Annotated in this window: 51 protein-coding genes, 1 pseudogene and 1 riboswitch (2 of these 53 running past the window's edge); of the genes and pseudogenes, 26 read left to right on the forward strand and 26 right to left on the reverse strand. The window is 68.0% G+C overall.

Annotated elements, in window-relative coordinates; genetic code table 11:
• Positions 1–116 carry the 3' portion of a PaaX family transcriptional regulator gene (locus ARTB_RS11755; RefSeq protein WP_028275415.1) on the forward strand. The gene continues 811 nt to the left of window position 1, outside the view, so 116 of the gene's 927 nt are visible here — the last part of the coding sequence; its start codon lies beyond the left edge, outside the window; its stop codon occupies positions 114–116.
• 37 nt (positions 117–153) lie between these two features.
• On the opposite strand, the gene ARTB_RS11760 is transcribed toward ARTB_RS11755, so the two are convergent.
• The 4 genes from ARTB_RS11760 to ARTB_RS11775 all read right to left on the reverse strand — a co-directional run bounded on the left by ARTB_RS11760 (position 154) and on the right by ARTB_RS11775 (position 2947).
• Entirely contained in the window at positions 154–777 is a 624-nt protein-coding gene (locus ARTB_RS11760; protein ID WP_028275416.1) for a LysE family transporter, read from the reverse strand.
• A 49-nt stretch (positions 778–826) separates the two neighbouring features.
• Positions 827–1378, reverse strand: a complete 552-nt coding sequence (locus ARTB_RS11765) for a dihydrofolate reductase family protein (protein ID WP_243180590.1) — start codon at positions 1376–1378, stop codon at positions 827–829.
• A gap of 171 nt (positions 1379–1549) precedes the next feature.
• Positions 1550–2002 carry a hypothetical protein gene (locus ARTB_RS11770; RefSeq protein WP_243180591.1) on the reverse strand — a complete coding sequence of 151 codons (453 nt, stop codon included), beginning with the start codon at positions 2000–2002 and terminating at the stop codon, positions 1550–1552.
• A 129-nt stretch (positions 2003–2131) separates the two neighbouring features.
• On the reverse strand, positions 2132–2947 hold the full coding sequence (locus ARTB_RS11775) for a methyltransferase domain-containing protein (RefSeq protein ID WP_243180592.1): 816 nt from the start codon (positions 2945–2947) through the stop codon (positions 2132–2134).
• 142 nt (positions 2948–3089) lie between these two features.
• Here ARTB_RS11775 and ARTB_RS11780 point away from each other — a divergent pair, with 142 nt between their 5' ends.
• Positions 3090–4454: an APC family permease gene (locus tag ARTB_RS11780; RefSeq protein ID WP_243180593.1), complete on the forward strand. Its 1365-nt coding sequence runs from the start codon at positions 3090–3092 to the stop codon at positions 4452–4454.
• A gap of 15 nt (positions 4455–4469) precedes the next feature.
• On the opposite strand, the gene ARTB_RS11785 is transcribed toward ARTB_RS11780, so the two are convergent.
• Positions 4470–5030, reverse strand: coding sequence for a MarR family winged helix-turn-helix transcriptional regulator (locus ARTB_RS11785; RefSeq protein WP_243180594.1), 561 nt, complete (start codon positions 5028–5030; stop codon positions 4470–4472).
• Between the two features lie 226 nt (positions 5031–5256).
• On the opposite strand from ARTB_RS11785, the gene ARTB_RS11790 reads away from it, so the two are divergent.
• Positions 5257–7491 carry an MMPL family transporter gene (locus ARTB_RS11790; RefSeq protein ID WP_243180595.1) on the forward strand — a complete coding sequence of 745 codons (2235 nt, stop codon included), beginning with the start codon at positions 5257–5259 and terminating at the stop codon, positions 7489–7491.
• Between the two features lie 25 nt (positions 7492–7516).
• On the opposite strand, the pseudogene ARTB_RS11795 reads toward ARTB_RS11790, so the two are convergent.
• A pseudogene (locus tag ARTB_RS11795) lies at positions 7517–8381 on the reverse strand (NAD-dependent epimerase/dehydratase family protein).
• A 124-nt stretch (positions 8382–8505) separates the two neighbouring features.
• Between ARTB_RS11795 and ARTB_RS11800 the strand changes: the two are divergent.
• From ARTB_RS11800 to ARTB_RS11825, 6 genes are all read left to right on the forward strand, one after another.
• Complete coding sequence (locus tag ARTB_RS11800) at positions 8506–9303, forward strand: TetR/AcrR family transcriptional regulator (protein WP_243180596.1); 798 nt, start codon at positions 8506–8508, stop codon at positions 9301–9303.
• 91 nt (positions 9304–9394) lie between these two features.
• Positions 9395–9871, forward strand: a complete 477-nt coding sequence (locus tag ARTB_RS11805) for a hypothetical protein (RefSeq protein ID WP_243180597.1) — start codon at positions 9395–9397, stop codon at positions 9869–9871.
• Between the two features lie 355 nt (positions 9872–10226).
• Positions 10227–12089: a molecular chaperone DnaK gene (gene dnaK, locus ARTB_RS11810; RefSeq protein WP_223915273.1), complete on the forward strand. Its 1863-nt coding sequence runs from the start codon at positions 10227–10229 to the stop codon at positions 12087–12089.
• Between the two features lie 2 nt (positions 12090–12091).
• Entirely contained in the window at positions 12092–12763 is a 672-nt protein-coding gene (locus tag ARTB_RS11815; protein ID WP_028275424.1) for a nucleotide exchange factor GrpE, read from the forward strand.
• 267 nt (positions 12764–13030) lie between these two features.
• Positions 13031–14014, forward strand: a complete 984-nt coding sequence (locus tag ARTB_RS11820; protein WP_243180598.1) for a DnaJ C-terminal domain-containing protein — start codon at positions 13031–13033, stop codon at positions 14012–14014.
• 15 nt (positions 14015–14029) lie between these two features.
• Positions 14030–14452: a heat shock protein transcriptional repressor HspR gene (locus ARTB_RS11825; protein ID WP_028275425.1), complete on the forward strand. Its 423-nt coding sequence runs from the start codon at positions 14030–14032 to the stop codon at positions 14450–14452.
• 113 nt (positions 14453–14565) lie between these two features.
• Here ARTB_RS11825 and ARTB_RS11830 read toward each other — a convergent pair whose 3' ends face one another.
• On the reverse strand, positions 14566–15060 hold the full coding sequence (locus ARTB_RS11830; RefSeq protein WP_243180599.1) for a hypothetical protein: 495 nt from the start codon (positions 15058–15060) through the stop codon (positions 14566–14568).
• A 278-nt stretch (positions 15061–15338) separates the two neighbouring features.
• On the opposite strand from ARTB_RS11830, the gene ARTB_RS11835 reads away from it, so the two are divergent.
• On the forward strand, positions 15339–15737 hold the full coding sequence (locus ARTB_RS11835; protein ID WP_243180600.1) for a hypothetical protein: 399 nt from the start codon (positions 15339–15341) through the stop codon (positions 15735–15737).
• Positions 15738–15828: 91 nt separating this feature from the next.
• A complete protein-coding gene (locus ARTB_RS11840; protein ID WP_243180601.1) occupies positions 15829–17991 on the forward strand; it encodes an elongation factor G-like protein EF-G2 in 2163 nt (720 codons plus the stop codon).
• A 21-nt stretch (positions 17992–18012) separates the two neighbouring features.
• Here ARTB_RS11840 and ARTB_RS11845 read toward each other — a convergent pair whose 3' ends face one another.
• The gene (locus ARTB_RS11845) at positions 18013–19422 is read right to left on the reverse strand and encodes an aldehyde dehydrogenase family protein (protein ID WP_243180602.1); all 1410 of its coding nucleotides are present in this window, start codon (positions 19420–19422) and stop codon (positions 18013–18015) included.
• Positions 19423–19771: 349 nt separating this feature from the next.
• On the opposite strand from ARTB_RS11845, the gene ARTB_RS11850 reads away from it, so the two are divergent.
• On the forward strand, positions 19772–21241 hold the full coding sequence (locus ARTB_RS11850) for an APC family permease (protein WP_243180603.1): 1470 nt from the start codon (positions 19772–19774) through the stop codon (positions 21239–21241).
• A 148-nt stretch (positions 21242–21389) separates the two neighbouring features.
• Here ARTB_RS11850 and ARTB_RS11855 read toward each other — a convergent pair whose 3' ends face one another.
• Both ARTB_RS11855 and ARTB_RS11860 read right to left on the reverse strand, forming a co-directional pair.
• Positions 21390–22361: a helix-turn-helix domain-containing protein gene (locus tag ARTB_RS11855; protein ID WP_243180604.1), complete on the reverse strand. Its 972-nt coding sequence runs from the start codon at positions 22359–22361 to the stop codon at positions 21390–21392.
• 126 nt (positions 22362–22487) lie between these two features.
• On the reverse strand, positions 22488–23087 hold the full coding sequence (locus tag ARTB_RS11860) for a TetR/AcrR family transcriptional regulator (RefSeq protein ID WP_243180605.1): 600 nt from the start codon (positions 23085–23087) through the stop codon (positions 22488–22490).
• 118 nt (positions 23088–23205) lie between these two features.
• On the opposite strand from ARTB_RS11860, the gene ARTB_RS11865 reads away from it, so the two are divergent.
• Together ARTB_RS11865 and ARTB_RS11870 are read left to right on the forward strand one after the other, a co-directional pair.
• Entirely contained in the window at positions 23206–25167 is a 1962-nt protein-coding gene (locus ARTB_RS11865) for a primary-amine oxidase (RefSeq protein ID WP_439954121.1), read from the forward strand.
• Positions 25168–25176: 9 nt separating this feature from the next.
• Entirely contained in the window at positions 25177–25653 is a 477-nt protein-coding gene (locus ARTB_RS11870) for a hypothetical protein (protein WP_243180606.1), read from the forward strand.
• A 25-nt stretch (positions 25654–25678) separates the two neighbouring features.
• Here ARTB_RS11870 and ARTB_RS11875 read toward each other — a convergent pair whose 3' ends face one another.
• Entirely contained in the window at positions 25679–29083 is a 3405-nt protein-coding gene (locus ARTB_RS11875; protein ID WP_243180607.1) for a DEAD/DEAH box helicase, read from the reverse strand.
• 196 nt (positions 29084–29279) lie between these two features.
• Between ARTB_RS11875 and ARTB_RS11880 the strand changes: the two genes are divergently transcribed.
• Entirely contained in the window at positions 29280–30224 is a 945-nt protein-coding gene (locus ARTB_RS11880; protein ID WP_243180608.1) for a DMP19 family protein, read from the forward strand.
• A 137-nt stretch (positions 30225–30361) separates the two neighbouring features.
• Here ARTB_RS11880 and ARTB_RS11885 read toward each other — a convergent pair whose 3' ends face one another.
• Complete coding sequence (locus ARTB_RS11885) at positions 30362–30895, reverse strand: COG4315 family predicted lipoprotein (RefSeq protein WP_243180609.1); 534 nt, start codon at positions 30893–30895, stop codon at positions 30362–30364.
• A gap of 186 nt (positions 30896–31081) precedes the next feature.
• Between ARTB_RS11885 and ARTB_RS11890 the strand changes: the two genes are divergently transcribed.
• Positions 31082–31591 (forward strand): sigma-70 family RNA polymerase sigma factor, encoded by a 510-nt coding sequence (locus ARTB_RS11890; RefSeq protein WP_026538160.1) that lies wholly within the window; start codon positions 31082–31084, stop codon positions 31589–31591.
• A complete protein-coding gene (locus tag ARTB_RS11895) occupies positions 31588–32271 on the forward strand; it encodes an anti-sigma factor family protein (protein WP_243180610.1) in 684 nt (227 codons plus the stop codon). The genes ARTB_RS11890 and ARTB_RS11895 overlap by 4 nt, the downstream gene beginning before the upstream one ends.
• Positions 32272–32327: 56 nt before the next feature.
• Here ARTB_RS11895 and ARTB_RS11900 read toward each other — a convergent pair whose 3' ends face one another.
• Positions 32328–33134: a DUF1206 domain-containing protein gene (locus ARTB_RS11900; RefSeq protein ID WP_243180611.1), complete on the reverse strand. Its 807-nt coding sequence runs from the start codon at positions 33132–33134 to the stop codon at positions 32328–32330.
• A gap of 102 nt (positions 33135–33236) precedes the next feature.
• Positions 33237–34193 (reverse strand): tRNA (guanosine(46)-N7)-methyltransferase TrmB, encoded by a 957-nt coding sequence (gene trmB / locus ARTB_RS11905; RefSeq protein ID WP_243180612.1) that lies wholly within the window; start codon positions 34191–34193, stop codon positions 33237–33239.
• A gap of 137 nt (positions 34194–34330) precedes the next feature.
• Between trmB and ARTB_RS11910 the strand changes: the two genes are divergently transcribed.
• Entirely contained in the window at positions 34331–35602 is a 1272-nt protein-coding gene (locus ARTB_RS11910; RefSeq protein WP_439954122.1) for an MFS transporter, read from the forward strand.
• Between the two features lie 96 nt (positions 35603–35698).
• Here the strand turns inward: ARTB_RS11910 and ARTB_RS11915 are convergent, their stop codons facing one another.
• Positions 35699–36988 carry an MFS transporter gene (locus ARTB_RS11915; RefSeq protein WP_079550797.1) on the reverse strand — a complete coding sequence of 430 codons (1290 nt, stop codon included), beginning with the start codon at positions 36986–36988 and terminating at the stop codon, positions 35699–35701.
• A gap of 24 nt (positions 36989–37012) precedes the next feature.
• Positions 37013–38281 (reverse strand): M20 metallopeptidase family protein, encoded by a 1269-nt coding sequence (locus ARTB_RS11920; protein WP_243180613.1) that lies wholly within the window; start codon positions 38279–38281, stop codon positions 37013–37015.
• A gap of 211 nt (positions 38282–38492) precedes the next feature.
• Here ARTB_RS11920 and ARTB_RS11925 point away from each other — a divergent pair, with 211 nt between their 5' ends.
• Together ARTB_RS11925 and ARTB_RS11930 are read left to right on the forward strand one after the other, a co-directional pair.
• Entirely contained in the window at positions 38493–39524 is a 1032-nt protein-coding gene (locus ARTB_RS11925) for an Lrp/AsnC family transcriptional regulator (protein ID WP_243180906.1), read from the forward strand.
• A gap of 91 nt (positions 39525–39615) precedes the next feature.
• Positions 39616–41070, forward strand: coding sequence for an MFS transporter (locus ARTB_RS11930; protein WP_243180614.1), 1455 nt, complete (start codon positions 39616–39618; stop codon positions 41068–41070).
• A gap of 162 nt (positions 41071–41232) precedes the next feature.
• On the opposite strand, the gene cycA is transcribed toward ARTB_RS11930, so the two are convergent.
• The 4 genes from cycA to ARTB_RS11950 all read right to left on the reverse strand — a co-directional run bounded on the left by cycA (position 41233) and on the right by ARTB_RS11950 (position 45450).
• Positions 41233–42747, reverse strand: coding sequence for a D-serine/D-alanine/glycine transporter (gene cycA / locus ARTB_RS11935; protein ID WP_243180615.1), 1515 nt, complete (start codon positions 42745–42747; stop codon positions 41233–41235).
• A 562-nt stretch (positions 42748–43309) separates the two neighbouring features.
• Positions 43310–43507 (reverse strand): CsbD family protein, encoded by a 198-nt coding sequence (locus ARTB_RS11940; protein ID WP_243180616.1) that lies wholly within the window; start codon positions 43505–43507, stop codon positions 43310–43312.
• A gap of 214 nt (positions 43508–43721) precedes the next feature.
• Positions 43722–44429: an SAM-dependent methyltransferase gene (locus ARTB_RS11945; RefSeq protein ID WP_243180617.1), complete on the reverse strand. Its 708-nt coding sequence runs from the start codon at positions 44427–44429 to the stop codon at positions 43722–43724.
• Entirely contained in the window at positions 44398–45450 is a 1053-nt protein-coding gene (locus ARTB_RS11950; RefSeq protein ID WP_243180618.1) for a class I SAM-dependent methyltransferase, read from the reverse strand. Before ARTB_RS11950 ends, ARTB_RS11945 begins: the two co-directional genes overlap by 32 nt.
• 215 nt (positions 45451–45665) lie before the next feature.
• On the opposite strand from ARTB_RS11950, the gene ARTB_RS11955 reads away from it, so the two are divergent.
• Positions 45666–45983: a hypothetical protein gene (locus ARTB_RS11955; RefSeq protein ID WP_243180619.1), complete on the forward strand. Its 318-nt coding sequence runs from the start codon at positions 45666–45668 to the stop codon at positions 45981–45983.
• A gap of 344 nt (positions 45984–46327) precedes the next feature.
• Positions 46328–48250: a DEAD/DEAH box helicase gene (locus ARTB_RS11960; RefSeq protein ID WP_243180620.1), complete on the forward strand. Its 1923-nt coding sequence runs from the start codon at positions 46328–46330 to the stop codon at positions 48248–48250.
• 142 nt (positions 48251–48392) lie between these two features.
• On the opposite strand, the gene ARTB_RS11965 is transcribed toward ARTB_RS11960, so the two are convergent.
• The 6 genes from ARTB_RS11965 to ARTB_RS11990 form a co-directional block, all read right to left on the reverse strand.
• Entirely contained in the window at positions 48393–49043 is a 651-nt protein-coding gene (locus ARTB_RS11965) for an MBL fold metallo-hydrolase (protein ID WP_243180621.1), read from the reverse strand.
• A 21-nt stretch (positions 49044–49064) separates the two neighbouring features.
• Positions 49065–50075, reverse strand: coding sequence for an aldo/keto reductase (locus tag ARTB_RS11970; RefSeq protein WP_243180622.1), 1011 nt, complete (start codon positions 50073–50075; stop codon positions 49065–49067).
• Between the two features lie 177 nt (positions 50076–50252).
• Positions 50253–50627, reverse strand: a complete 375-nt coding sequence (locus ARTB_RS11975) for a DMT family transporter (RefSeq protein WP_243180623.1) — start codon at positions 50625–50627, stop codon at positions 50253–50255.
• A gap of 20 nt (positions 50628–50647) precedes the next feature.
• The gene (locus tag ARTB_RS11980) at positions 50648–50971 is read right to left on the reverse strand and encodes a DMT family transporter (protein ID WP_028275448.1); all 324 of its coding nucleotides are present in this window, start codon (positions 50969–50971) and stop codon (positions 50648–50650) included.
• Positions 50972–50980: 9 nt separating this feature from the next.
• Positions 50981–51045: riboswitch (guanidine-III (ykkC-III) riboswitch) on the reverse strand.
• A 23-nt stretch (positions 51046–51068) separates the two neighbouring features.
• Positions 51069–51830: a cache domain-containing protein gene (locus tag ARTB_RS11985; protein ID WP_243180624.1), complete on the reverse strand. Its 762-nt coding sequence runs from the start codon at positions 51828–51830 to the stop codon at positions 51069–51071.
• Between the two features lie 80 nt (positions 51831–51910).
• Positions 51911–52651, reverse strand: coding sequence for a FadR/GntR family transcriptional regulator (locus tag ARTB_RS11990; protein WP_243180625.1), 741 nt, complete (start codon positions 52649–52651; stop codon positions 51911–51913).
• A 237-nt stretch (positions 52652–52888) separates the two neighbouring features.
• On the opposite strand from ARTB_RS11990, the gene ARTB_RS11995 reads away from it, so the two are divergent.
• From ARTB_RS11995 to ARTB_RS12010, 4 genes are all read left to right on the forward strand, one after another.
• Positions 52889–53965, forward strand: coding sequence for an ABC transporter ATP-binding protein (locus tag ARTB_RS11995; protein ID WP_243180626.1), 1077 nt, complete (start codon positions 52889–52891; stop codon positions 53963–53965).
• A gap of 88 nt (positions 53966–54053) precedes the next feature.
• The gene (locus ARTB_RS12000; protein ID WP_043434485.1) at positions 54054–55241 is read left to right on the forward strand and encodes an ABC transporter substrate-binding protein; all 1188 of its coding nucleotides are present in this window, start codon (positions 54054–54056) and stop codon (positions 55239–55241) included.
• Between the two features lie 68 nt (positions 55242–55309).
• A complete protein-coding gene (locus ARTB_RS12005; protein WP_243180627.1) occupies positions 55310–56239 on the forward strand; it encodes an ABC transporter permease in 930 nt (309 codons plus the stop codon).
• Positions 56240–56252: 13 nt separating this feature from the next.
• Positions 56253–56703, forward strand: partial view of an ABC transporter permease gene (locus tag ARTB_RS12010; protein WP_243180628.1) — the 5' portion only. Its footprint extends 362 nt past the window's final position; 451 of the gene's 813 nt are visible here — the first part of the coding sequence; its start codon is at positions 56253–56255; its stop codon lies beyond the right edge, outside the window.

The raw sequence follows: 56703 nt of genomic DNA on the forward strand, positions 1-56703 counted from the left end.
GCCTCTACGACGGGCTCGCGGACGCTGCCACTGCCTACGTCGAGGAAATCGTGGCCCGGGAAGCTCCCGAACTGGCGGGAACGGCGCAGGCGTTGTCGGTGGCGCCCGGGCTCTGACCTGCCGCCGGTGCCGGGACGCCGGCGGCCGCGGTGCCTAGTGGATTGCGGCCAGGAGGACGCCGACGCCGACGAAGAGCCCGCCGAACGTCCGGTTCAGGACCTTTTGTCCGCGGGCGTCGCGGGTGAAGCGCTGGAAGGACCGGGCCGCAGCCGCGAAGAAGAACCACATGACCAGGACGTCGATCACGATCACGGTGGCGGCCAGGACCACGTACTGCGGCAGCAGCGGCTGCTCCGGCCGGATGAACTGCGGCATGAAGGCCAGGAAGAAGACCACGGCTTTGGGGTTGAGCAGATTGACCCAGAGGCCACGGCGGAACATGGACAGGCCCGGCTCGTTGCGCAGGGCCGCGGCCTTCTCCTGGTCCAGGTCCGGTTTGTGCAGGAACTGCCGGATGCCAAGGTAGACCAGGTAGGCGGCGCCGGCGTAGCGGATCACGTTGAAGGCAACCGGTGAGCTCGCCACGAGCACCCCGACGCCGAGCGCCACGATCAGGATGTGCACCACGAGGGCGGCCTGCTGGCCCAGGATGCCCCAGAGGGACCGTCGGAATCCCGAGTTCAGGGAGTTGCTCATGGTGTTGATGGCGCCCGCGCCGGGAGTGAAGCTGATCAGGACGCCGGCGCCGGCCAGGGCCAGCCAAAGGGAGGGTTGCACCAGGTAAGTTTACGGTCCCGGCCGTGGCGGGTCCGATTGATGACGGGAGTCAGTCGCGGCGGAGGCCGTAGCTGAGAATCATGTTGCCTTTGCTGGTCTGCTGGGACGACTGCAGCTCCAGCCGGGTGAGGGCATCGCCGTCGTTGAACAGCCGCCGCCCGCTGCCGGCGATCACGGGATGGACGATCAGCATCAAGGTGTCGAGCAGCCCGGCGAACAGTAACTGGTGGACCAGCGAAATGCTGCTGAAGATCCCGATTTCGCCGCCGTCACTGTTCTTCAGGGCCGCGACGAAGTCTTCCAGCGGGCCCTCGATCAGGCGTGAATTTTGCCATTCCAGCTCGCCTGTCAGGGTCCGGGACGCGACAAATTTCGGCAGCGGATTGATGAATCCGGCAAAGTCCGCGTCGCTTTCGGCGTTGGGCCAGTATTCTGCCCATTGCTCGTAGCCCACGCGGCCGAGGAGCGCAGTGTCGATCCGGCCCATCATCTCGCCCATCCCGGCGCCGAGCTCCTCGTCGAAGCTGTCGAATTGCCACTTGAACGGGTCTTCAACCACGCCGTCCACAGAGCAGAAAAGGCCGGCCGTCAATTTGCGCATGGGTTTCTCCTTGCCGTGGTCTCCAGTGCAGATGTCTAATGCACCCTATCCGCAGACCCGGAAGCAGGGAATGGCTGCCGGGTACTCGACGGTGAATGCCCCGGAGGCCGGCCGTGCCGCCAGGATCGCGGGCCTTGGGCGTGCAAGGGCGCGCCCAAGACCCGCTAAGGGTTAGCCGTTGGACGTGTAGCCATCCGTGGCGGTGTCCCCGGGGCCGCCATGGCCGCCGCCGGGGCCGCCCTGGCCTTCCTGGGTTGCGGTCACCGTGAAGTTCGCATCCAGCAGGACAGTGGCGCGCGTGCCGTCCGCCTTCGTGATGTGGGCTTCGTAGGTGGCGCCGTCGGCGTCGGTCTCCATCCGCTCGATCGTCGCATCCGGCTGGGCGGCCTTTACCGCCGCCTCGACCTTCGTGGCGGTGTCGCCGGTGAGGACCTCCTCGGTCTTTCCGTTGGCCTGGTGCGGGCCGCGCTGGCCCCCGGTGCCGTAGCCGTCGGTGGCCCGGGTCGAGGACGAGCTGCCGGTGGAATCGGCAGCCATCGCGGGGATGGCCGATGCGCCGATGGCGCCGCCGCCGATCACCGCAGCGAGCATGATGCCCGCGGTGGTCTTGTTGATCTTTGCCATGGTGAAACTCCTTTGCTGGGGCCCGGGCTTCCGGGCCGGCCGAGGATTCGGCCTGTACCCAGCCTCAGGCGCGGAGTTATGGCTGCACTTTCGGCGGGCTGTGCCGGTGCTGTGACCGCTGGCCGCCGCTCACGCCCGGGCGATGACCTCGCCGTTGGGAATCAGGAACCAGCCGTCGTCGGTGGAGCCCCACCGGTGCCAGCCCGCGGAAATCCGGGCCAGGTCCGCCTCGCTGGCCAGGCCGTACTCGAGCGCCTGGTCGGCAAAGGACGAATGCAGCACCCGCTCGCCCCACACCCGGGCCTGCCACCGCCGCTCATGCCCAGTGGCGTAGAGCCAGTTGCTGCTGGACGGCGCCACATCCGTGAAGCCGGCGGCCTGCGCCCAGGACACGAGCCGGCGGCCGGCGTCGGGCTCGGCGCCATTGCGACGGGCGATTCGCTGGTAGAGCTCCATCCAGTCGTCGAGCTCGGGGATGGCCGGGTACCAGCTCATGCCGTGGAAGTCGGCGTCGCGCACCGCCACAATCCCGCCTGCCTTGGCCGCCCGGCGCATCTCCCGCAGCGCCGCGACCGGGTCCGTGAGGTGCTGGAGGACCTGATGGGCGTGGACGACGTCGAAGGATTCGTCCGGGAAGTCGAGGTCGTAGATGTTGCCGGCGGCAAAGCCGACATTGTCCACGCCGCGCTCGACGGCGAGGGCCGCGGCCTGGGCGATGATGTCGGGGGAGCGGTCCAAGCCTGTGACCCTGCCCGGCGCCACCAGCTCCGCGAAGTCGCAGGTGATGCTGCCAGGCCCACAGCCGACGTCGAGGACGGAGGTCCCGGGCATCAGATGCGGGAGCACGAACGCTGCCGAGTTTTCCGCCGTGCGGGAGGCATGGGCACGGACCACCGACTCGTGGTGGCCGTGCGTGTACACATCGTCAGGCTGCTGCGCACTCATAATGGAACGCTACCCTCCCTCGCCCGGAAAAGGGTGGACCCCCGACTGCGGGTCAGCAGGCGCGCGGCGGCAGGCAGTTTTTTGCGGGTGGCCGTCAGTTTTGCCGCTTCCGGCGCCGGTGATTCTACGGATGAATGGAGGGGTGAAAGTCAACAGAAAAAATGACGGCAGCGGCAGCGGCGCCGGCAACGGACTGGGCCTGTTCCAGGCCACCGGAATCTATGTCGGCGCGATCCTGGGCTCGGGTGTCCTGGTGCTTCCCGCCATCGCAGCCAAGGAGGCCGGCCCGGCGTCGCTCCTGGCCTGGGCCGTCCTGCTGGTGTTCTGCGTTCCCGTTGCCTTCAGCTTCGCCGAAATGAGCCGCCAGCAGCCCGACGCCGGCGGGATCGCCCACTTCGTCAAGCGTGCCTTTGGTCGCCGCGCCTCGGTGGTGGCCGGGTACCTCTTCTACTTTTCGATCCCCTTCGGCGCCCCGGCTACGGCCGTGATCGGCGGCAACTACATCGCCCACGCCGCCGGCGGCGGCCGGGACACCGCAGTCCTCGCGGCGGCGGTGATCCTGCTGGCCGCCTTCGCGAGCAACGCCGTCGGCATCAGGGTTTCCAGCCGCATGCAACTGGCGCTCATGGTGCTGCTGGTGGCACTGCTCGCGCTCGCCGTCGTGCTCGCGGCACCGCACGCCAATTCGGAAAATTTCCAGCCCTTCGCCCCGCACGGCTACTGGGCGGTCGGCGGTGCCGCGAGCCTGCTGTTCTTCTGCTTCGCCGGCTGGGAAGCCGTCTCGCACCTGGCCGGTGAGTTCCGGAACCCCGGGCGCGATCTCCGACGGGCCACGTGGCTCACGCTGATTGTGGTGGGCGCGGTCTACATTGGCGTTGTCGCCGCCTCGGTGGCCGTCCTCGGCCCGGAACTGCCCGCTACTGCGGTGCCCGTCGCGGCGTTGCTGGAGAAAGGGCTGGGCTCATTGGCGGCCCCGCTCACCGCGGTTGCGGCGGCGGTTTTGACGTTCGGCCCCATCAACACCTTCGTGGCCGGGGCCAGCCGGCTCGGGGCTGCTCTGGCGTCCGACGGCGTGCTGCCGCCCGCGCTTGCACGCGGTGCCGGGCGGGGACAGGTACCCGCCGCAAGCCTGGCAACTCTGGCCGTCCTGACCTTGCTGTCCTTCGCTGCCGCCGTCGCCGGACTCACCGACATGCAGTTCCAGATCGGCGCGGCCTCGGCGTGTTTCACGGCCGTCACCGCGTTTGGGCTGGCGGCCGGCATCCGGCTGCTGCAGCCGCGGACCGTTGCCTGGTACGGCGTAATCGTGGCGGCCGGGGTCATGGTGGCCGTCCTGATCTTCAGCGGCTGGGCGCTGGGGGTTCCGCTGGCACTGGCAGCGGCCGCCGTCGGCGTCGGCAGGCGCTTTGGCGGGACCCCAGAACAGGAAACGATGCCGGAAACGGCGCCTTCTGCACTGGCGGAGGCGCTCCCCGGTCGCCGGCCGCAAACCGCCGCCCATCCGTGACGTCCGGGCCGCGATTCAGCCGGGGCGCTGCCCCGGCGCTTGCTCCGGCCCGGGGCCGCGGGCCGCTTCCTCGCCCGCCCGGACAGTGGCATCGATCATGGAGTTCATGAACCGGGTGACGATCTCCAGTTCCTCCGGCGTGAAGTTCGCCATGGCTGCACCCATATGGCGGGCCAGCGGCAGGAACATTGCGCCGCCGTCCCGGTAGGCCTTGGGCGTCATGCGCAGCTGCACCTGGCGGCGGTCAGCGCCCTCGCGCTCACGGACCACGTGGCCGGAACTGTGGAGCCGGTCGATCAGTGCGGTGGTGGCCGGGGAGCTGAGGTTCAGCTCTTTCCTCAGCACCCCTGGAGTGACAATCTGGTCCCGCGCCGCGTGCCGCATGATGACGGCGAGGGCGTTGAGGTCCGTGCGGTGCATGTCATTGCGGCCGCCGGCGGAGTCCACATAGCGGTTGGCTTCGAGGGTGAATTCCTGCAGGAGCCGGACGAGGGGCGGCGGACCGGCGGCTTCGGGCGGGACTGTGTTCCTGGGCGAGGCCGCGTCTTCGGATAGGCCCGGGGATTCGGCTGACACGGCGGACCTCCTTCGTCCCTTGATCCTGCCCCGGCGGTCTGACCGCGGCAGGTCGGCGCTGTCGACGGCGCCTTCGGGAGTCTACTGCAGGGTCTGCGCAGCGGCCTGACGCCGGCTGTCTCTATTCTCCTCCGGTGCCCCGGCCGATGGGTTATCTCTATGATGGAGATAGTCTACTATGGAGTTGATCTCTGCTCCCACTCCGAGGCGCACCCTGGAAGGAAACATGAAAACGACTTCGTCCGCGGCGACCCGTGTCCCGTTCTGGCTGCGCTGGCTGGTCCCCGCAGTGCTCGTCCTGGCCTGGCTGGCCATCGCCGGCGTCGGCGGCCCTACATTCGGCCGCCTGAGCGAGGTGTCATCCAATGACCAGGCATCGTTCCTTCCCGCCGGAGCCGAGGCCACCGAGGCCGCGGACTGGCAGGCCAAGTTCAGGGACTCCAAGGAGATCCCGGCAGTGATCGTGGTTGAGAGTGACTCCGCTTTCACTCCGGCCCAGCTCCGCGAGACCGCGGCCCTCAAGGGCAAGCTGGAGGCCCTGCAGGCCGGGAGCACGGTGATCGGTCCCATCCCCTCCGAGGACGCCAAGGCAGTCCAGTTCGTGGTGCCCATTGCTTCCTCGGCGGAAGTGAAAACGGTGGTCAAAGAACTGCGCAACGAGGTCCGGGCGTCCGCGCCGGCCGGAATGCAGACCTTCGTCACCGGACCGGCCGGGCTCACCGCGGACCTTGTGAGTGCCTTTGCCGGCATTGACGGCATCCTGCTGCTCGTGGCCCTGGGCGCCGTGTTCCTGATCCTGCTGATTGTCTACCGCTCCCTGCTGCTGCCCGTCATGGTGCTGTTCACCTCGGTCTTCGCGCTGTGCGCCGCGATCCTGCTGGTGTTCGGCATGGCCAAGGCCGGTTGGATCCAGTTGAACGGCCAGAGCCAGGGCATTTTGTCCATCCTGGTCATCGGCGCAGCCACCGACTACGCACTGCTGTATGTGGCCCGGTTCCGCGAAGCCCTGACCCACACCACCAACCGGACGGCCGCCGCCGTCACCGCATGGAAGGCGGCCTGGGAACCGATCCTGGCCTCTGGCGCCACCGTAATCATCGCGCTGCTTTGCCTGCTGTTCTCCGACCTCAACTCCAACAAGGCCCTCGGCCCGGTGGCGGCGGCGGGCATCCTCTGCGCGCTCTTCGCCGCCCTGACCCTGCTGCCGGCCCTGATGGCACTGCTGGGCCGGGCCGCGTTCTGGCCGTTCAGGCCCAAGCTGCTCCCGGAAACCGATCGGGAACCGGAACTGGTCACCGGCCTCGAGGGCCAGAAGGGACTCTGGCGGGCCACCGGTTCGCTCGTATCCCGCCGGCCGCGCACGGTCTGGGTCGCCTCGGTGCTGCTGCTCCTGGTAGCCGCTACCGGCGTCCTGCAGCTTAAAGCCAACGGCGTCGCCCAGACCGACGTCATCCTCACCGCCTCCAACGCCGTCGACGGGCAGGATGCCCTGGGCCGGCACTTCGACGCCGGGTCCGGCAGCCCCGCGGTGATCGTGGCCGACGAGGCAAACGCCCAAGAGGTTCTGGCGAAACTGCAGACCAGCGACGGCGTCGGAGACGCCTATCTGCTGGCCGAAGGCGGCGCCCCAGTCATCACCGGCGCCCCGGGCGCACCGGCTGCCCCCGCAATCAGGGACGGGAAGGTCCTGATCAACGCGACGCTGAACCACGCCGCGGACTCCGCCGAGGCCGAAAACGCCGTGGTGTCGCTCCGCCAGGACCTGAAGAAGATAGACAGCGGCGTGCTGGTCGGCGGTGTGACGGCCACGGCGCTGGATACCAACACCACTGCCCAGCGCGACCTCGTCACCATCATCCCGGTGGTCCTGGGCGTCATCCTGGTCATCCTCATGCTGCTGCTGCGCTCGGTGCTCGCGCCGGTCCTGCTGGTCGCCTCCGTGGTGCTGTCCTATGCCGCGGCGATGGGCGTCTCCGCCTTCGTGTTCAACAATGTCTTCGGCTTCCCGGGCGCGGACGCGACGGTGCCCCTGTTCGGCTTCGTCTTCCTCGTGGCACTGGGCGTCGACTACAACATCTTCCTGATGAGCCGGGTCCGGGAGGAATCCCTCAAGCACGGCACCCGGGCCGGCATCCTGCGCGGCCTCGTAGTGACAGGCGGGGTCATCACCTCTGCCGGGGTGGTCCTGGCGGCCACGTTCGCGGCCCTCGGCGTCATCCCGATCATGTTCCTGGTCCAGCTCGCCTTCATCGTCGCGTTCGGCGTCCTGCTGGACACGGTGCTGGTCCGTTCCCTGCTGGTGCCCGCGCTGGCCTACGACATCGGCCCGCGGCTTTGGTGGCCCGGCAAGCTCGGCCGGCCCGGGAGCGGGGCCGTGGCCGGCGATGGCGCCCGGGCCACGCTGCCCGCCGAAAATCCGAAGGCAGATCCGGCTGAAAACGAGGAGGCCGGGGTCCGCTAGGCGGAACCGAAGACCGCAGCCGCCGTCACTGTCCCTGGTCCCCCCACCAGGCGACGGTGGCGGCGGCTGCCTCGTCCAGCGGGGTCGGTGTCAGCCCCAGGGCAGCCTGGCTCGCCATGGAATCCGTGACGAAGGGGTGCCCGGGCGCCGGCCGCCTTGGCGAATGCCCCCGCGATCTCGCGCTGGGTCAGTGCAGGTCCGGTGGGCGCATGCCATACCCGGTTCCACACCTGAGGCCTGTCAGCCGCCGCAATCATGGCGGCCGCGAGGTCCGGAACGTACGTGAAGGAATGCGGCTGGTCCGCCCGCCCGATCACCTGCATTGGCTTGCCGGCCGCGACGGGCCGGACCATGCGCTCGCCGGCGTGCGAGTTGCGGACCCGCGGCCCGAAGAAATCGCCGGCCACCATGCTCACGGTGGCGGTGGGGGAGGCCGCCCGGGCTGCGAGCAGTGCGGTCCGGACTCCGCGCTTGCCGCCCTGCGCCTGCCGGGGGCTGTCCTCGGTCATGATGTTTTCCGGGGTGCTGTAGGAGTACAGGCTTTCCGGGAAGACCACGACGGCGCCCGCTGCGCCCGCCGCGGCGAGCACATTCAGCTCGGCGGCCGGGAGTTCCCTGGCCCACACCTCGGCGTTGTACCGCGAGCCGTGGATGCAGTGAAAAACGGCCGCGGCGCCCTGGAAGGCCTCGCCGAGCCGGGCGGGCTCGGACACGTCGATCGACACTCGTTCCACCAGCGTGTGGGCGGGTCCGCTGCCGGACCTTGTCAGGAGGCGCACCCGGTGTCCCGCCGCTGCCAACTGTTCGGAGACGGTCCAGCCCACCGGCCCGGCCCCTGTGACGACGTGGAGCCTGGACGGTTGGTGCCCGGAGGGTGCAGGTTGGGACATTCCGATCTCCTTTTCAAATAACGAGAGCAGCGCTCTCCCATTCAGGATGCGACGCCGCTGCCGACAAGTCAAGAGCAGTGCTCACATTTGTTGACAGTGCTCTTGGATGTGGAATGCTGGACTCATGCCAGAGGACAGGATTGCGGGCGCGACAGACTCCGGCGTTGCGGCCGGCCCGGCCGGAGCGGCCCCGGCGGCGGTGCGCCTGCGCACCCCGCGCGACCGTGCCCGCGCCCAGACGGAGGCCGATATCGTCCGCCTGGGCCGGGAGCATCTGGCGCTGCACGGGGCCGCCGCGCTGTCCCTCCGTGCCGTGGCCCGTGATCTCGGGGTCGTCTCTTCGGCGGTCTACCGCTACGTGGAGAGCCGCGAGGAGCTGCTGACCCTTCTGCTGATTGATGCGTACAACGAACTTGGCGATGCGGTGGATGCCGCCGTCGGGGCCGTGCCGGAGGAAGACTTCGGCGGGCGCTTCGCGGCGCTGGGCGGCGCGGTGCGGGACTGGGCGCTGCGCGAGCCATCGCGCTACGCCCTGCTCTTTGGCAGTCCGGTGCCCGGTTACCGGGCCCCGGCGGAGCGGACCACCGGCCCCGGGACGAGGGTGATTACGGCCTTAATTGGAATCCTCGACGGCGCCTTCCGGGCCGGGCGGCTCGCCGCGACCGGCCGGCGGGGTCCTGCCATGGCCGCCGGACTGGCGGGGGACCTGGCGAAAATCCGCGCCGAGTTCGGCCTGGCGGTGCCGGATGACCTCCTGGCCCGCGGCGCACTGGCCTGGACCTCACTCTTCGGCGCCGTCAGTTTCGAGGTTTTCGGCCAGTACGGCCCAGGCACGTTCACTGCCCGGGAGGAGCTCTTCGGCCACCACCTCGCGGTGCTGGCCGACGTCGCGGGCCTGCCGGCGGCCGGCGCTGCCCGGTAAAGCAGGTTCCCCTGTTGCCCTGCCGTGGCGCTCGATAGACTGCCCCTGCGCCCGCACGGGCGCGCCAGATGCGTCCAGGAAGGATCCATCCATGTCTGAAGAGACCAGGCCTGAAGAGAACAGGCCGGCAGGGAACACGCCTGAAGAGAATGTCCCCGGAGAAGCGGCGCCGCGGAACGTCGATGCCGGTCCCGCGGAAGTTGAGGCAGAGGCCGCGGCACCTGAGGGGCAATACGTTGAGGGCGACTACGGCTCCGCCGGCACGGCCGGCCAACTCCCGCCCACCGCCGTCGAGGGGGAGTACGCGGCGGGGGACTATGGCGAGGCCGGCGTGGCCGGAGCTGCCGTCGTCGGCGACGTGGAAGGCGACTATCCCGAGGGCGACTACGGCGAGGGCGGGGTCTCAGGTGAGCCCGCCGGCGTCGCCGGTGAGTCGGCCGGCGTCGCCGAGGAAGGTGAATACCCCGAAGGTGACTACGGGAGCGCCGGTACGTCCCGTCCCGAGCGATCCGCCCGGCCTGCAACGGGAGAGCCTGCCGACGGCGACGCCGCTCGGGGCGACAACTAACGAGACCAAAGCTGGCGGGACCAGCCGGCGCGGGTGCCGGCTGGTCCCCTGCCATGGTCTGCGCCCCTGCGCCCAGGGTGCAGGTTCGCGCAGGGCGAAACGCCGCCCGGGACGCGCCGGAAGGGCTGGATTGAGGGGAATTTAGGCGGCGGGGAGCTGCCGCGGGCGGGACTGGAAAAGCAAAGTTGAGTCGACTTCGCTCAACTTGAAATTGACTTATGTCTCCCTCTGGGTAAAGTTGAGTGTAGATCGCTCAATAACGGTCGGACCCGTTGCGGTTAGAGCCCTTGCGGTTAGAGCCACTGCGGGTCCGCGGCCATCTCCGCAAGATTCCTAGGAAGTAAGGAAACAATCCATGTCACGTGCAGTAGGTATTGACCTCGGAACCACTAACTCCGTCGTCTCCGTTCTCGAAGGTGGCGAGCCCACCGTCATTGCCAACGCCGAGGGTGGACGCACCACGCCGTCGGTTGTTGCCTTCTCCAAGTCCGGCGAGGTCCTGGTCGGCGAGATCGCCAAGCGCCAGGCCGTCAACAACATTGACCGCACCATCGCGTCCGTCAAGCGCCACATGGGCACTGACTGGACCGTCGCCATTGACGACAAGAAGTACACGGCGCAGGAAATTTCCGCCCGTATCCTCATGAAGCTTAAGAACGACGCCGAGTCCTACCTCGGTGAAAAGGTCACCGACGCCGTAGTCACCGTGCCGGCCTACTTCAACGACGCCCAGCGCCAGGCCACCAAGGAGGCTGGAGAAATCGCCGGCCTGAACGTCCTGCGCATCGTCAACGAGCCCACCGCGGCCGCCCTGGCCTACGGTCTGGACAAGGGCAAGGAAGACGAACTCATCCTGGTCTTCGACCTCGGCGGCGGAACCTTCGACGTCTCCCTCCTGGAGGTCGGCAAGGATGAGGACAACTTCTCCACCATCCAGGTCCGCGCCACCGCCGGTGACAACCACCTCGGCGGCGACGACTGGGACCAGCGCGTCGTTGAATACCTGCTGAACCAGCTCAAGGTCAAGGGCATCGACCTCACGAAGGACAAGATCGCCCTGCAGCGTCTCCGCGAAGCCGCGGAGCAGGCCAAGAAGGAACTCTCCTCCTCCTCCAGCACCAACGTTTCCCTCCAGTACCTGTCCGTCACCCCCGACGGCCCGGTCCACCTGGACGAGCAGCTGACCCGCGCCAAGTTCCAGGACCTCACCAAGGACCTGCTGGACCGCACCAAGAAGCCGTTCCAGGACGTCATCAAGGAAGCCGGCATCAAGCTCTCCGAGATCGACCACATCGTGCTCGTCGGCGGTTCCACCCGCATGCCGGCCGTCTACGACCTCGTCAAGGAACTGGCCGGCGGCAAGGAGCCCAACAAGGGCGTCAACCCCGATGAGGTCGTCGCCGTCGGCGCCGCCCTGCAGGCCGGTGTCCTCAAGGGCGAGCGCAAGGACGTGCTGCTGATCGACGTCACCCCGTTGTCCCTTGGCATCGAAACCAAGGGCGGCATCATGACGCACCTGATCGAGCGCAACACCGCCATCCCGACCAAGCGGAGCGAAACCTTCACCACCGCGGATGACAACCAGCCGTCCGTGGCCATCCAGGTCTTCCAGGGCGAGCGCGAGTTCACCCGCGACAACAAGCCGCTGGGCACCTTCGAACTGACCGGCATCGCGCCGGCCCCCCGCGGCGTTCCGCAGGTCGAGGTCACCTTCGACATCGACGCCAACGGCATCGTGCACGTTTCGGCGAAGGACAAGGGCACCGGCAAGGAACAGTCCATGACCATCACCGGCGGCACCGCGCTGTCCAAGGAAGACATCGACCGCATGGTCCACGACGCCGAAGAGCACGCAGCCGAGGACAAGGCCCGCCGCGAGGCAACCGACACCCGCAACACGGCCGAGCAGCTCGCCTACTCCGTGGACAAGCTGATCGCTGACAACGCCGACAAGCTGCCCGAAGAGGTCAAGACCGAGGTCAAGGCCGACGTCGACGCGCTCAAGAAGGCCCTCGAAGGCACCGATGACGCCGCCGTGAAGACCGCGTTCGAGAAGCTGCAGGCTTCCCAGAGCAAGCTCGGCGAAGCCATCTATGCCCACGCCGGATCCCCCGACGGCGCCACCGGCGCGGAGGGTGCCCCCGCAGGCGAGCAGGCAGCCGGTTCCGATGAGGACATCGTCGACGCCGAAATCGTTGACGAAGACGAGAAGAAGTAATCATGCCGCACCACGGTAACGAAGAAGAGCACGGTTCTTCCGAGAGCCGGCGCGACGCGGAACAGCAGGAGAACGAGCCGCAGAAGCCGGTGATCCACGACAACCGCAAGGTTGATCCGAAGACCGGCCAGGCCCGCCACCCCGGCCAGGATCACGCCGCTGCCGCGGCAGACTCCGGGGACGCCCTGTCCCAGGCAGAGGACATCCTCAACAGTGTTGAGGTGCCCGCCGCGGAATCTGTAGCCCAGGGCGTTGACGCGGCCGCGGCGGAGGAGCTCAGGAATGACCTCCGCCGGCTGCAGGCCGAGTACGTCAACTACCGCAAGCGCGTCGAACGCGACCGGGCCGTGGCGGGGGAGATGGCCGTCATCGGCGTCCTGAACTCCCTGCTCCCGGTGCTGGACGACGTCGACGCCGCCCGCCAGCACGGCGACCTCGCGGACGGCCCCTTCGCCGCGATCGCCGCCAAACTGGAGGCTGCGCTGAAGACGTACGGACTGGTCCGCATCGATGAGACCGGCGTGGAGTTCGATCCGACCATCCACGAGGCCCTCATCCAGCAGCCCGGCACGGATATCGAAATCGACACCGTCAGCCAGGTGCTGCGCTCGGGCTACAAGTCCGGCGACCGTGTCCTCCGCGCGGCCCAGGTGATCGTGGCGGTACCGGCGTAGGTTGCCTCTGGCGCTCCGCCGGATAGGGGGCGGTGCCCGCTTCGCGGTGCCCTCCACACCGCCGCCCCCTATCCGGCCTCCGCGCCAGCGTGTTGCTCGCCTAAAGTGAGTTGAGAAACAGCGCGAAGCAGATGATGGGCCCCGGGAGTGGCATCGGGCCTGTCGGAGCGTGGTGGCTTGGTCCGTCAGGACCAGGCCACCACGCGAAGGGGCGGGGGCCCATCATCTGCGAAACGCACTCTGCACGACTTTTGAAAGGAAACGCCATTGGCTAGCCAGGACTGGGTGGACAAGGACTTCTACAAGATCCTTGGTGTCGCCAAGGACGCTTCCGACGCCGACATCAAGAAGGCCTACCGCAAACTTGCCCGGCAACACCACCCGGACACCAACGCGGGGAACGTCGCGTCGGAGAAGAAGTTCAAGGACATCTCCGAGGCGTATTCCGTGCTCTCGGACCCCGATGAGCGCCAGCAGTACGACGCCATCCGGGCCATGGGCGGCGGCGCACGCTTTGCCCCTGGCGGAAGCGGCGGGGCCGGCGGCGGAGCTGGCTTCGAGGACCTCTTCGGCGGCCTCTTTACCGGCGGCGGAGGCCGCCACTCCGGCGGCTACAGCACGGCCGGCGGCATTCCGCCCGAGTTCGCAGATCTCTTCGGCGGCGGCGGATTCGGCGGCGGGGGCCAGTCCTTCCAACGGGCTCCGCAGAAGGGCTCGGACCGCACCGCGTCGACCTCGATCTCATTCGGCGGATCCATCCGCGGCACCACGATCGGCCTGCGTGAACCGGACGGCGAGATCATCGACGTCCGCATCCCGGCCGGCATCAAGGACGGACAAAAGGTCCGCGTCCGCGGCAAGGGGCAGTACGCCCCCGCCGGCAACGGCGACCTCATGGTCACCGTCTCGGTAAAGCCGCACGAATTCTACGTCCGCGACGGCGACAACCTCCGGATCCACGTCCCGGTCTCCTTCCCGGAGGCGGCCCTGGGCGCCGACATCGAGGTTCCGACGATCGACGGCGACACGGTCAAGGTCAGGGTGCCGGCAGGGACGCCCTCGGGCAGGACCCTGCGTGTCAAGGGCCGCGGCGTCAAGCACGCCAAAGCCACCGGCGATCTGCTGGTGACGATCGACGTCGCTGTTCCACGGAAGCTGAACAAGGAAGCGGAGGAGGCCGTGAAGGCCTTCGCCACGGCCACCGCCAATGAGGACGTCCGCGCGGGCCTGACAGCCAAGGCCCGGCTCTAGGAACGGGATCCAGCCATGGCCATCGACTTCGACCAGCCGATCTTCGTCATCTCCGTTGCCGCGGAACTGGCGGACATGCACCCGCAGACGCTGCGCCAGTACGACCGTCTGGGCATCGTTTCGCCCAGCCGTGCCCCGGGCAAGTCGCGGCGTTACTCGCAGCGGGATGTGAACATGCTCCGCGAGGTCCAGCGGCTCTCCCAGGAGGGGGTCTCGCTCGAGGGTATCAAGCGGATCCTGCAGCTGGAGAACCAGGTGGCCGCCCTGCAGCGCCGGGTCGGCGAACTGACTGAGGAGCTGGGCCGGCGCCGCCAAGGGGCCGATTCGCGGATCTTCGCCGCAGGAACCGCCGGCGACGTCGTCAGCCTGGCCCGCGGCAAGCGTCCGCAGGCGCGGTCGCAGGCGCTGGTGGTGTGGCGGCCGAGGGGCATGGGCTAGGACTCATCGGCCAGGACACGCAGCTGTGCCCGGGACCAGTGGTCCCGGGCACAGCTGTTGTTGCGTCCTGTTGTTGCGTCCTGTTGTTCCGTCCCGTGGGGGGCTGCCGTGGCCTACTTGCTGGCGGCGATGAGCTGGTCGACGGCGGCGCGTTCGCTGTTTCCCCAGGTTTCCCTGGTGAGCAGGGCGGGGATGAGTCCGATGGCTCCGCAGGCCATGTAGACGATTGCCACGCCGCTCCAGCTCCAGGCCGCGGCCGTGGCTGCTGCGATGAGGGGGATGAAGCCGGAGATTGCGGCCGAGAACTGGTATCCGATGGATGCCCCGGAGGTCCGGGTGTTGGCGGGGGACAGCTCGGAGAACCAGGCGCCCTGGGCGCCGGCGAGCATGTCGCGCAGGATCGGCAACCCGATGATATATACGAGGATCACCATGAACGGGACGCCCGTGTTGACCACATTCTTGATGACGGTCAGGAGCGGATTCTTGACGAGTTCGCCCTTGGCTTGGTGCCGGGCAGGTGTGCCGACCAGGAGCCACGGAGCAAGAAGTCTGTTTTTTGCCCGATCAGCCGGCCGGCGGGCTGTGGAGCGAATCCGCCGGGGCAAGTAGCGGCAGGAGCGAACCGAGTACACCGGAACGCAATCAGGTACCCGACCATCCGATAGTCGGGTACCTCATTTGCGTGACTTCATGCCCATTCCGCGCGTTGAATTGGAGTGTCAGAAAAGGCTGGCATGACACGCCTACAGCTCCTACGGGAAGCCCGGGCGCGGAGCCAGCGCAGGAGCAGCGTAGACGCCGGGGGGCATCGCATGCATGATTCAACCGAGTATGATCCGTCCACTGCCGATTCTTCACGGCCGGCTGCTTTGACGGGCACGCCGTGAGCCCGGGGCTCCAGGCGGCCGTGCTGTTTGCCGGCTCCCTGCCGGGGCACATCCTGATGTCCCTGGGGCAGGCCCTGGTGGTCGTCTGCCTGTGCTTCGACTTCGTACGCGCGGTCTCCGTGCCGCGATCCCGCAGCCGGTACGTCGCCAACACGTGGTTCCGGACACTTGCGCTGCCTTCCATCCTGGTCATGGCGATCAGCGTGCTCCTCGATGCCGCCTCCGGCTCTTGGCCCGAGGTCGCGGCCGGGGTGTTCGTCATGGTCGCTGTGATCTTCCGGTGGCACTATGGCAGCGACGAGGACAGCTGGTGGAAGGGCAAAGGCAAGGCCCTGGGCCGTTGGCTCCGGAACCGGGCAGCCTCCGGGTCCCTGGTTGCTCCGGCCACGGCCTGAAAAAGACCTTGCTGTCCGGGCGTCCCAGGGTGTCCAATCCTTAACACAAGGCCCTGCAGGGCACGAGTGGATGCGACGCCGGGAGGTTCTCATGCCATCGAAAGGCGCCAAGACGCAGTCAAGGGGACCGGTCCGGGGTACGTCTGACCTCCGGCGGGCAGACGCCAACGGCGTCGCGCCGCCGGAACAGCCGGACAAGGTCCGCAATGTGGCACTCGTGGGGCATTCCGGTTCCGGAAAAACGATGCTCACCGAGGCACTGCTTGCCGCCACCGGAGCCATCACCCGCAAGGGCTCGATCGCCGAGGGCACTACGGTGAGCGACTCGGATCCTTCCGCCATCGCGCAGCAGCGCTCCGTGGCGCTCGCGGTGGTGCCGGTGATGGTGGGGGACATCAAGGTCAACCTCCTGGACACTCCGGGCTATACGGATTTCATCGGCGAGCTGAGGGCAGGGCTCCGGGCGGCGGATGCGGCGCTGTTCGTCGTCTCGGCCACCGACGATGTCGACGCAGCGACCACGGCGCTTTGGAGCGAGTGCCAGCGGCTCGGGATGCCGCGGGCCGTGGTCATCAGCCGCCTGGACCATCCGCGCGCGGATTTCGACGCCGCCATCGCCCGCTGCCGCCTGGCATTCGGCGACTCCATCCTTCCGCTCTACCTGCCGGTCCCCGCCGACGGTCCCGTCACCGGGCTGCTGGGACTGCTGACCGGCACGGTCTCCGACTACAGTGATGCGGAACCGGCGCCGGCCACCCGGGCCGCGACTGGCGTCGAACTCGCCGCCGCGGAGTCCGCACGGGGCGCGCTGATCGAAGGGATCATTGCCGAGAGCGAAGACGAGACGCTCATGGACCGCTACCTCGGAGGCGAGGAAATCGCCCCCGACGTCCTGATCACCGATCTTGAGACGGCGGTGGCCCGCGGGTCCTTCCATCCGGTGCTGCCGGCCTCGGCGGAGTCCGGACTCGGCCTGTCGGAACTGCTCGAGGTCCTGGTGCGTGCGTTTCCGACGCCGGGGGAGCGCGACGTCCCCGCAGCGACCGACCTCGACGGGGTGCCCGCCGGGGCGCTCGGCTGCGACCCCGACGGCCCGCTGCTCGGTGAAGTGGTCCGTACGACGATCGACCCGTTCCTTGGCCGCGTCTGCCTGGTGCGCGTCTTCTCCGGCGTGGTGCGGGAGGACGCCGCCATCCATGTGGGCGGCCGCGGAATGGCCGACCGCGGCCACGAGGACCACGACAGCGACGAGCGGGTCACCCACCTCTACTCGCCGCTGGGATCAGGACTGCGGCCAGTGCCGTTCTGCGTCGCGGGGGATATCTGCGCGCTGACCAAGCTGGGCACCGCCGAGACCGGCGACACGATTTCGGCCAAGGAGCTGCCGCTGCTGGTGGCCGCCTGGGACATGCCGGACCCGCTTATGCCGGTCGCCATCGAAGCCGCCACGCACGGCGACGAGGACGCCTTGGCCAGGAACCTGGGGAAGGTCACGGCCGGGGACCCGACGCTGCGGGTGGAACGCAACTCCGAAACCCACCAGCTGATCCTGTGGTGCATGGGCGAGGCGCACGCCGACGTCGTCTTGGGCAGGCTGCGGGACCAGGGCGTGAACCTGCAGAGCGTCCCGGTCATCACGCCGCTGCGGGAGACGTTTGCCGCGCCGGCCGCCGGGCACGGGCGCTACGTCAAACAATCCGGCGGCCACGGCCAGTACGCGGTGTGCGACATCGAGGTGGAACCGCTTGACCGTGGCGGCGGGTTCGAGTTTGTCGACAAGACCGTTGGCGGCGTGATTCCCGGGCCGTTCATCACCTCGGTGGAAAAGGGCGTGCGGGCCCAGATGCAGAAAGGCGTCTCGGCCGGGTTCCCGGTAGTGGATATCAAGGTAACGCTGATCGGCGGCAAGACGCACAGCGTGGATTCCTCCGATGCTGCCTTCCAGGCGGCCGGGGCGCTGGCTCTCCGGGAGGCGGCCGGGGCAACCCGCATCCAGTTCCTGGAACCGGTCTCGTCCGTGACCATCAGCGTTTCGGAGGACCATGTGGGCGCCGTGATGAGCGACTTGTCCTCCCGGCGGGCACGCCTGACCGGAACCACCTCCGCCGGCGCCGACGGCACCGAGATCAGCGCCGAGGTGCCGGACCAGGAACTGTTGCGGTACGCGGTGGAGTTGCGGGCCCTGACCGCCGGCAGCGGCCGGTTCCGGCGCAGCTACCTGCGGCACGAACCAGTGCCGCAGGCGCTGCGCTGATGGCCCCTGCTAAATGCAGCGTCAGCCGTTGATGACCTGCGGAACGCCGAGGGCCTTGAGGCCTTCGACACCGAATTCGAGTCCGTAGCCGGACTGCTTCGCGCCACCGAACGGGATGCGGGGGTCCACGGCGCCGTGCTTGTTGATCCAGACGGTGCCGGCCTCGAGCCGGGCCGCCACCTTGCGGGCTTCGGCGGGGTCGGAGGACCAGACCGAGGCGCCGAGGCCGACGTCGACGGCGTTGGCCATTACGATGGCCTCGTCCACGGTGCCGTAGCGGATGATCGGCAGGGCGGGGCCGAACTGCTCCTCCGCGACCAGCGGGTTGCTGTTGGCGATGTCCGCGACCAGGGTGGCGGGGTAGAAGTTCCCGGGCTGGTCGTTCTCCGGGTTGCCGCCGAGCAGGATCCTGGCGCCGGAGTCGCGGGCTGCCCCGACGAGGCCGGCGACGATGTCGAACTGCTGGCGGTTCTGCAGCGGGCCCAGGACGTTGGCCTCGTCGAGTCCGTTGCCCATGGGCATGGCCCGGGCGACGGTGGTGAGTTCCTCGCAGACGGCGTCATAGATGTCGGCGTGGACGTAGAGGCGCTTGAGCGCCGCGCAGGTCTGGCCGGTGTTGATGAAGGCGCCCCAGAACAGGCCCTCGGCGATCGCCTTCGGGTCGGCGTCGGGCAGGACAATGCCGGCGTCGTTGCCGCCGAGCTCCAGGGTGAGGCGTTTGACGGTGTCGGCGGAGGATTTGATGATGGCCTTGCCGGTGGCGGTGGAGCCGGTGAACATGATCTTGCCGATCGTGGGGTGTCCGGCCAGGGCCTCGCCCACGTCACGGCCGCCGGAGACCGCCGTGAGGAGGCCTTCGGGGAGTTCCTGGTTGAGGACTTCGACGAGGGCAAGGACGGACAGCGGGGTGTATTCGGACGGCTTGATGACGACGGCGTTGCCCATGCGCAGGGCTGGGGCGAGCTGCCAGACGGTGATCATCATGGGCCAGTTCCAGGGGCCGATCGCGCCGACGACGCCGATGGGCCGGTAGTGCAGTTCGGCGCGGGTTTCGCCGTCGTCCACCACGGTTTCGGGGTCCAGGGGCGTGCCGGCGGCGACGCGGAGCCAGGCGGCGCAGGCGCCGACCTCAAAGCGGGCGTTCGGGCCGTTCAGCGGTTTGCCCTGCTCGCGGGAGAGCAGGCGGGCGAGTTCCTCGGCGGAGCGTTCGACGGCGTCGGCGGCCTTGAGCAGCGCGGCGGACCGGGCGTCGTGGCCCAGTGCAGCCCAGGCCGGCTGCGCGGCGGCTGCGGCGGCGATGGCGGCTTCGAGGTCCTGAACGGTGTGGACCGGTGCTTCGCCGACCGGCTGTCCGGTGGCCGGGTCAAAGATCGTGCGGGTTTCCCCGGCCACCGGGGTGATCGAGGCGAGTAGGGCGTCGTAGGTTTCCATGGGGGTACTCCACATCGAGTAGGTCAGAGAACGCGGCCGGTGCGGCCTAAGAGTGCTGTTTCAAGCGTGCTCCGGCGAGGGGCCGAGGGGCTTGTCTATCCGCGAAGAGCTGTTGTGCGGGAGCGAACGGAACACCGAAAGCAATTTCCCGAGGCTGCGGACCGGAGGGCGTCCGGCCGGCCGTGCAGGCGGCGACGGCCCTGGTGCTGACTACGCTCAGGAACAACAACCGGTCGCTCAGCGACAAAAGCGTGACGGGCGCCACCTGCCATGCTGGATTTCACGGTGCAACGCACCCCCATTTCCCAGACCGCCGTTCCCCAGACTCATGACCGTTAAGAAGGATCCGATGAGTATTTCAAATTCAGATTCCCGGACCGCAGAATCCAGCCCCCGCACGGAGCACTCCACCGCGCTGCGTGCCGGCAGCGTCGGCGTCATGGGCATTCTTTTCTTTGTTTTGTCAGCCCAGGCGCCGTTGACCGGAATCGTCGGGGCATCACCGCTGGCCGCAGCGCTCGGCAACGGCGCCGGCGCCCCCGGCGCGTATCTGGTGGTGGGCATCGTCATCGTGATCTTCGCGGTCGGCTTCGTGGCCATGAGCCGGAAGATCCAGGCCAACGGCGCCTTCTACGCCTATGTCACCGCCGCCTTCGGACGCAAGGTTGGCGCGGGAGCGGCGTGGCTCGCGCTCCTCGCGTACAGCACGGTCCAGGCCGCGATGTATGGATTGTACGGCGCGGCGTTCTCGGGCCTCCTCGGATCTGCCGGGATCGTGGTCCCTTGGTGGCTTCTGGCCGCCATCACCATGGCGGGCGTGCAGGTGCTGGGCTCCCTCAACATCGAACTCGGGGCGCGGGTCCTGGCGGTGCTCGTGGGCCTGGAGGTCGCCATCCTGCTCATGTTCGGGTTCACCGTGCTGTTGCGGGGCGGCGGGCCGGAGGGGATCAGCCTGGCGGCGTCCTTCTCTCCCGCGGCGATCGGCGCAGGCGCCCCGGGCGTTGCCATCATGTTCGCCGTCGCCTCCATGTTCGGCTTCGAATCAACGGCCATCTACTCGGCCGAGGCCAAGGACGCCCACCGCACCGTAGCCCGGGCCACGTACCTCTCGGTAGTCGTCATCGCGGTCTTCTTCTCCTTCATTTCTTGGATGCTGGTCAGCTACTACGGACCCTCGCATGTCATCGACGCCGCGGGCGCGGCCCTCGAATCGGGCGATTCCACCGCGTTCGTGCTGACGCCGATGGTGGAGCTGTTCGGGCCGTGGGCCGGAACGGTCACCGGCATGCTGCTCGTGACCTCCCTGCTGGCCGGCATCATCGCCTTCCACAACGGCATCAACCGCTACCTCCATTCGCTGGCCCTGCGCGGGTCGATGCCCCGCGGAGTGGCCCGGACCAACCGGCACAAGGCGCCCGCCGTCGCTGCACGGATCCAGACCGTGGTCGCCTTCCTGCTCGTGGCGCCGTTCGCGGTGCTGTCCCTGGATCCTGTCCTCACCCTCTTTTCCTGGTTCAGCGGGCTGGCCGTGGCCGCGCTCCTGGTGCTCTACATGCTCTGTTCGCTGGCCGTCGTCGCGTACTTCCGGCGGGAAAGGGTGCCCGGCCAGCTCTGGCAGACCGCGGTGGCACCGGTGCTCGCCACCCTGCTGCTTGGCTGGGTCCTGTCCCTCGTCATCATCAACTTCACCGCTCTGATCGGCGGCAGTGCCGAAACGGCCGTGGGCCTGCTGCTGACCGTACCCATAGTGTTTACCGCCGGTGTGCTGGTGGAAATTGCCGTGGAGGGCAGGGCCGCGCGCGCAGGGGTCACTGTCTGACGGGCGGCGGTGGGCATCAGCAGTGGAAGCAGAGGGGGCGGTGCCGGACAGATCCGGCACCGCCCCCTCTGCCTTTGTAGTTTCCGCGGCGCCGACAACGGCGGTGCTGACGACAGCAGGTGCTCTCGGCAGGGGGTGAAGGCCAGGCTCAGGCGCCGCGCCGCCAGTCACTGGGGGACTCACCGAAGGCATCCCGGAAGGAGCGGCTGAAATGGGCCGCATCCAGGAAGCCCCAGCGCGCGGCCACGGCTCCGACCGGCATTCCGGCCAGGAGCGGATCGCGCAGTTCGCGGCGCGCCCCCTCCAGCCGCTGGGTCCGGATCCAGCTCGCCACGGTGGTCCCGGATTCATGGAAGACGTTGTGCAGGTGCCGGGTGGAGATGAAATGGGCCGCCGCGATGGACGCCGGTGACAGCATTGGATCGGCCAGGTGGGCATCGATGTACTCGCGGACGGATGCCGCCAACAGGGCCTGGGGTTTCATGCGGTCGGGGGACATGTCCAGTTCCGAATGCAGCATCGTGGAGACGAGATCAAGGGCGTTGGTGGCCAGCCGCGATCCGCTGGGGCCGCTCAGCGCCTCCAGGTTCTCAGCGAGGTGGGCAATGAACGGCCCGACGATGGCGGCGAGGCCCCCGTCGGAGGCCAAACGCACGGCCGAAAGCTGTGCGATGCACTCCGGCGGCAGGGACAGTGCGTCCCAGGGAAACATCAGCACCATGAGCCGGGCGTCGCCCTCGAAGGCAAGCGTGTAGGGGCGGCTGGTGTCATAGATGGAGAGATCGCCCGGATGCAGGACTGCCTCGCGGTTGTCCTGGATGAGGAGCCCGGTGCCCTGCAGCTGGAGGTTGAGCTTGAAATAGCGCTGGTTGGACTGCGCAATCAGCGCCGGTGTGCGGTGGACCTCATGGCTTGTGGAGGAGACCTCGACGAGTGCCACGCGGTCCAGCCTGCGGGCCCGTAAGCGGCCGTGGAAGTTGTCCGCATTTGCGCTCGAGGCGGCCAGGGGAACGAAGGATTCCGCGACGAGGTGCCGCCAGTGGTCGAAGGATTCTGCCGTGCTGGTTCGGACGTCCTGTCCCGTGGGACCGAGCGGAGGGCGGGCTGCAACTGCGGTCATAGGAGATCCTGACGCCGTCGTATTTCTGGGAGTGTGTCATGGGACACAGTCCTTTCAGGGTAGCGCCGCAGCCCGCCGCTGTCATCTTTTTTCGACAACCGGAGAAAAAAGATCGCCCGGGCCCAATTACCGGGCCTGGCAGCCCAGCAGGGTCAGGAAGCCCTCCAGCTGCTCGTTCAGCCCGAGTTCCACCTGGCCTTCCGGGGCAAGTGCCGCCGCGATCTGCGCGCCGAGGAGGAGGTTGAGCAGCTGCCCGGCCAGGGCGGCGTCGCTGACGGTAGTGGTGACGGCGCCGGCGTGCCGGGCCTCGGCGAGATACTGGCGCATCGCTGCAAGCCACTGCTCCATCGAATCGCGGTGGATCCGGGCCTTGCCGGGGTCGTTGATGGCCTTCTGCCAGAACGGGATGACAATCCGGGCCTCGTTGATCCGTTCCTCATCCAACGGCAGCACCTCGACGCAAAACGACCGCAGGGCCGCCAGTCCGGCCTGCCCGGCGGTGACTCCTGCGATGCGCTCGTTGGTGCGGTTGAAGACGTGCCCGAACGCGAAGGTCAGCAGGTCATCCTTGGTGGGGAAGTAGGGCTTGAGGGCGCCGTTCGCGAAGCCTGCCTCGAGGGCAATTTCCCGCATGGTGGCACTTTCAATCCCGAGCCGGGCGATGATCCGCCACGTGGCGTCGACGAGTTCAAGCCGCCGCTGGTCGTGGTCGACAATCTTTGGCACCGGACAGCTCCCCAAATATTTTGCGTCGGACTCTTGTGGCACAGCTTACATTTCCGTATTCTCTACAACTATAGAAAATAAAGTTCTGACCTGCAAAGGTCACCGAACGAAGGCCGTCATGATGACCGCACAAACTGACACCCGCACCTCGTTTAGTCCGTACAGCCGCTACAGCCTGGCCACGGGCGCCGAAATCACCGCGGTCCAGGGCATCCTGCGTGCCGCGGGACTGCTGGGCGAGACCCGGCGCATCGCGTACCTCGGTCTGCTGGACCCCGCCCGGAACGCGCCGGCCGAAAGTGAGGACCGCCGGTTCCGGGTCTTCCTGCACGATGCCGCCGGGGGAAGGCCGGCCGATGTGACCGTTTCGGTCTCCAGCGGCACGGTGGTTTCCGCCGTCGAGCTGGACACGGCGGCGACCGGCGAGCTCCCGGTCCTGGAGGAGGAATTCGAAGTCGTCGAACAGCTCCTGGCCACGGACGAGCGCTGGCTCAAGGCCCTCGCCAGCCGCGGTCTGGACGTCAGCACGGTCCGCGTTGCCCCGCTGTCCGCCGGCGTCTTCGAGTACCCGGAGGAAAGGGGCCGCCGGATCCTTCGGGGTCTGGCCTTCGTGCAGGATTTCCCCGAGGACAGCGCCTGGGCGCACCCGGTGGACGGGCTCGTGGCATATGTCGACGTCGTGAGCCAGGAAGTGACGCAGGTGCTGGACACCGGCGCCGTCCCGATTCCCGCGGAGCACGGCAACTACACCGATCCGGAGCTCACCGGCCCGATGCGCACCACGCAGAAGCCGATCAACATCACGCAGCCGGACGGGCCCAGCTTCACGGTCACCGGCGGCAACCACGTTGAATGGGAAAAGTGGAGTGTCGACGTCGGCTTCGACGTCCGCGAGGGGGTGGTGCTGCACAACCTTGCCTTCCAGGACGGCGACCGCCTGCGTCCCATCATCAACCGCGCATCCATCGCCGAAATGGTGGTCCCGTACGGGGACCCGTCGCCGATCCGGTCGTGGCAGAACTACTTCGACACCGGCGAATACCTCGTGGGCCAGTACGCCAACTCCCTGGAACTGGGCTGCGACTGCCTGGGCGAGATCACCTACCTCAGCCCCGTCATCAGTGACGCCTTCGGCAACCCCCGCGAGATCCGCAACGGCATCTGCATGCACGAGGAAGACTGGGGGATCCTGGCCAAGCACAGCGACCTCTGGACGGGCATCAACTACACCCGCCGCAACCGCCGCCTGGTGATCTCGTTCTTCACCACCATCGGCAACTACGACTACGGCTTCTACTGGTACCTCTACCTCGACGGCACCATCGAGTTCGAGGCCAAGGCCACCGGCGTCGTCTTCACCTCCGCCTACCCCGAAGGCGGCTCGGCCAACATCTCCCAGCTCGCCCCGGGCTTGGGCGCGCCGTACCACCAGCACCTGTTCAGCGCCCGTCTCGATATGGCGGTCGACGGCCTCACCAACCGGGTCGAAGAAGAAGACGTGGTCCGCCAGGGAATGGGCGAGGGCAACGAACGCGGCAACGCGTTCTCCCGGAAGCGGACTGTCCTGGCGCGCGAGTCGGAAGCCGTCCGGGAAGCCGACGCGCCCAGCGGCCGGACCTGGATCATTTCCAACCCGGAATCACGCAACCGCTTGGGCGAACCCGTGGGCTACAAGCTGCATGCCCAGGGCCAGCCCACTCTCCTGGCAGATCCGGAGTCCTCCATCGCCAGGCGCGCGGCCTTTGCCACGAAGGACCTGTGGGTCACCCGGTTCGCGGAGGAGGAGCGGTACCCCACGGGGGACTTCGTCAACCAGCACGCCGGGGGAGCAGGCCTGCCGGCCTACATTGCCCAGGACCGCGACATCGACGGCCAGGACATCGTGGTGTGGCACACCTTCGGCCTGACCCACTTCCCCCGGATCGAGGACTGGCCCATCATGCCGGTGGACACGGTCGGCTTCAAGCTCCGCCCCGAGGGCTTCTTCGACCGGAGCCCCGTGCTGGACGTGCCGGCCAACGCTCAACAGTCCTCAAGCTGCCATGGCGAGGGCGACGCCGGCGCACACTGCCACAGCTAGGCCGGCGCCGTGAGTGTCGCAGCCAGCTTGGGCCGCCGGGCCGGCCTCGCCGGCGTCGTCTTCCATTCCCGGATCTGCGCCGCCGTGACCGCGGCGTCGTGCCTCGCGCATCTGTGGCTGGCCGCCGGGAACCAGCACGGGACCTGGCTGAACGTGCTCATGCTCGCCATGGTGGCAGTGTGCCTGCCGTGCGCCGTGCACATCTGGCGCCACGGCAGGCACAGGGCCCTTCGCCAGGTGATGGCCGCGGCGCTGGCCATGACCGCGGTGCACGCGGTCCTGCTCCTCGGCACGGGAGCCGGCGGCACGGGCCACAGTCACCATGTGAGCACTGCGGCAGCAGGGGCCGGCGCGGCGCCGTCGGGATCCGGGGCGCTGCTGGCAGTCATCGCGCTGGAAATGACGACGGCGCTGCTCGCCGCGACGCTGCTGGCCCGGCTGCGGGCGGAGCCCCGGTCGGCCGTATCAGGGTTGAAGCGCGGCTAAAGCGCAGCTTCCGGGTTGGTCAGCGTCAGTCGTTGAACAGCCCCGCCAGGTCTTCCGCCGTCAGGGCGCCGCCGGTGAGTGCGTCGCCTTCCATGACGTCGGCGAAGAGCTGCGACTTCTTCGCTTTGAGCGCCATGACCTTCTCCTCGATCGTGTCCTTGGCGACCAGCCGGTAGACCATGACGTTCCGGGCCTGGCCGATCCGGTGGGTCCGGTCCACGGCCTGGGCCTCCGATGCCGGGTTCCACCACGGGTCCAGCAGGAACACGTAGTCGGCCTCGGTGAGGTTCAGGCCGAAGCCGCCGGCCTTGAGGCTGATGAGGAACACCGGCGCGGCGCCGTTCTTGAACTCGTTCACGACGTCGGTGCGGTTGCGTGTGCCGCCGTCGAGGTAGCAGAACTCGATGTTCTCCTCGACCAGGCGCTCCCGGACCTTGCCCAGGAAACCGGTGAACTGGCTGAAGATCAAGGCCCGGTGCCCTTCGGCCACCAGGTCCGCGAGCTGCTCGAAGAGGACATCGAGCTTGCTGGAACGCACCCCTGACAGGGAGGGATCGATCAGCGAGGGATCCAGGCTCAGCTGACGGAGCAGGGTCAGCGACTGGAAGATAGTGAACCTGTTCTTGTTGACGTCCTCAATCAGGCCCAGGATCTTTTGGCGCTCCCGCTGCAGGTGGGTCTGGTAGACCTTCTGGTGCCGCGGGTTCAGCACGACTTCCAGGATCTGCTCCTGCTTGGGCGGCAGGTCACTGATGACCTGTTCCTTGGTGCGCCGCATCATGAGCGGCCGGACGCGCCGCCGGAGCTTGTCCAGCTGCCCCTTGTCGCCGTTCTTCTCCACCGGCTTCTGGTAATACTCGGCGAACCGTTTGGGGCTGGAAAAGAGCCCGGGAGCCACGATCGAGGTCAGTGCCCAGAACTCCATCAGGTTGTTCTCCAGCGGCGTGCCGGTGATGGCGAGTTTGAAGGCGGCGGGCAGTTTGCGGGCGCACTGGTAGGCCTTGGACTGGTGGTTCTTGACGAACTGCGCCTCGTCCAGGACCAGGCCGGCCCAGGTCTGGGAGGCGTAGGCCTCGTAGTCGATGCGGAAGAGGGCGTAGGAGGTGATGATGATGTCCGCGCCGGCCATCGCCTCGGCCGGGTGCGTGCCGCTCTTGGCGAAGGTTTCGCCGATGGCGCGCACGTTGAGCCCGGGAGCGAACCGAGCCGTCTCCGCCTCCCAGTTGCCCACCACGGAAGTGGGGGCGACGACAAGGAACGGGGCGGTCCCGGACCCGGTTCCGGCTTCATCTCCTGCGGCGGCGTCTTTTGCGGCGCAGATCAGGGCGAGGGCCTGGACGGTCTTGCCCAGGCCCATGTCATCGGCCAGCACGCCGCCGAGGCCGTGGCGGTACAGGAAGCTCAGCCAGTTGAAGCCCTCCAGCTGGTACGGGCGCAGCTCGGCGTTCAGTGACCCGGGCAGGGGAAGGCCCTTGATGCCGCCTTCAAGGAGGCCGCCTACGGACTCGCGCCACGCCGCGGCCTGTTCATCCACGATGCCCAGGTGTGCGAGCTCGTCCCACAGCCCGGCCTGGAAGCGGCTGATCTGCAGCGGGGCGTCCTTGTCGCCGGGGTTGTCCTGCAGGGAGCGGGCCTCGTCGATCAGGGCCCGCAGCTGGTGCAGCTCCGGCAGGTCCAGCGAGAAGTACGCCCCGCTCGGGAGCAGCATGCGGGTCTGGCCGGCGGCGAGGGCGGAAAACAGTGCCGCGAAGGAAACCGGCTGGCCCTCCAGGGTGATGACGATGCCCAGATCGAACCAGTCGCGGCTGTCCGTCGCCTTTGTGGAGATCGCCACCACCGGGGCTTCTTCGGCTTCGCGGTAGTCCGCAATCTCGCCGGAGGTATCCACGGAGACGTCAGGGAGGTCGCGGAGCCGGGGGAGCACGTCCTCGGTGAAGGCGAGGGTGTCCAGTCCGGCCAGCTCTGCCGTGGCCGCCAGGCGCGGCGTGCCCCAGCCGCCGGTCGCGGATTCGCCCAGGGCCGGCACGACGTCCCAGGGCTGCCCGACCGCCTCGAGGATGCGGGCCTCGGCCGGGTCGTCCCGGTAGCCGTGATCGCCCGGGTGCCGCCACAGCGGCTGTGCCGTGACGAGGTTTCCGGACGTGTAGTGCCATTCCCAATGCAGCCGGACCCGGTGGTCGGCCCCGTAATTGGCCAGCAGGGACAGGGTGGGGACGGCGAGCGTGGGCAGTTCCACCGACTCGTCGGAGGCGGTAACCCGCGCGGTTTGCTTGAGCTTGGGGTAAAACCCTGTTAGGAAGCGGCTTTCGTCCCGTGCGGGGATGTGCAGGGTTGTCCCGCCCGTGACGAAGGTCAGCAGTTCCTCGCTGAGACCGCTTTCCAGCGGGGCGAGGGTGATGACGGGGTCCGCGGGGGCGGTACCGGGCAGGGCGCCGCCGTCGGACGCCAGGAAGATTCCGTGCGCCGGGCGGCCGATGGTCCCGACCGACGCCGGATCCACCACCTCACCTTCGACCGTGATGGTCGGCGCGAGCTCGAGACCGCCGTCGTCCCCGCCGGTGCCGATGCGCGCCAGGTTCAGCCCGACGGCGGCAGGCTGTTCGACCAGCCGCACCGGCTCCGTGCCGCGGCTGTGCACCAGGGCGACGCCGATTTTCTGGGCCTGGGACAGCAGGCTCCACAGGTTCTTGCCGGCGTAGGTGTTCAGCCCCAGCCACAGTCCGGTGCCGGAGTGCTGCCGGTTTGCCACAGCGGTGTGCGAGGCGAGGAATTCCTGCATCCACTCGACGTGCGCCTCGTTGCATTCGCGCCGGTAGTTCAGGTAGCTCAGCGTGCTCCAGGAGACGTCGCCGCGGATCCACTTGCCCTTGGCGCCCATGATGACGGGGCGTGCCTTGAGCTGGCGGACGCTGCGGAGCGGGTCGCGGCGGCCCGTGTAGGAAAAGTGCGGGGCGGGTTCCTCGACGTCGAACTGGAGCGCCAGCGGGGTGCCGTTGGCGGACGGCGTGATCCCCGGGTGGGCGATCAGGGGGCTAAGGGCCTGCTCCCAGTCGGCCATTTCCGGTGGCGCGCTTTGGCGGGACAGCCGCGTGCCCTCGGCGGGGGCCAGCAGCTGCATCCTGGTGGCGGGGTTGTCTTCGGCCGCGAAGAGCAGGGCAGCCACGTGCTTGCAGTCCTTGCGGACCGGGCAGCTGCAGACGCCCACCGTGCAGCTCCAGCCGCCTGCCTTCCGGACCAGCTTCGCCGTCGTGGAATAGGGCACGTCGGAACCGCCCCGCACCTTGCCCAGCAGCAGGCCTGTGGCGGCGTCGAAAGAGATCCCGGAAACGCGGCTCCCCATGGCGTAAGCGAGCCCGGCCGCGAGGGAGCGGTCGTTGATCGCGGGAGTCTGTATTGCCAGTGCCGCACTCTCGTCCGGATGGGATGGCATGTGCGCGCTACTTTCGGCAGGTAATCATCTGATCCATCTTACCGAGCCTTCGCAGGCCCCGGAACTTCGCCGCCGCCCGCACAAGCGCCGCCTAAACTTCGCCGGACGTTCAACCGGGGCTCGGCCGCCCGCCGTGACGACGGACCTACCGTGGAGAGGTCCGGAGTATCAGCAGCGCCAGCAGTAAGGATTCCGCATGACCCACAGTGAGCCCACCATCCAGTCCGCCCACAGCTACCCCACCGTGCTGACCACCGAAAGCCTCAACGGCGGAAACGGGGACGTTGTCGACGCGAACGTCAACGTGGTCAACGCCATGTTCGAGGAGTTGCTGGACACGGAAGAGATCTCCCCGGCCGCGCTGCGCGGTTACTACGTGGACTTCTACCTGACGCAGGCGCTGGCCGGCGGCTTCGCGCAGTACGTGTTCACCGCGCCCGAACGCGAGGAAGTCGACCCCTACGTCCGGGAAGGCCTGGAGGCCATGGGTGCCGCCGCGCACCTGGACCTCTTCAACCGCACGGTAGCCGCCTTCGGCGCCCTGACCGACGCCGACGTCGACAGCTACCTCGACGGCGGCAGCGGCTGGGCCGCCGGAAGCGCAGAGGAAGACGAACCCGGCGACGGGGTCTCCGACGCCGTTCGGCGCATCGAAGAACTGGACGGGGAATTCGAGTCGATCCTCGCAACGGAGGACATCGCCGCATTGAATGCCGCGTGGCTGCGCGGCCAGGAGGACTTGCTGGTCCTTTCCGACGACGACCTCGACGCCCACATTGCCGGGCGGGTGGCCCGGCTTTCCGACCTCGCGGAGCGCCAGGCGGCAGCCGCCGAGGAAGCGCTTCTGGACGCGCCGGAGTTCGAGCAGATCATCCGCGAGCTGTGCGGCCTCGCGGGCCACAGCCTGGTGCGGATCACCATGGGCGATCCGAATTATGAGCACAACGGGGAAACCACCCTGGCCTGGCACTTCACCACGGAGCAGGGCGAATTCCTCATGCTGGAGGACGACGACGAGGCTTTCATGCTCAATCCGCGGACCCAGGAAATCCTCGCGGCTGTGGAGTTCGAAGAGGCCGGGGAGTTCGAAGAGGCCGTTGACTTTGAAGGGTCGGCGGAGTTCGAAAAGGCACGCCCGTAGGCAGCCTTCCCCGACAGTTTTCCGGTACGGCCGGCGTCTGCCCCCAAATGCAGGCGCCGGCCGTGCCATGCTGGGCAACCCGTGCCGGCTAACTCTGGCCCGGCCGACCGGTCCCGGCGGATCCGCGGCCGGTGAGCCTACCCGGCCGGCGGTGCCGTGATCATTTCCCCGGAGGGTGACACGAGGAACCAGACCCCGCCGACGCCCTGGCCGTTGATGTCCCCCGCGGCCTGGTCCTTGGAGTAGTAGTAGATCGGCATCCCGTTGATGGTCACCTGCATCTTTCCGTCAGCCGTGGGAATGGTTCCGACCTTGCCGGTGACGCCGTTAACTGTGGGAGTCGCCGTCGTCGACGTGACAGCGGGCCACGACGTCAGGCACGCGCCGGTGCAGACGCTGTTCCCGGAATCCTTCGTGTTCTTGGTGAAGAAATAGACGCTCAGTCCCTGCTCGGCCACCACGATCTGGCCCGCCTTGGAGTCGGCCACCGAGAGTACCGCGGCGGACATGGACGACGGCGCGGAACTGGCTGGCGCGCTCGTGGCGGTCTCTGCGGGGGCGGAGGTGGCCGGCGCCGCCGACGTCGGCGTCGTGGTCGTTCCGCCCCCGCAGCCGGACAGGAGGGCGGCCAGAGCGAACGCGGACAAGCCAATGCTGAGATGCTTCTTCATTTGCTGCTCCTAGACTCGAGCCAGCCCAACTCGGAGGCCGGCGCTACGAGATACGACGCCATGGAGAGCGGAATGGTTCATGGCGGAACCGACATGTTCGTGTCGGGCTGTCCTGGGGCACACTGAACTATTGGGCCTGCCCGTACGTCGTAGAGGGGCAGAACACGAATTCCCTGGAGGTGGGCAATGCCGCTGGACGAAGACGTCGTGGCTGCGATTTACCGCGACCACGGAACGGCACTGAAACGCTTTGTCCTCAGCGTCTCCCGGGACCCCCAGCTCGCCGACGACGTCGTCCAGGAAACGGTGCTGCGGGTCTGGCAGCAGGCGCCGCAGATCACGGGCAGCCTGCGCAGCTACCTGTTCCGGACGGCCCGCAACATCATGATCGACAATTACCGCAAAGCCCAAAGGCGGCCGCAGGAAGCCGGCGACCGCGATGTCCAGGCCCTCCCGGAAGGCGGCGTCGGCGCCGGGCGCATCGACGAGCTGCTCAACAAGGTGCTGATGGAAGAGGCGTTGCTGCGGCTCAGCGCGGAACACCGCGAAGTCCTTGTTGCGCTCCACTACCGCCGCTACACAGTCCAGGAGGCATCCGCCCAATTGAAGATCCCCAGCGGCACGGTGAAGTCCCGGGCGTTCTACGCCGTCCGGGCCCTACGGACGATCCTCGACGAGATGGGGGTGCAGCAGTGAACGGGACCGAGTTGCATCACTTCCTCGGCGCGTACCTGCTCGGCGGGCTGGAGCCGGCCGAAGCCGCGGCCTTCGAGCAGCATCTTGCGGTGTGCGCCCACTGCCGCCAGGAGCTGGACGAACTTGCCAGCCTCCCCGCGCTGCTGGACGCGATCCCGGTGTCCGACGCCGTCGCGCTCACCGCCGCGGCGGCGGCCGCCCGGGACCGCGCGCTGGTCCCGCCGGAACCCGAACCTGTCCCAAGCCGGCTCCTGGACGAGCTCGCCGCCCGACGCCGGAAGGTGCGGCGCCGGTGGACGTCGGCGGTGGCCGCGGCGGCCGCCGCATGCCTGGGGCTGGGGATCTTGGCCGGTCCGCTGCTGAACCAACCCGCCAAACCGGACGCGAGCTATTCCGTTGCGGCCAGCAGCGGGTTGGAAGTCACGGTGGGGCTCGTCAAGAAAACCTGGGGCACCGAACTGGCGGTGGACGGCCGCAGCCTGCCCGTCGCCGGGACCCTCTCACTCTGGGTAAAGGACCGTGACGGCGGCGTGGACCGCGCCTGCGCGTGGACGGCCACGCCCACCGGCAGAGTCCGGATCACCGGGGCGACGCCGGTGCAGCTGGCCAGGATCGCCAGTGTCGAGATGCGCGATGAGCAGCAGCAGACCGTTGCTGTCATCGCCGTGCCCCAGGGGTAGCCCACTCCTGGGGCGCGGCGGTCCGTTCGGTCCGGGAGCCGGCAACGGGCGCGGGCCTACATTTTCGCGAGCTTGGCCCGCACCGCCATGTAGATGCCGTAACAGATCAGGCCTACGCCCACTGCGGCCAGCAAGTACACGCCGAACGGCTGCTCCCGCAGGGCCTTCAGGCTGCCGTCGAGCCCGGTTGACTCTTCGGGGTGTGCCTTCACCGTGGCGATGATGATGAGCAGGCCCACCAGCAGCAGGGCAAAGCCCTTGGCAACGTAGCCCACCATGCCGATCACCGTCACTGCGGTGCGCGCCTGCGGCTGGGACGGCATGCGCAGGTATTTGATGAAGGACTTCTTGAAGCCGCGAATCGCGTAGACGATCCCGGTGACGGCTACCGCGGCGCCGATGATCACCAGGAGTGCAACGCCGCCCGGTGCCTTCATGAGGTTTACGGTCATGTCGGAAGTCGACTCGCGGTTGTCGGAGCCGGCCCCGGTGGCGACCGACGCGAGCGTCAGGGCGAACGCGGTGTACACCACGGCCTGCAGGGCTGCCTTGAGTTTCTTGCCGACCTTTTTCTTGGTCGGCAGGTGCCCGAAATCGAAAATGGCGTCGGACGCCTGCCAGATGGCCAGCGCCACGCAGGCGGCAAACGATGTCCAGAGCAGCAACGGCCCCGCCGGCTGCCGGGCGAGCTCTTCCACCGCGCCGCTGACATCGGCCTGGCCCTGACCGCCCATGGCAAGCCGGATCGCGACCAGCCCGATGAGGAAGTGCAGCAACCCCGACACGGCGAACCCGGCCCGCGCTGCGATTTCGAGGGGCTTCGAATTGGTGACGTCCTCGGCGACGTCAGCAGCGTCGTTCAATTCTCGTTTGATGATCGTGTCCTTAGTACTACCCAGCGTGGTTCGTTCCGTAATCGTGCCACGCGAAGCCGCTCAACAAAAGACACCCGCGCGCCGGGGTGCCTAAATTCGGCGGTAGCTGAGGTCGAAGATCAGGCGGCCGGCTTCGTGCGCCTTGTTTTCGAAACTGGTCAGAACACGGCCCTCAAACCGCGGCGCCCACCCGCCGGTCCCGTCGACGCCCTCGTTGGGTCCGGTGTGCTCGGTGCTGACCGGCGCCCGGCCTTCCTTGACCGGTGCTCCGCCCACTCGGGACTCGACGCCGGATTCCCACACCTGGGTCAGGGGGCTGTCCGCGCCGGCGCGCTCGCCCTGGTGCAGGTTCTCGAACTCCGCCGAGCCCGCCATGACCTCGCGGACGTGAACGGCGTAGTTGGACCAGTCGGTCGCGATCCGGAAGATGCCGCCGGGCTTGATGGCCCGGGCGGCGAGATCAGCGAACGCCGGTTGAATGAGGCGGCGCTTGTGATGCCGGGACTTGTGCCATGGATCCGGGAAGAACACCCATAGTTCCGTGACGGAGCCGGCCGGGAGCATGGTGGCGAGCACCTCAGGGGCGTTCGCCTCGACAACCCGCACGTTGCTCAGTCCGCGGCTGTTGATTTTGATCAAGGTGTTGGCCAAGCCGGGGGTGTAAACCTCCACGGCCAGGAAGTCCTTGTCCGGGTTTTGCTCGGCGGCGTGGCAAACGGCGTCGCCCAGTCCGGAGCCAATCTCGACAACCAGCGGAGCCGTGCGGCCGAATTCGGCCTCTGCGTCGAACACATAGTCCGGGTGGACGGAGGTGTTTGCGACATGGCGGGGGACCTCAACCGCCCAACGGTCCGAGTGTTCCTCCCAGGCCGCCTGGCGTCGGCCCTGAAGGCGCGTGCCGCGGCGCACAAAGCTCACCGGACGGCCCCCATAGGTGCCGAACGAGGCCTGGCTGCCGGGGGTCACGGGGCGCGGCAACTGGCTCTGGTCCGGGGCGCCGGACTCCGGGTTTGCCTGCAGGCCGGGGGATTCTGGGGATTCGCTCATCCCTTCCAGAATAGTTGAGTTCGCCGGGCCGGGCCGCCCGGGGATCCCGCGGCCGCCCCGGCGGGCCGGCCGCGGAGGTGGGGTTGAGCCGCTGAGGGAGGGGTGAAGGGAAGGGGTGAAGACGCGGGGCTGCAAGAATGGGGCGGGTGACCTCAGCTGGGAAAACTGACGAGTTGGACCATTCGGCCGGCGCCGTTCTCCGGGACGGCCCCGCCGGGCCGCCCCGCGCGGCCGGCCGCCGGCAGCTCGCGTATTTGGGGATCTGCCTGGTCCTGATCGGGCTGAACCTCCGCACAGTCTTTTCGAGCTTCGCTGCGGTACTGCCGGAGGTGACGGCCGACGCCGGGCTTCCGGCCTGGGCGGTCATGGTGCTCACCACCGTCCCGGTGACGCTGCTGGGGGTGTTCGCTCCGCTCGCCCCTGGGCTGGCACGCCGGTTCGGGGCCGAACGGGTGCTGCTCGGTGCCATGGCGGTGCTCACTGCCGGGCTGCTGCTGCGGCCCGTGGAGCTGCCGGCGGCCGGCCACCTTCCGGCTCTGCTCGCCGGGACCGCCGCGTGCGGTGCCGCGATTTCACTGTGCAACGTGCTGCTGCCGGGCGTGGTCAAGCGTGACTTCCCGCATCGCCTGGGCCTCATGGGCGGCCTCTACACCACCGCGATCTGTGCCTCGGCCGCGCTCGGTGCCGGCTTCACGTTCCCGGTCTTCCGCGCGAGCGGGGAATGGACGGCGGCGCTCTGGTTCTGGGCGCTGCCGGCCGGCGTCGTCCTTCTGCTGTTCCTGCCGCCGGCGCTCCGGGCCCGTCCCGGCGGGGCGGCGCGGCCGGCCGGCGGCGTCAACGTCTGGCGTTCCGCCGTGGCCTGGCAGGTGACCGGGTTCATGGTCCTGCAGGCCATGATGTCCTTCAGCGTCTTCGCCTGGCTGGCGCCGATCCTGCGCGAACGCGGGGTGGACGGCGGCACGGCCGGCCTGATCGTCTCGGCCTCGATTGTGCTGCAGATGTTGGGCTCGCTGTTCGCGCCGGCGCTGGCCACCAGGTTCCGGGACCAGCGTGCCCTCAACACGGCGGTGGCGCTCATGACCGGCGCTGGCTTCGCGCTGAGCATCTTCGGGCCTGTGGAACTCCTGTGGCTGTGGACCGGGCTGCTCGGCCTGGGGCAGGGAAGCCTGACCGCCGCCGCGCTGACGCTGATCATGGTCCGCACCAGGGACGGGCACACCGCGGCCCATCTTTCCGGGATGATGCAGGGCGTGGGCTACGGGATTGGCTCCAGCGGCACGCTCCTGGTCGGCCAGCTGCACCAGTTCACCGGATCCTTTGCCGCGGCGGGTGTGCTGTTCATGCTGGTGGGCTCTCTTGCAGCGGTGTTCGGGTACCGGGCCGGGCGCGACCGCTACATCGGCGACTGACGCTTCCCCCTGCAAAAACGGGATGAGCCATCAGTTGTGGCTGTCCTGAACCCTCCAGAACAGCCACAACCGATAGCTCAACCGGCCCGGACCGGATCAGAGCGTGAGGTCCTTGCCCTTCGTCTCCGGGATGGTGAAGACGCAGGCCGCGGAGATCGCGAGCAGCAGCACGGCGTACACATTGAACAGCTGCGGCATCTGCACCGTGGTGCCGAGCCACTGCTGCAGATAGGGCGCGGTTCCGCCGAACACGGCCACGCAGATCGAGTAGGGCACTCCGACGCCCACGGTGCGGATGCTGGTGGGGAACAGCTCGGCGTAGACGGCCGGGACGATCGCCGCGCTGGCGGCGATGAAGATCAGCATGACGGACATGCTGACGGCCAGCTGCCAGGCGGAATCCTTCAGCAGGGCGGTCATCGGGAAGTGCATGATGCCTGCGCCGATCGCACCGGCCCACAACACTTTCTTCCGTCCGATCCGGTCCGCCAGCTTGCCCCAGAAGGGCAGCGCCGCGATGAACACGATGTTGCCGATCACGCCGGCCCACAGGGCCTCGCCCCGGTCGATCTTCAGGGCGGTGGTGGCGTAGCTGGGGGCGACGACACCCCAGATGTAGTAGATCACGGTCAGGCCGACCGTCAGGCCGATCACCTGGAGGGCCTGCTTGCGGTGGCGGACGATCTGCGGCCAGATCGGAGCGCGCTTCTCCGTCGCGGCCTCACCCTCGAAAACGTCCGTTTCGTGCAGCCGGGACCGCATGATCAGCGCGTAGAGACCCATGGCCGCGCCGATGAGGAACGGGATGCGCCAGCCCCACGCGTTCATGAGTTCAGTGCTCAGCGTCATGTTCAGCACGGCACCGAGCAGGGTTCCGAACAGGATGCCCACGGTGCCGGAGGTGTAGATCAGCGTGGCCCAGAAGCCGCGGTGTTCCTTCGGCGCCATTTCGGACAGGTACGTCTGCGACGACGGCAGCTCGCCGCCGTGGGCCAGGCCCTGGATCAGGCGCGCCACCAGGAGCGTGAGCGATGCCCAGACGCCGACGGCCGCGAACGTCGGAGCGATGCCGATCATCAGGCTGCCCACCGACGCCAGCCCCACGGCCAGGGTCATGGAAGCCTTCCGGCCGATCCGGTCACCGATCCAACCGAACAGGAAGCCGCCGAAAGGGCGGGCAACGAAGCCGACGGCGAAAATCGCCAGCGTGGACAGCACCGCGGACGCAGGATCCGACTTGCTGAAAAGCTGGCTGGCGATGAACGGCGTGAACGTGGCGTAGATCGCCCAGTCATACCATTCGACGGCATTGCCGATGCCGGTGCCGACGAGCGTCTTGCGGGTGGATGTTCGGGTTGCCGCCGGCGTGATCGTGGCTGCAGTCATGGTCTTCTCCCTCGGGGGTGCGGGTTAGGAAAGGGCGGAGGCGGCGGCAACCGTGTTGGCCGCGGCAGGAACGTCGGCGGCCGCGAGTGCGGCCAGCCTTGAGATGGCGAGCTCGGCGTAGAGTGCGGCGCCGTCAGCCAGCACGCCGTCGTCGAACGTGGCGTACGGGGAGTGGTTGAACGCGGAGGTGGCATGGTCGGCGTCCCGGGGGACGGCGCTCAGCCCGATGAACGTGCCGGGGACCTCGGCCAGAACCCGCGAGAAGTCTTCGGAGCCGCTCAGCGGGGTGGCCCAGCGGGAGAGCCGGGAGTCGCCGAGCAGGCCCGCAATGACGTTCTCCGCGGTGTGCGTTTCGTCCTCGTCCGTGATGGTCAGCGGATACTCCTGCTGGTAGTCGACATCGACGTCCAGGCCGTGTGCCGCCGCGATTCCCTTCAGCAGCCGCGGCACGGCGTCCATCATTTTCTGCCGGGCTTCCTCGGAGAAGGTCCTGATGGTGGCCTCGATGCGTGCGGTTTCCGGGATGATGTTGCGCTTCGTGCCGGCCTGGAGGACCCCCACGGAGAGGACTACGGGGTCGAACATGTTGAACTGGCGGGTGATCATGACCTGGAGGGCGGTGACCATCTCGGCGGCCGCCGTGACGGGGTCCTTGGCCGAGTGCGGGGCCGACCCGTGGCCGCCGGCGCCGAGCACGGTGACCACCAGGCCGTCGGAGGAACTCAGCATGACGCCGGGCTTGGTGCAGAACGTGCCGTACGGTTCCAGGGCGGAAAACACGTGCATGCCGTAGGCGGCGTCCACACGCCGGCCGGCGGCATCCAGCACGCCTTCGCGGATCATGTGGCTCGCGCCGTCGAAGCCTTCCTCGCCGGGCTGGAACATCAGGACGACGTCGCCGGCCAGCTGGTGCCGGCGTTCGGCCAGGAGGGTGGCGGCCCCTGCCAGCATGGAGGTGTGCAGGTCGTGGCCGCAGGCGTGCATGGCGCCGTCGATCCTGGACGTGTAGTCCACGCCCGTCTTCTCCTGCACCGGCAGGCCGTCCATGTCAGCGCGCAGCAGCACCGCCGGGCGCGAGCCCCCTTCGGTCCCGGGCCCCTGGCCCCGCAGTACTGCGGTGACCGACGTCGTCTCCTGGCCCAGGGCGATCTCGTAGGGAAGCCCGTCCAGAGCCTTGAGCACCTTTTCCTGGGTGCGGGGCAGCGCCAGGCCGATCTCGGGTTCCCGGTGCAGTTCATGGCGGAGCCGGGCAAGGTCCGTCTGCATTTCCCGGGCATCTGCGGTGATCGGCACGTGTTCTCCTTGTTTGTCGTTTGTCGGTTGTCGTTTGTCGAACATCGCCTGGTTGGCGACTGGCTTGTTTTTCGAAGTTCCTTGGTTCACGTCCGGCGGGGACGTCCTGCGTCTATTCTCAAGTGACACAGTTCACACCCGCCCGAAGGCCAGAAAAAATGCACGAATAGACTGTTGCCGCAGGTTTCGTGCATGGATGAAGGGAAGAATGATGGAACTCAGCGAGGACGATCTCGCGCTGATCAACGTCCTGCAGATTGCCCCGCGGCTGAGCTGGGCGGATGCGGCGCAGGTGCTGGGCGTGCACGCCACCACCCTGGCCGCCCGGTGGGAGCGGCTGTTGGACTCTGGCGTGTCCTGGATCACCGCTCACCTGATCGGTGACCCCCAGCAAATGTGCCTGGCATTCGTCGCTGTGGACTGCGAAATGCACCGGCGCGAGGAAGTCACCGCCAGGCTCGCCGAGATGCCGGAAATCGTCACGGTGGAGGAGGCAGCCAGCCACCGGGACCTCATGCTGACCGTCATTACGCCCTCCCTGGACGATTTCAGCCTGAAAGTCATCTCGCGGCTGAAGGAGATTGACGGCCTCCTCAAATATCAGACCGCCCTGTGCACCAGGCTGCACGCGAGCGGCGGCTCCTGGCGGCTGAACGTGTTGAGCCGCGCGCAGCAGGCCGCCGTGCGGGCGTTGGCCGGCCCCGAGGCCACCGGGGTTGCCCAGGCTGCCGCCCGGGAAGCGCTGCCGGAAAGCCACCTGGCGCTCCTGCCGTTCCTGGCCAGGGACGGGCGGGCCACGGCGGCAGACATCGCCCGCGGCCTGGGCAGGCACCCGGCCACCGTCCAGCGCCAGCTCAACCGTGTGCTCGCCAGCGGCATCCTGTCATTCCGGTGCGAGGTGGCCCAGAAACTCTCCGCTTTCCCCGTGACCTGCCAATGGTTCGTCAACGTCCCGGCCGGGCGGCACGAGGCAGCCGCCGCGGAGCTGAGGACCATGCGGAACGTCCGGCTCAGCGCCTCCACCACGGGGCCAACGAATTTCGTGATCATCATGTGGCTGCAGTCCCTGGCGGACGTCATGAACATCGAGGTGGCGCTGCAGCAAAAAGTGCCCGGGATCGAGCTCGTGGAAAGCGTCGTCATGCTGAGCACCGTCAAGCGTGTGGGCTGGATGCTGAACCCGGACTCCAGGGCCAGTGGCGCCGTCGTGGTTCCTGCCCAGGGGTTCGACGAGGCGGACTGACGGCGGCGGACCGGCAGCTGATAAGCCGAACGGCCAGCTGATAAGCCCACAGGAGGGCGGGCTGCGGGGGTCCGGTTGTAAGCTGTGGCACGTGCCCCAGACCGACCCGCCCCCTCACCAGGAGTCCCGTCCGAAAGCCGTCCCGGAATCGGCCGGCATCTTCCACCGCAGCTACCTGTTGGTGACCCTCGGCGCCTGCGCACTGGTGTTCCTGGCGGCCTTCGAGTCGCTGGCGGTGACCACCATCATGCCGCTCGTCAGCCGGGAACTGGATGGGGCGGGACTCTACGCCTTGGCCTTCGCCGGGCCGCTCGCCACCGGGGTGATCGGGATGGTGGCCGCGGGCAGCTGGTCGGACCGCAAGGGGCCGGTGGCGCCGCTCCTGGCCGCAGTGGGCATGTTCGTGCTCGGCCTGCTCATCGCTGGGACCGCCGGAACCATGCCGGTCCTCGTGTCCGGACGGCTGGTGCAGGGACTCGGCGGGGGCGGGCTTACCGTGGCCCTGTACGTGGTGATTGCCCGGGTCTACCCGCCGGTCCTGCATCCGAAAATTTTCGCCGCCTTCTCCGCGGCCTGGGTCATCCCGTCCCTCGTGGGACCGTTCGCGGCCGGCGCCGTGGCCCAACTGGCCGGCTGGCAGTGGGTCTTTCTCGGCGTGGTCGGGCTCGTGGTGCCGGCCCTGCTCCTGACGGCCCCGGCTCTGCGCGGCCTGAACGGCAGCACGGGCGGCGCCGACGGAGATTCCCCGGCCGCTGAGCCAGGGTCCCGCGGCCGTCCGCCGGGAGGCCTTGTCAAGTTGGCGCTGGCGGCACTGGCGGCGCTCGCCGTGCTGGGCCTGAACCTGTCCGCAGCGGTACCGGTCGCCGGCGGGGTGCTGGCGGCGGCCGCCGTCGCCGTCGCGCTCCTGGCCGTCCGTCCCCTCATGCCGCGCGGAACGCTGACCGCCCGGCGCGGCCTGCCGAGCGTGATCCTTACCCGCGGCCTGGCATCCGCGGCGTTTTTCGGCGCCGAGGTCTACCTGCCGTACCTGCTCGTGGAACGCTACGCCTTCGCCCCGACATTTGCTGGCCTCACGCTCACCGGCGGCGCCATCGCCTGGGCGGCGGCATCGGCCATCCAGGGCAGGCTGGGGACCCGGCTGGAGCACCGGAGGGCGGTGCGGATTGGATCGGCCATGGTCCTTGGCGCCGTCGTCCTGGCCTTCGTGACCACGGTACTGGCCTGGCCGGCCGCGGTCGCGATCGCGGGATGGATCTTCGCGGGGGGCGGCATGGGCCTGATGTATCCGCGGCTGAGCGTCATGACCCTGGCGCTCTCCACCAAGGACACCGAGGGTTTCAACAGTTCGGCGATGTCCATTTCGGATTCCCTCGGCGGTGCCCTGGCCCTCGCCGGCACCGGGATCGTGTTCGCAGCGTTCGCGACGGCGGCGCCGTCGGCGTCGTTTGCCGGGGTGTTCGCGCTGACGGCGGTGATCGGGATCGCCGCCGTGGCCGTCGCGCCGCGCGTCGCCGTCGTCCCGGCCGCCGTCACCAAACGCTCGTAGCGGCAACCACTAGAACGGGCACAGCACCTTGATGCGCCCTGCACCATAAAAAGTGCTGCACCATAACAAGCACTGCACAGGAGCCCCGGCCGGATGATCCGGCCGGGGCTCCTGTGCGTCAGCGCTCCTTTGTTTCAGCGCTCCGTTGTTTCCGCGCGGGGATCAGGCAGACGCGCGGGCTTCCTCCTGCGAGCGGACGGCCTTCCATTCCACAATCCGGGCCTGCTGCAGCGGGGACTTGCGGTTGAAGTGCCAGGCCGCGCCCAGCAACAGGAACCACACGGGCGCCACGAAGAGTGCCAGCCGGGTGTCGTCGGCCTGCCCCAGGGCCACCAGCATGAACACGAAGAAGGCGAGCACGACGTACGGCATGAAGGCGGAGCCGGGCATCTTGAAGGACGACGCCTCGTGCAGGGCCGGCCGGCGGCAGCGGAAGGCGATGTAGCTGACCAGGATCATGGACCACACAAACATGGTCAGCACGGACGCCACGGAAGTGACCACCGTGAACGCGCCGATCACGGAGTCGCCGGAGTAGAGCAGGACCAGGCCGGCCAGCAGGAAGATGCAGGAGAACAGCAGCGCGTTCTGCGGTACTTTGCGGACGCTGAGCTTTCCGAACGCTTTGGGCGCGTTCCCGTCCTGGGCGAGGCCGTAGACCATCCGGGAGGTTGAGTAGATTCCGGAGTTGGCGCTGGAGGCGGCGGAGGTCAGGACCACAAGGTTAATGACCACCGCGGCGATCCCCAGCCCGGCGAGGGTGAACATGCCGATGAACGGGCTGTTGGCGGGGTCGATGGTGCGCCACGGATTGACGGCCATGATGACCACCAGGGCGCCCACGTAGAAGAGGAGGACGCGGACCGGGATGGAGTTGATGGCGCGCGGCAGGTTCTTTTCCGGGTCCTTGGTTTCGGCGGCGGCGGTCCCCACCAGTTCGATTCCGGCGAAAGCGAAGATGGCGATCTGGAACCCGAGGACGAAGCCGAACATGCCGTGCGGGAACATGCCGCCGTCGTTCCACATGTTGGCGAGGTTGGCTTCCGCGCCGTTCGGGGACGTGAAGTGGGTGGCGATCATGACCGCGCCGGTGACGATCAGGGCCACGATGGCGACCACCTTGATGATGGCAAACCAGAATTCCGCTTCACCGAACGCCTTCACGGTGGGGAGGTTCAGGAGGATCAAGACCACGGGTGTGAGCAGCGCAGGGATCCACAGGGGCGTGCCGGGAGCGAGCTTGTCCACGTAGCCGGAAATGGCGACGATGTCCGCCACCCCGGTGACCACCCAGAAGAACCAGTAGGACCATCCGGTGAAGAAGCCGGCCCACGGCCCCAGCAGGTCACCGGCGAAGTCGCTGAAGGACTTGTAGTTCAGGTTGGAGAGCAGGATCTCGCCCATGGCACGCATCACGAAGAACAGCATGAAGCCGATGATCATGTAGACGAAGATGACGGAGGGCCCGGCGAGCGAGATGGTCTTCCCGGACCCCATGAACAGGCCGGTGCCAATGGCGCCGCCGATGGCGAGCAACTGGATGTGGCGGTTGCCGAGCGCCCGGGCGAGGTGCGGCTCGCGGTTCCCGGAGTCACCGCTGGCGGAGGCGGCAGTTCCAGTTTGGGCAATGTCAGATTCTGCAGTGGCCGGAGCGGCCGTGGTGGTGCGTTCAGACATGAGGCTTCTTCCTTGTCACAGGCGGTCGCCGGCGGGGGTTCCACAGTGCGGACCGCACGGATCCGTCAGAGTGTGACGGAGGTAACAGTTTTGGCGGGTAGATCAAGGCTAGGGCCGGTATTTCGTGGTCCCTGTTGTCGGAGCGGTCCGCGTATGTGGTCCGGCTGGTCGGTGGGGTGCCGCCGCGCTCCCGGCGGGACGAGGCTCCCGGAAGGCGCGGGAACCGGCAATCTACGCGGACTCTGGGGGAGGACGCGACGTCGGCACAGTCGCCCGGTGCGGGCGCTGGCACCGCTTTTCCGTGGATCGCCCGCCCGCAGGCAGGCTCGACAACTGTCGACCATCTTAGCTTCAGTTGTCGTCCGCTGTCTTTTGTCACATTTTTTCGCGGCAGCGGCCGCGGAGGGCCGCCGCTAGCTTTCCGCAGCGTTGGCCGGCTCGGGCCGGCCCTGCACAACAGAATGGCCCCGCCTTGGGCGGGGCCATTCCTTGCAGAGCTCAGCTGCGGCGCAGCCCAGTTGGGCAGTCCAGTTGCGCCCGCTACTCCTTGGCGAAGCCGTCCTTAACCTTCAGCGGCCCTGATGGCTCCGATGTCGGCGGCGTCCTTGACGCGGTCGCGGGCCTCCGACAGCTTGGGCCGGGCCTGCTCATGTTGGCCATCGCGCTTGAGGTCCTCATTGCCAGTCACCGTGCCGGTACCTTCTGTGGCTGCACCGATGTGGTGGATGACCGTGAGTTTGGCCTTGCCGTCGATTCCCATGATGTTCCCTTCCCCTGATTGCTAGGTCATGCGGTGTTGCTGTAGGTCCACAGGGCGGCCACGGGCGCGGTCAGTTCCAGCCACATTGGGGATTCGGAACAGAACCCGAAGTGGATGGCCCGGCAGTGTATCGATTTCGGGGGTGGGTCAGCGACGGCGTCCGTGATCCAGGGGATGCTCCCTCGACCGATTGCCCGACAGGCCGTTGGGCCGTCTACTGGGCGGCCAGGCGCGTGGCCCGCAGCACGGCATCCGTGAGGGACACTGCCTCGCCGTCGGGCCCGACGGCGCTGCGACGCCGGCTGTCCAGGACCTCGGCACGCCACAGCGGCTCCTCGATCCGGAGTTCCCGGGCAAGGTCCTCGGCGGTGAAGAACTTCTCCGGAGTATGGTGCGCGCCCCACGGAGGCAGCCCGTCGGGGTGATGGCCGACGATCAGCAGCGTCCCGCCGGTCCGCACCGCGGCCGCGGCGAGCTGCAAAGCCTGCTGCCACGGCATCTGGGTGGAATGCAGGAACTGGGCCGTGACGAGGTCGAACAACCGGTCCGGGACCCAGGTGGCAAGATCCTGCTGCACCCACTCGATGGCGGCGTCCTGGCCCCGTTCCCGGGCGTGGGCGGCCGCACGCTCCAGGGCGACGGCGGAAACGTCCAGGCCCGTCACGCTCCAACCGCGGGCAGCAAGCCACATCGCGTCCGCGCCCTCGCCGCACCCCAGGTCCAGAGCCTCGCCGGCAGGAAGGTCCGCCACCTCGGCAACGAGTTGCGGATTCGGCTCCCCGCTCCACATCCTGGACCGGCTGCTGTACTTTTCATCCCACATCCGGGCTGCGGAACCGGGCGCCGCATCCTCGACGGCCGCATGTTCGGCTGTGTCATGCTCGTCGGCGTCATGCTCGTGGCTGTGGCTGCGTTTTGTCATGGTTCCCCTCATCACGGCGGTTCGCCGGGTTTCGCTGTTTGTTTTCAGGCACGACGGCGGTGACGAACCCTCCCGGCGCGGACCGCCGTCGGGTCTCCTTGCCGAAATTCCTGTGCTCCTCAAGCACCAGTCCGAAGCCCCCAACAAAGTCCGCGGCGCTTTTCCTGGCCGGGGGAGTGTTGTCGATCCCAAAGGTCAGGGGCTCGCCGACGAATCTCGCGGTAGCCCGCGCATACCGCATGTAGGGCGATCCCGAGGTGATCGTTTCCCTCGAAAAGTAGTCGAAGGCCACGATGCTGCCCGGGGCGGTGCCGGCGATCCTGCGCAGCGTCGCCTCGACGGAGGCGCGGTCCAGGTACATGGTCACCGCTTCCCAGAGGAACAGTGCGGGCCGGTTCGGGTCGAAACCGGCAGCGAGCAGCTTCTCCATCCAGTCCTCGGTCTCGAAATCGGCGGGTACGTACGTGGCCAGGCGCGTGGAGAGGCCCGCCTTTTCGAGCATCGCGAGTTTGAAAGCCTGGGTCCGGGGCAGATCGAGTTCAAAGCAGCGCACCCGGTCCCCGGGCGCCAGCCGGAACGCCCGGGTGTCGAATCCCGCTCCGAGGATTACGAGCTGGTCGATGCCGCCGCGATGCCGTTGAACGGCCGCGTCATAGAGGCTGGTCCGTGCTGTCGGCTGGTGGCGCATCGGTGCCCGCCCCGGGTACGGATAGCGGTAGAGCCTGGGCACGTAGCCCGTGATCAGGTGGGCGGCGAGCGTGGGGGCGGTCTCCATCTGGATGCCAGTCGCGGACACGTTCGGCAGAACGGCCATGAGCCGGGCCGCGGGGACGTCCGGCCGTGTCCCCAGACGGTGCTGCATCCAGCGCGTGTAGAGGGATGCGAGCAGCGTGGCCGACGTGCCGGTGCGCCGGCTGTAGGCAAGCATCCCGGGGACGGATGTGATGTAGCCGGCCGCACTCAAGGGAAACAACGCCAGCTGGATGACCCGAAACAGGCCAGCGGAGACTATTCGCGGCATTGCGTGCGACTCCCCTCACGGCCCGCCCGTCGCGCGGCCCTTCCCGCCCACCATGGTCCTCCCGGACGTAACGGCGGTCAATAGACCGTCCGGGCTTCCGTCCGGGCGCCGCGCAGGCGGACGGACACGTGGAAATCACGCTCCGGAAACCATTCTGAAACTTGCGTCATGAATGCTGGGCACAAGACATTGAACGCTGGGGAAGGGCAATGACCATGGACGTTGACGAAGCACGGCAGATCCGCAGCTCGGCCGAGTTGAACGTGGGGGACGAGATCGAGGCGTGGCACAACGGGAAGCTCTTCCACCGGGGCCCGGTGACCCAGACCGTCACAGGCGTGGACCTGTTCTGGATCCTGGATGCCCGGACGGGGACCCGCCGCCTCATCGACGCCGAGGCGCTCGTGATCCTGCGGCCGGCTGGCCCGGGACCGGCCAAAACGCCGTCACGGGCGGCCGTCAACACATCCGCTCATGCACCGGCCCAGTCGTCCCACATGCCGCTGTTCCAAGCCCCCAGCATGGCGGGCTAGGGGCCGGGCCGGCCGTCACGGATACGGGGCCCGGGCATCCTGGGTGGTAGACTACTAAAACTTGATGTGCAGTGATGCCCACTTTTGATTTGGTTGACCGGCTTCGGTCCATCAGCCGGATCCCTGCCGGATTCCTTCGGGAATCCGCACGCAGGCAGTGGGATTTTTTCATGTGAGAGGCACATCCTGCGTCGATGAACGCGTTCCATTTGGTCCCGGCGGCCGCTTGCTGAAGTTTGGCAGCAGCCCGGTTGATCACCTGACTTTTCTTCGGCGAACCCTTGAGCCAACCGGCATCGGGGGCCGATATCCGCACGGATACCGCCTGAAAGACTTTGAAACACATGACTACATTTGCTGCCCTCGGCACGCCCAAAGCACTTGCCGACACCCTGACCGCACAGGGGATCGTGGAGCCCTTCCCGATCCAGGTCAAGACCCTTCCCGACACCCTGTCCGGACGCGACGTCCTGGGCCGCGGCCGCACCGGCTCCGGCAAGACCATCGCATTCGCCATCCCGCTGGTGGCACGACTCGCAGAGCGCGAAGCCAAGCACTTCCGCAAGCCCGGCCGCCCGATGGGCCTGGTCCTGGCGCCCACCCGCGAGCTGGCCACGCAGATCAACGCGACCATCGAGCCGATGGCCAAGGCCATGGGCCTGACCACCACCGTGATCTACGGCGGCATCTCCCAGGCCCGCCAGGAAAAGGCCCTGCGCGCCGGCGTCGACATCGTCATCGCCTGCCCGGGCCGCCTGGAGGACCTGATCCGCCAGCGCATCCTGACCCTCGAAGCAGTCGAGATCACCGTCCTGGACGAGGCCGACCACATGGCCGACCTTGGCTTCCTCCCGGTGGTCAAGAAGCTCATGGACATGACCCCCACCCAGGGCCAGCGCCTGCTGTTCTCCGCCACCCTGGACAACGGCGTGGACAAGATCGTCCAGCGCTACCTGTCCAACCCGCTGACCCACTCCGTGGACGACCCGCAGGCCGCGGTGACCACCATGGAACACCACGTGCTGGTGGTCAACGACCAGACCGTCAAGAAGCAGCTGATCGTCGAGCTCGCCTCCGGCGCCGGCCGCCGCGTACTCTTCATGCGCACCAAGCACCACGCCCGCAAGCTGGCCAAGACCCTGACCGACGCCGGCATCCCCGCCGTCGATCTGCACGGCAACCTCTCGCAGAACGCCCGTGACCGCAACCTGGCCGAGTTCTCCTCCGGCGATGTCCGCGTCCTGGTGGCCACCGACGTCGCGGCCCGCGGCGTCCACGTCGACGACGTCGAACTGGTCATCCACGTGGATCCGCCCACGGAGCACAAGGCGTACCTGCACCGCTCAGGCCGTACGGCCCGCGCCGGTTCCGACGGAACCGTGGTCACGCTGACCCTGCCCGAGCAGCAGTCCGACGTCAAGAAGCTGATGAAGGCTGCCGGCGTCGAGGTCAACTTCGAGCGCGTCACCGCCAACTCCCCGCTGGTTGCTGAACTGGTCGGCGAAATGGCCGACAAGATCGATCCGCGCACCCGCGCCGCGCTGCTGGCCGCCAAGGCCGCACAGCACGGCGGCGGTAGCTCCACCGGTGCCAACGCCGAGCGCAAGCGCGCCCGCCGCACCACGCAGGCTGCACCCACTGCGGGTGGCCGTGGTGGCCGTGGCGGACGCGGACGCGTCGGAGCCGAGGCTCCCCGCACCGATCTGCCGCGCGCCGAGCGCCGCGCTGTAGCCTATGAAGGCCAGGCTGCTGCCCGCAACGCTGCTGAGCGCGTTGCGGAGAAGAACGAGGACCGCGCGGAGGCCGAGCGCGCCGAGCGCCGGAATGCGCGTGGCCGCGGCCGCACCACCGCCTACGCGCACCACAACGATGTTCCGGCAGCCGGCGGTCGTGCCGCGGCCGGCCGTGGTTCGGACGGACGCGCCGCCGAGGGACGCAGCGACGCCCGGGGCGCTTCGGCTCCCCGCAGCGGAGCACCCCGCACAGGTGGCGCTCCCCGCTCCGGTGGCGCACCCCGCATCGGCGCTTCGACCGGCGGCCAGCGCAGCGGACGCCCGGCAACCGGCCAGCGTGCAGCTGCCGGCGCCAAGTCCGCTGGCAGCAAATCCGGTGGCAGCGCTGCTGTTTGGTCATCCAACACAGGTGGCACCTCGGGCGGATCCTACGCCGGCGGCGGCAATGGCCGTTCCGGCGAAGGACGTCCGGCCCGCGGCTCCGGCCCCCGCCGCGCGTCGGCTCCGGCCTCGAACGAACGCCGCAGCCGCTAATCCCCAACCGCTCCCTAACCTCGCAAGCTCGGTCAGGGAACCCGGCGGTCGTGGCCCCAGCTAACCACCATCGAGTGCTCCGTAACTGCCGTTTAAAGGGTTCATAACGGCAGTTCTGGAGCACTCGATGAGGTTTCAGGCCCTACCAGCCGCGGGCGCGCCACTCTTCCAGGTGCGGCCGTTCCGCGCCGAGGGTGGTGGGCTGGCCGTGTCCCGGGTGCACCACGGTGTCATCCGGATATACATCGAACAGCCGCTCGCTCACATCGGTGATCAGCTGGGCAAAGCGCGCCGGATCCTTCTGTGTGTTGCCTACCCCGCCGGGGAACAGCGAGTCGCCGGAAAAGATGTGGGCCGGGCCCTCGGGGTCCTGGTACACGAGGGCGATCGAACCCGGTGTGTGGCCGCGCAGATGTACAGCCGTCACGTCGAAGCCGTCGAAGTTGCCGACGTCCCCGTGATCCAGCAGTACATCCACCGGCACCGGCAGCTCCGGGGCATCCTCTGTCCCGGCCGCCGTTTTCACACCGGTGGCTTCCACCAGGCCCGGCAGCGCCCGGACATGGTCCCAGTGCTGGTGGGTGGTGGCAACCAGCGCCAGCTTCGGCGTCGCGGAAGTATCCGCGGCGGCGTCCGCGAGCAGCCCCTGGATGGCGGCCAGATCATCGGCCGCATCGATCAGGAGCTGCGCGCCGGAGGCCCTGGCCGTGAGCAGGTAAACATTGTTGTCCATCTCGCCGACCGAAATCCGGCGGATGGTGATGTCACGTAAAGAGTGAATGAGCGAGTCCATGGGCTTCAGTCTACGGACCCGCTATTCACGGCCCTGGGACACCCAGTTGGGGTCCGCGGCGCGGGAACCGACGACGGCGTCCGCGGCGGACTCGAGCGTCCTCAGTTGCGCTGAGGTGAAGTCGAGGGCCAGGGCGCCCAGGTTTTCGTCGATCCGGTCCGCCTTGCGGGTGCCGGGGATGGGGACCACGGGCAGTCCCAGCTGGCGGCCCCGCGCGAGCAGCCAGGCCAGCGCCACCTGGGCAGGAGTTGCAGCCTGCCCGGCAACGCTCAGTTCCGCAGCGACTGCCTGCACGGCCGCCACCACGCCCTGGTTGGCGCTGGCAGCATCCGCGGCGAACCGCGGGATGTTGCGGCGGAAGTCGTTGCTGCCCAGCGTCGAGGCGTCCACGGTGCCGGTGAGGAATCCCCGGCCCAGCGGCGAATACGGCACAAATCCCACCCCGAGTTCGGCGGCGGCGGGCACCACGTTGCGTTCCACGTCGCGGCTCCAGATGGACCATTCGCTCTGGACCGCGGCGATCGGGTGGACGCGGCTGGCGTCGCGCAGCTCCTCGGCCGTCACCTCTGACAGGCCCAGATGCCGCACCTTGCCGGCCTGTACCAGCTCCGCCATGGCCTCCACGGTTTCCACTATCGGAACGCGGAGGTCAAGGCGGTGCAGGTAGTACAGGTCAATGGTGTCGGTGCCCAGCCGTTGCAGGCTGCGGTCCACGGCCTGCCGCACGTAGGCGGCGTCGCCGCGGATGTCCGTGTAGCCGGCCGACGGTGTGCCCACGAGGCCGAACTTGGTGGCCAGCTGGACTTCGCCGCGGCGTTCCTTGAGCAGCCGCGCGATCAGCTCCTCGTTGCTGCCGCCGCCGTAAATGTCCGCCGTGTCGATGAAGCTGACGCCGGCGTCCACCGCGTGATGCAGGGTCCGCAGGGCCTCGGCCGGGTCCACCTCGCCGTAGACGGGGGTCAGGGCCATGCCGCCGAACCCCAGGGGGCTGACCATAAGGCCGTCGCCGAGCCGGACTGTTGCTGCCGTCATCTTGGTCTCCATTCGCGCACTGAATAGTTCCGTAGGACTTCCGTCCCTGCCAAGAACCCCAGGATGCGCGCGGCTATTCCGGCCCCTGTTATCGGCCGGGCAGACGATTCTCCCCACCTTTGACTGTTGCGCGGCCGGCACGACGGCGCGCCGCAGGGGACACGCCGTCGTACTGCCCTAAACGTGGGGAATTTCCGCGGGGGAGGCCGGCTGGACAGCGCTTTGTGCCGGTTCCTTTGCCGGCAGGAGCTTCAGGCCCGCCGCGCAGCCGACGATCCCGGCGATGAACAGCAGCTTGAGCGGACTGGCCGGTTCGACGCCGGTGGCCATCGCCCAGACGACCGTCAGTGCGGCGCCGATCCCCACCCAGATGGCGTAGGCGGTGCCGAGCGGAATACGCTTCACGGCCAAGCCGAGCCCCACCATGCTGAGGGTGGCCGTCACGGCGAACACGAGGGTCGGCAACGGGCGGGAGAACCCGTCGGACAGGCCCAGTGCCGTGGCCCAGACTGCCTCCAGCACAGCGGAAGCGAGCAGGATCATCCATGACATTGCAGCTGGTTTCACCATGGTCACGCCACCAGCTTCAGACCGGCGACGCTCGCGGCAATCCCGCCAAGAAGCAAGATCCGTGCCGCGGTCGGGCGCTCAACTTTGGCGGCTATCGCGTAGCCGGACGTCAGGACGACGCCGACCCCCACCCACACGGCGTAGGCCGTTCCGGTTGGGATGGACTGCATGGCGACGGCGAGCCCGCCGGTGCTGGCGAGGACGGAAACGAGGAAGACGAGGGCCGGGACAAGCCGGCGGCGGCCCCTGGCCTGGGCGGTCCGGTGCAGGGCGGCGGCCCAAACGGCCTCCAGCGCCCCGGAAAGAATGAGTATTAGCCACGACATGACAGCTCCTGTGGCCAGTCTTGTCGCGTGCCGGGTACTGAACCGTCGTCCGGAGGCCTGGAAGAGGGCCTTGGCCTCCAAGTTTAGCAAATCGGCATCAGAGCCCGACGGCGTCGCTGCAGAGAGTGAACGTGCGCCCCACGGGGTACTGCGCGCACGGCTCGTTCGGCGCGGTCAGGTCGCCGGCGTCGATATCGGACGCCGCCGACACGATGGCCCGGCCGTCGGCATTGGCCAGTGTGGCCCGGCCGCCGATCCGCCGCAGCGCCGCCATGGCTCCGCGTTCCAGGCGCTGAACTGTCACGTCGATGCCCACGATTCCCGCGACCGGGCCGTCCGGGCGGGTAAACACCGGGTGCGTGAAGGTCAGGACGTACTCGTCGGTGCAGAGGAAATCCACGTAGGGCCCGGTGACGTGGGCCCGTCCTGTTTCCACGGGGATCCGGAACCATTCGGCCTTGACGTAGCGGCTGATGGAGTTGGGACTGAAGTTGGCCAGCGCGTCGACGTGCTCCAGATCCGGGCCCTGCCACCAGGCGATATAGCTGCGCTCGGGCCCGAGCAGCCCGGCGTTGGCGATGAACCCCGCTCCGGCCGCGTAGCCGCCGGGCAGCTGCACCAGTTCCTCGACCACCGGACGGATGAGCTTGTCCACGGCCGTGCCGGTGACTTTGCCGGACATGGCGGCCAGGGCGGCCCCGGTGTCAGCGGCCCATTCCGTCAGGCGGTGCTCGATGCCGGCGATGGTGGCGTCGAGTTCGGCTGCGGCCAGCTGGGCCGCCTTCCCAACATCGCCGGGTTCGGCCGGCGCTGCCATGGACGCTGTGGTGGGGCCTGCGGTGGAGGTGGTTTCGGACATCGGTGCTGCCTTAGCTCGAAGGTGCCGGACATTTGCGGTCAAAAGTTGGCCACGATCGTGGCTCCGGGATGCGGGTGCGGTCAATAGCTTTTGGCCTGTTCGGTCAGCAGCCAGTCGGTGGTGGCGGAGATGAGGGCCTTGACCCCCGTTTCGGCGGCCCCGGGATCGTGGGTCTCGATGGCGGCTGCCACGTCACCGAGGATCACGGCGGTGCGTCCGCGGTAGCCGGTGTCGGCGCAGGGCAGCAGGGTGAGGGTGCCGAGATCTGCCTGCAGCCGGATGAGCTCCCGGGCAAGCCGGGCCGAGCGGGCGATGGCCGCGACTTCCAGCAGGAACTCCGAGAGGGCCAGACGCCAGCTCAGCGGGTCATCGTCCGCTGCGGGGATGAACGAGCGCAGCGTGGCGATGTCGGCGGCGTCGGAGCGGCGGGCCGCCACGCCCGCGCAGGCCGCGGCGATCGCCTGGTAATGCAGCGCGAGGTCCCTGATCTGCAGCCGGCTCAGCTCATGCAGTTGCGCCAGGGCCCGTTCCCGGGAGGGCAGCACGTCGTCGGCGATGAAGCTTCCGCCGCTGCGGCCGCGCGCGGTCCGGATGATTCCTGAGGCACGCAGCTGGGAGAGTGCCTCCCGTGCCGTTACCGCGGACACTCCGAGGGCCGCGGCCAGCTCGGTTTCGTTCGGCAGCCGCTGGCCGCTGGTGAGCAGCCCGGTCTCCACGGCCTGTTCGATCCGGCCGCACACTTCATCGACAAGCCCGCGTGATTTGATCGGCGTGAACACCGCCGCCAGGCTCCGGGAGGCGCCCGTGGGCGACAACACCATTCGGGCCTCCCTTCCCTCCGGCGGTATCCGCCCTGCCCCGGCCGTGCATCCTTGCGGCTTCCGCGGTGTCGCCGCGCGCCGCCCGGGCTGATGACATCCTAATCCGGGCTTTGCCGGAGGGTCTATACACAAAACCTATGGAGTAATAGCATTTGGCCCAGCAGCCCAGTGTGGACTGGAGCACATTCGGCTGCGTGGTTCCTGTGGACGATCCGGCAACGGAGTAAGGCGCACCCCATGACCGAAACACTGGCCGCCGGCACCTCGACCGGAAACGAAGAGGTTCCGGCGATCCGTCTGCGTAAGCTCACCAAGGTCTTCGGGGACACCGTCGCGGTAAATGGCGTGGACCTGGACATCCGCCACGGGGAATTCTTCTCCATGCTTGGCCCGTCAGGCTCCGGCAAGACGACGGTCCTGCGCCTGATCGCCGGCTTCGAGCTGCCGACGTCCGGAACTATCGAACTCGAGGGCAAGGACGTCACGGCCATGGCGCCCTTCCAGCGGGACGTCAACACCGTATTTCAGGACTACGCGCTGTTCCCGCACATGTCCCTGGTGGACAACGTCGCCTATGGGCTGCGGGTGCGCGGCATGCACGGGAACCGGCGGCGGGAGCGGGCCAGGGAAGCCTTGGACCGCGTCCAGCTCGGGAAGTTCCTCGGCCGCAAACCCGCCCAGCTCTCCGGCGGCCAGCGGCAGCGCGTTGCCCTGGCCCGGGCGCTGGTGGTCGAGCCCAAGGTCCTCCTCCTGGACGAGCCGCTCGGTGCCCTGGACCTCAAGCTCCGGCAGCAGATGCAGGTCGAACTCAAGGAATTGCAGCGCTCGCTGGGTATCACCTTCATCTTCGTCACCCACGACCAGGAGGAGGCCCTGACCATGAGCGACAGGATCGGTGTGTTCAACAACGGCGGCATCGAACAGATCGGCACCGCGCACGAAATTTACGAGCGCCCGGGCGGCATCTTCGTGGCCAACTTCGTCGGCACCTCCAACATTTTCGACGCCGGCCAGGCCCAGGCCATCTATGGCCGGCCGGAGCCGCTGTGCATCCGTCCCGAGCGGCTGCGCGTCGCCTGGACCGGCGAACCGGAGCACCGTTCCGGCACCACCTCCCGGCCCGGGACAGTGACGTCGTTCGTATACGTCGGGCACGCCACCCAGGTGCGGGTGCAGCTCGACGGCGGACCTGCCGTCGTCGCGCTCGTTCCGGAAAAGCTGCCCGGCAGCGACACCGATCTGGTGAACGGGCCCGTCACAGTCAGCTGGGACGACGACGCCGTCGTTTGGCTTCCGGTCCCCGGCACTACCTGACGCCGGGCCATGCCGGGCGGGGTTGCCGTCCGTGCCGCGGCGCAGCGTTCCAGTCCAGAGTTTTTCTCCACAGCGAAAGGTACGGATCATGGCACCAGGAACTAAGGCCTCCCTCGTAGTCGGGGTGGTTGCAGCCGCAGCCCTCGCGCTGTCGGCCTGCGGAACCAGCGGTGGATCGGGTTCTGCACAGTCGGCGCAGCCGGTCAAGACCGAGATCGGCACCGGTGAAGGCCAGGTGTCCATCCTCGGATGGCCCGGCTACGTCGAGGATGGCAGCAACGACCCGGCCGTCGACTGGGTGCATCCGTTCGAACAGGAAACCCAGTGCAAGGTCAGCTTCAAGCCGTTCGGCACCTCGGACGAGGCCGTGACGCTCATGCGCACGGGGCAGTACGACGTTATCTCGGCCTCCGGGGATGCATCGCTGCGCCTGATCGCCGGCCAGGACGTGCAACCGGTCAACATGAGCCTGCTGAAGAACTACCCGGACATCTACCCGTTCCTGAAGGACAAAGCCTGGAACACCGTCAACGGCGTCAACTACGGAATGCCCCACGGCTGGGGCGCCAACCTGCTGATGTACTCCACGGACAAGGTCACCCCGGCGCCCGCCTCCTGGAGCGCGGTGTTTGACGACGCCGCCAAGAACACCGGCAAGGTCACGGCCTACGACTCGCCCATCTACATCGCCGATGCCGCCATGTACCTCATGGCCCATAAGCCGGACCTCGGCATCAAGAACCCCTATGCCCTCGACAAGGACCAGCTGACCGCGGCCGTTGACCTGCTCAAGCAGCAGCGCACGCACATCGGCGAGTACTGGAGCGACGTCGTCAAGGAGGTCCAGGCCTTTACGTCCGGGAGCACCGTGGTCGGCACCACCTGGCAGGTGGGGGCCAACATCGCGACGGCAGACGGCGCCAAGGTCGCAACCCTCGTCCCGGACGAGGGCGCCACCGGCTGGTCGGACACTTGGATGATCGGCTCCAAGACCAAGAACCCGAACTGCGCCTACAAGTGGCTCGACTACATCGCCAGCCCCAAGGCGAACGCCCAGGTGGCGGAGTACTTTGGCGAATCGCCAGCCAACGCGAAAGCCTGCGAGCTGACCAAGGATCCCAACCACTGCCAGACGTACCACTCAGGTGATGCGGCCTACGCCGACAAGATCTGGTTCTGGACCACACCGGTGGCCGAGTGCCTCGATGGCCGCAAGGACGTCAAGTGCACCGACTATTCGGAATGGACCAAGGCCTGGACGGAAATCAAGGGCTGATTCCGGCTCTGCCGCACCAAACCCGCAACAACGAGCCGGCCCCGGGGGCCGGCAGAGATTAAGGCGAGATGGCACTTCATACGCAACAGCTGCCGCCTGGGGCGCCCGGCGATGCCGGGGACGTGCCGCGGGCGAAAACCAACGCCTTCTCGGTGTTGCTGCACCGCTCGCCCCGGCTGAGGCTGGCGGCCCTGCTCACCGCACCGGCGGGCTGGCTGGTGCTGGTGTACATCGCCGCTTTGGCGGCACTGCTTATCACCGCGTTCTGGACCGTGGACACCTTCACCGGGGAGGTGTCCACGGTCTGGACCACGGAAAACATCGTCACGGTCCTGACCGATCCGGTGTATCAGCGGATCACCCTGCGGACATTGTGGATCGCCGTGGCGGTCACCGTGATTGACATGATCCTGGCACTGCCCATCGCGTTCTTCATCGCCAAGGTCGCTCCCGCCCGCTGGGAGAAACTGCTCGTGGTGGCCGTGCTGATGCCGCTGTGGGCAAGCTACCTGGTCAAGGCCTACGCCTGGCGGAATGTTCTGTCCGAGGGTGGGTTGCTGGAGTGGCTGGGGGCCCCGATCGGACTGTCCTCGCCGGGTTACGGCGAAACCGCCGTCATCCTAACCCTGTCCTACATCTGGCTGCCGTACATGATCCTGCCGATCTACGCGGGCTTTGACCGGGTGCCCGACTCCCTGCTGGAGGCCTCCGGGGACCTGGGCGCGAAGCCGCTCACCACCATGCGCCTGGTCATGCTTCCGCTGCTGGTCCCCTCCATCATCGCGGGCACGATCTTCACGTTCTCCCTGTCCCTGGGCGACTACATCACTGCGCAGATCGTCGGCGGGACCACCCAGATGCTGGGCACCGTGATTTACGCCAACGTCGGAGCGGCCAACAACCTGCCGTTCGCCGCCGCGGTATCGCTGGTGCCGATCGCCATCATCATGTTCTACCTTTTCGTCGTCCGCCGCACCGGCGCCCTGAACAGCCTGTAGTGCGAGGAGCATCATGAGACTTTCCCGTAGCGCCAAGGTGGTCCTGGGCATTGTCACGGCGCTGGTGTTTTTGTTCATCTACACACCGCTGCTTCTGGTGGTGGTGAACTCGTTCAACGCGGACCGGACTTTCGGCTGGCCGCCCAAGGGCTTCACACTGGAATGGTGGGGCAAGGCCTTTGACTCGCCCGGCGTCAGGGACGCCGTCGTGTCCTCCCTGTGGGTGGCGGTCGTATCGACCATCATTTCGCTGGTGCTGGGGACGCTGCTGGCGATCTCATTGCAGCGCTACGAGTTCTTCGGCCGCGACGTCATCAACCTCCTGGTCATCCTGCCCATCGCGTTGCCAGGGGTTGTCACGGGCATCGCGCTGAACAACATGTTCACCACGATCCTGGGCGTCCCGCTGAGCCTGTGGACGGTGGTGATCGCCCACGCCACGTTCTGCATGGTGACGGTGTTCA

This window comes from Arthrobacter humicola (genome assembly GCF_022803015.1).
Taxonomy (GTDB): domain Bacteria; phylum Actinomycetota; class Actinomycetes; order Actinomycetales; family Micrococcaceae; genus Arthrobacter; species Arthrobacter humicola_A.

Coding starts and splice junctions, on each gene's coding strand:
- ARTB_RS11880 (WP_243180608.1), top strand. CDS start 29,280: ATGACCCACAGTGAGCCCACCATCCAGTCCGCCCACAGCTACCCCACC.
- ARTB_RS12000 (WP_043434485.1), top strand. CDS start 54,054: ATGGCACCAGGAACTAAGGCCTCCCTCGTAGTCGGGGTGGTTGCAGCC.
- trmB (WP_243180612.1), bottom strand. CDS start 34,193: ATGAGCGAATCCCCAGAATCCCCCGGCCTGCAGGCAAACCCGGAGTCC.
- ARTB_RS11865 (WP_439954121.1), top strand. CDS start 23,206: ATGATGACCGCACAAACTGACACCCGCACCTCGTTTAGTCCGTACAGC.
- ARTB_RS11990 (WP_243180625.1), bottom strand. CDS start 52,651: ATGGTGTTGTCGCCCACGGGCGCCTCCCGGAGCCTGGCGGCGGTGTTC.
- ARTB_RS11965 (WP_243180621.1), bottom strand. CDS start 49,043: ATGGACTCGCTCATTCACTCTTTACGTGACATCACCATCCGCCGGATT.
- ARTB_RS11885 (WP_243180609.1), bottom strand. CDS start 30,895: ATGAAGAAGCATCTCAGCATTGGCTTGTCCGCGTTCGCTCTGGCCGCC.
- ARTB_RS11825 (WP_028275425.1), top strand. CDS start 14,030: ATGGCCATCGACTTCGACCAGCCGATCTTCGTCATCTCCGTTGCCGCG.
- ARTB_RS11915 (WP_079550797.1), bottom strand. CDS start 36,988: ATGACTGCAGCCACGATCACGCCGGCGGCAACCCGAACATCCACCCGC.
- ARTB_RS12005 (WP_243180627.1), top strand. CDS start 55,310: ATGGCACTTCATACGCAACAGCTGCCGCCTGGGGCGCCCGGCGATGCC.
- ARTB_RS11850 (WP_243180603.1), top strand. CDS start 19,772: ATGAGTATTTCAAATTCAGATTCCCGGACCGCAGAATCCAGCCCCCGC.
- ARTB_RS11875 (WP_243180607.1), bottom strand. CDS start 29,083: ATGCCATCCCATCCGGACGAGAGTGCGGCACTGGCAATACAGACTCCC.
- ARTB_RS11970 (WP_243180622.1), bottom strand. CDS start 50,075: ATGACGGCAGCAACAGTCCGGCTCGGCGACGGCCTTATGGTCAGCCCC.
- ARTB_RS11890 (WP_026538160.1), top strand. CDS start 31,082: ATGCCGCTGGACGAAGACGTCGTGGCTGCGATTTACCGCGACCACGGA.
- ARTB_RS11770 (WP_243180591.1), bottom strand. CDS start 2,002: ATGGCAAAGATCAACAAGACCACCGCGGGCATCATGCTCGCTGCGGTG.
- ARTB_RS11800 (WP_243180596.1), top strand. CDS start 8,506: ATGCCAGAGGACAGGATTGCGGGCGCGACAGACTCCGGCGTTGCGGCC.
- cycA (WP_243180615.1), bottom strand. CDS start 42,747: ATGTCTGAACGCACCACCACGGCCGCTCCGGCCACTGCAGAATCTGAC.
- ARTB_RS11790 (WP_243180595.1), top strand. CDS start 5,257: ATGAAAACGACTTCGTCCGCGGCGACCCGTGTCCCGTTCTGGCTGCGC.
- ARTB_RS11910 (WP_439954122.1), top strand. CDS start 34,331: ATGGGGCGGGTGACCTCAGCTGGGAAAACTGACGAGTTGGACCATTCG.
- ARTB_RS11940 (WP_243180616.1), bottom strand. CDS start 43,507: ATGGGAATCGACGGCAAGGCCAAACTCACGGTCATCCACCACATCGGT.
- ARTB_RS11925 (WP_243180906.1), top strand. CDS start 38,493: ATGGAACTCAGCGAGGACGATCTCGCGCTGATCAACGTCCTGCAGATT.
- ARTB_RS11945 (WP_243180617.1), bottom strand. CDS start 44,429: ATGACAAAACGCAGCCACAGCCACGAGCATGACGCCGACGAGCATGAC.
- ARTB_RS11765 (WP_243180590.1), bottom strand. CDS start 1,378: ATGCGCAAATTGACGGCCGGCCTTTTCTGCTCTGTGGACGGCGTGGTT.
- ARTB_RS11980 (WP_028275448.1), bottom strand. CDS start 50,971: ATGTCGTGGCTAATACTCATTCTTTCCGGGGCGCTGGAGGCCGTTTGG.
- ARTB_RS11975 (WP_243180623.1), bottom strand. CDS start 50,627: ATGTCATGGATGATCCTGCTCGCTTCCGCTGTGCTGGAGGCAGTCTGG.
- ARTB_RS11950 (WP_243180618.1), bottom strand. CDS start 45,450: ATGCCGCGAATAGTCTCCGCTGGCCTGTTTCGGGTCATCCAGCTGGCG.
- ARTB_RS11960 (WP_243180620.1), top strand. CDS start 46,328: ATGACTACATTTGCTGCCCTCGGCACGCCCAAAGCACTTGCCGACACC.
- ARTB_RS11955 (WP_243180619.1), top strand. CDS start 45,666: ATGGACGTTGACGAAGCACGGCAGATCCGCAGCTCGGCCGAGTTGAAC.
- dnaK (WP_223915273.1), top strand. CDS start 10,227: ATGTCACGTGCAGTAGGTATTGACCTCGGAACCACTAACTCCGTCGTC.
- ARTB_RS11815 (WP_028275424.1), top strand. CDS start 12,092: ATGCCGCACCACGGTAACGAAGAAGAGCACGGTTCTTCCGAGAGCCGG.
- ARTB_RS11985 (WP_243180624.1), bottom strand. CDS start 51,830: ATGTCCGAAACCACCTCCACCGCAGGCCCCACCACAGCGTCCATGGCA.
- ARTB_RS11840 (WP_243180601.1), top strand. CDS start 15,829: ATGCCATCGAAAGGCGCCAAGACGCAGTCAAGGGGACCGGTCCGGGGT.
- ARTB_RS11805 (WP_243180597.1), top strand. CDS start 9,395: ATGTCTGAAGAGACCAGGCCTGAAGAGAACAGGCCGGCAGGGAACACG.
- ARTB_RS11995 (WP_243180626.1), top strand. CDS start 52,889: ATGACCGAAACACTGGCCGCCGGCACCTCGACCGGAAACGAAGAGGTT.
- ARTB_RS11775 (WP_243180592.1), bottom strand. CDS start 2,947: ATGAGTGCGCAGCAGCCTGACGATGTGTACACGCACGGCCACCACGAG.
- ARTB_RS11845 (WP_243180602.1), bottom strand. CDS start 19,422: ATGGAAACCTACGACGCCCTACTCGCCTCGATCACCCCGGTGGCCGGG.
- ARTB_RS11855 (WP_243180604.1), bottom strand. CDS start 22,361: ATGACCGCAGTTGCAGCCCGCCCTCCGCTCGGTCCCACGGGACAGGAC.